This is a genomic window from Chryseobacterium luteum, assembly GCF_000737785.1.
Taxonomy (GTDB): domain Bacteria; phylum Bacteroidota; class Bacteroidia; order Flavobacteriales; family Weeksellaceae; genus Chryseobacterium; species Chryseobacterium luteum.
The window spans coordinates 1-57,671 of sequence record NZ_JPRO01000011.1; the positions used below are offsets into that span (position 1 = coordinate 1).

The following is a 57,671-nucleotide window of genomic DNA, read 5'->3' on the forward strand; positions in this document are numbered from 1 at the left end:
ACAGGAAATGGCAGCGGGGACATTAAAGGCAACTATTGCAAGGGCAACTGATTTTTATGGACCGAGGGTAATAGAAAAAAGCTTTGCGGGCCTGATGGTATTTGACAGGATGAAGAAAGGAAGCAGTGCGCAATGGTTCATTAATGCCGACGTGCCACGGTCTTTTAACTATACGCCGGATGCTGCTGAAGCACTATATATCCTGGCTACCAGCGAGCAATCATTCGGGCAGGTCTGGCACCTCCCGTCTGCAGCCCCGCTGACGGCAAGGCAATTCATTAAACTGTCAGCACAGTATATGCAAAGTTCAGATAAGGTTACTGTGCTGCCTAAGATGCTATTGAAAATATTCGGTTATTTCAACCCCTTCATGAAGGAGGCTTATGAGATGAATTACCAAAATGAATTTCCACTTCATTTCAGTTCGGCTAAGTTCGAAAAAGCATTCAATTTTAAACCGACATCTTATATCGATGGCATAAGAGAGACGGCAGCATGGCATTTAGGAAGAGAATAGAAAGGCCTGCTATCAGCCGAATTCAAAATGGATTATGCCAGATGCAGCATAATTAACCATAATAGGTAGGATTAAATACTTCGCATAATCAATATCCTTATTCGTAATTAAGTGTCGTTACCTTATAAAATGAGACCAAATACAGGTTTAAATCATCGAACTATTTGAGAAAGATCTAAAAAGTTAATCTACCAGAATCTTCTAACTGTCTATCTCATCAAACAATGAAGAAGCAACCGAACTGATTGCAAATCAATCATCGGATTCTGATAATTCAGATACAATAGTTCGGACCAAGGGTATTCATTTGCCGAGGGGCACATTGTGAAGATTATTATCATTTTGAATACATGATGTCCACTGTATACTTATTTCCCACTCATAATCTTTTTTTTATCCATTATAAAGTTGGAAAATTGCGGAGATTTTATCTTATCTAGCCTGTCTTCATGGGAATATTATGTATTTTAGCTAAATACTAATCTTAGAAAAATGAAAAATATATTGTTAGTCTTTTTGTTATTATCGCAAATAGTTTTTGCACAAAAGAAAAAGAAAGTGGCGGAAGAACCTCCTTTATACAAACAAATCGCAGAATATAAAGTTCCTGAAGATCAGTTGTTGAATGGGACTTTAAAAGGTTCAAAATGGTATTTCGACCTAAAAAATTTAGAAGCAGAACCTTTTTTATTGGATAAAGACAAAACTAAACCTGATGTTTTATACTTAGTTGATGCTAAGAACTTTCAGATTAACATCAATCAAAAGAATTGTAAAAGTTTGATAAAAGGCACCTATCAGATCATGAAGATGAATGATGGAAGTACAACTGTATACCAGGGGCATCAATCTTTTAAAATTACTTCACCTAATCAAAAATGTACTGCAAAATTAGCCTCATTTTTATCAGGAGCGCTTGATATCTCTTTTAATGAATCTGGAGAAGTCATGGAGATAAAAGGTCAATCTTTACGCACCGTATCTGTTCCTGGGTCCTAATATTTCCTGCATCAATCATTTTAGTCGAAAGATTGGATGTTATCTTCTTTACTCTGTAATGGCCACAACTTCATCTGACAGTTTGGTTCTAAAAATATTTATCAGTTATTCGATATTGTCCTTACTTTCAAAAGTAAGGATTTTTTGTTCTTCAACAAGTGTTTCCAATAGCTTCTCTTTTGCTATTGTTTTACTATCTAAAAACGTCTGCATTGGTGTTTTACCTTAACAATGTTTTCCTGTACCAGAGCTTTCAAACGAAGCTTAAAGGTATGGAGATCATGTCTCAGCCAGATGCTTCTAACTCCACCTGGTGATACAATAAAACCTTTCTTTCTAAGCTCATTACTTACTTTGAGCTGTCCTAAGGCTGGATTTTCAATAGACTCATCTACACGATTCTTTAGTACAGGCTTGTCATCAATAGTTTTTACTGCTTCAATCTTATTGGTTTTCGGATTTAAAACAAGTAGAATATTAATTAAAGAAGGATCGGGATTTTGAGTGTTTGCAATATCTTCCATGATGTTACTAATATTTGACATCAAATGTAGCAGGATGCATTGTGAAAAAAGAAGAATGGAATTTAATGGTATAGTTTGGATGCTATTGACTTTTCTGCTGTAATAGCAAGTTTTTCGTAAATTATTTTTCCGTTAGTAGAAGTTATATAGTGCATTGTTACATTTATTACCTTATATAACTTCATTGCTCTTACAAAATCGATAGCACAGTAAATATAATATCATTAGATACCATTTTTTATATTATTTTTGGCTCGTCACAATATTTCTTTATAAAAAGATTACTATATAGCTTCAGCAGCTAGTTAGAGGCTAGATTCTTTTCGAATTTTTTAAATTAATATGGTTGTTCTGATGCTTAATTAGAATTTATTGAACAGTATGAGACTATTTCTTGCATTCTTTTTCGTATTAATGTTTTGGCAAATTTCGGCACAGGATATGTCGGATACGAAGCAGATATTTCAAAAAATAGATTCACAGATCATTTTGAATCCTGTAGAAGCACGAGATCTTGTTGGTTATGTAAAAAAGAATAATCAGAATAATGAAATTTTAAATAACTGTAACCGACTTTTAGTGCAGGCTTATTATTATGAGAACAATTATAATGATGCATTTCAGGAAATAATTCAAACTGAAGATCATCAAAATGCAGATGGAGTTATTTTATATCGAAATATCTTATATTCAGCAGGGATTAAGAAATTTGATTTCAGCACAAATTATATGCAGAATTCTCTAATCAAGATTAATGAAGAAATTTTAGCAACAAATGAATTAATACTAGTAGGAGCTCAAGAGAAGGTACTTCCCAAAATTTTAAATATTCTCTCTAAAGTACACAGTGCAAATGCACATACTTTCAGGGATAGTTTTAGTTTTCTCTTAATCAATTTGTATGAAAAGAATTGGATGTCCAAATTTCCTGAGTTTCGTATTCCAGTTTTAAAAATCCTTTCGTACTATCCTTCGGATACAGAATTTGATATTTTTAAAAAGAAGTTTTTTCCAGCAAAAGTTTCTGATGAATGGTTAGCAAAAACCAAAATACAGATAAATAATACAACTAATTTTCAACTGCGGACGATCTACTATAATTTTTTGCAAGATTATTATTTTGATAGAGAAGATGTTTCGAATTATATTCTGATCACAGATGAAAGAAATGAACAAATAGCTAAAAATAATAAAGCGATCATTCAGGCACGTTCACAATGGATCTATCTGAACGAAGCAAAGCACAATGACGAATATCTTTTTGCAAAGAAAAGAGGTGTTATTATATTGATAGGGATGATTCTTTTATCATTCATCTTATTGTTGATATTGGTTGTCAAATTACGACAGGAAAAGCAAAAAAATAAACGCTATCTATTACTGTCAAATAAGATAAAAACCAATTCAGTTAAAAAAAAAGAAACTCAAGTTATTTCGGAAAATGTAAAACTTATTCTTTTAGAGAGGCTGGAAAAATTAGAATCCAAAAATTTCTTTTTAGACCCAAATATATCTATTCAGACATTGGCTAAAAAGCTTGACTCCAATTCGAAATATGTTTCAGATATGATCAATACATGTAAAGAGAAAAATTTCACTGCGTATATTAACGAGATGAGAATCCAGTACATTAAGCAAAAACTTAATAATGAACTGGTGTATAGAACTTATAAAATAAAATATTTGGCGGAAGAGAGTGGATTTTCATCTCACAGTGTTTTTTCTTCTGTATTCAAAAGCATTGAAGGAATCTCTCCGGCGCAATACATTCAACTTTTAAAATAATCGAGATCTTGAACTTTAAATTTGTATATGTTTTCATTTTATTATCGTGCTTTGGCAATATCTATTGTCAGAAGTATGACTCTGTAGATGTAAAAAAAGTAGAAAAATCTATAATTTCCAATCCTGAAAATGCATATCAGTTAGCACTAAAGATTTATGATGATAACGATTTGACAGATAAAGTAAGAATTCGTCTGTTATTCTCCTTACTCAATGTCAGCAATCAGACACAAAGATTTAGTGAGGCGATACGTTATGGAACGGAAGGACTGGATTTGGCTGAAAAATTAAACTACACCGTTTATCAGGTAAAATTTTTAGGAACTTTAGGAAATATTTATCAGTCTCTTCAAGTGAATGATAAAGCCAAATACTATCTTAACAAAGCCGAGGATGTTCTAAAAAAAAATAAACTGCCAAATTCCGAACAGCATATTGCTGGCAATATCCTTTATCTGAAAGGGATGAACTATGCGTATACGCTGGATTGTGATATGGCACTGATATATTTCGATCAAGCAATCTCAGCTTTTCGTCCCGGTAAAGATCCGTTATCTCAAATGAATATCAAGCTGGCTTACCTCAATAAAGCAAATTGTTTGATAGAAATGAATAAGCTGAAAGAAGCAGAGCACTACCTTCTACTTTCAAAAATAAACGATTCAGAATTTAAGACATCAGGAGGTATTCCTCGAATGTATTTTAAGATACTTAATCAATCTTATGACTTAGGTACTGCAAAAATCTTAGCCCTAAAAAACAATCTTAATCGCTCTAATGAAATTTTGCTTTCCATTTTGGATATGAAAAATGAAAAAAATATCTCTGACGCGGAAACTGATATTTATTTTCAGCTATCCCAAAATTTTTTGAAGCTGAGGAATATAGATAAAAGTCAATTTTACGATACCCTTTATCATCAGAAAATGGCAGAAAGAAATAATGTTCAGATTGAGATTTTAAATAACCTGCTCGTACAAGATCAGAAAAATTCCGATCAAAAAGTAGCGCAACATGACAGAGAAATGGTGAAATGGAGTATAGTTTCAATCTTGTTTTTATCGGTTTTTTCATTGTTTCTTACCCTTATATTAAGAAAAATTAAAAAGGCTAATAGTTTTCTTGAGAAAGAGTTGTATGGTTCTGTAAATTAGTATTTTATGTATTTTTTTTCAACTGTAGGATTCAATGAATATTCATTAAAACTGATAGTGTATTTCATCTTTGTGATGTTTTCGTTTATTATCATTGCAGTGTGGTTTTTAAGATTATTGAAATTTAAAAAAGGAAGATTGAAACGTCTTCTTTACTGATTAATTTTTAATCAATGAATCACGGACAAGAGCTTTTCAAAAGGTTCTGTAAACAAGTTTTTTAAATACAGAAATTCTTGAAGGCAATAAATAGTACTTTACCACGAATTTGAGCATTGCTTTTAATATTGAAAGGATTGCTTACTACAAATCGATATTTCAATTGCAAATAGACTACAAAAGCAGTCTATTTATTAAAATTTTTAAGTACTGTTTATTGTTGAAAAGCAAAATAAATTCTTTGAAAATTTTTAGTAAAATATGAAAGCAATCTATTCTTTAGCTGTAAGTCTGCTGGCTTATGTTGGTGTATTTGGGCAAACACCGGTTTATTCACAAGATTTTGCGGCATTTCCCCCTCAGAACTGGTATTTAGGGTATTCCTTTAATCCCGATGTAGGAAACGGTCCCGAGTATGATGATCAGTATAATGTTTTCTTGGTACAAAGACCATTTCTAAGCAATCAAACTACCAATAATCCTTCCGTGTCGGTAGAAATATACAGTGGAGGACTCTCTACTTGGGCAATCAGCCCGGTAGTTGACCTGTCTGCAGGAGGATACAGCGTATCTTTTGATTTTGGTTGTGGCGATGGACTTTATTCGAATGATCCTACAGCCGCTCCATCTCAGTCTCCAACAGATGATATGTTCAAATTTATGATTTCTCAGGATAACGGCATTACTTGGCAAGAGCTTGAAAGCATTGCTTCTCCTAATATTGGAATCCCCAATGTTAGAACTACAAAAACATATTCATTAAGCACTTATACCAGTGCAACGACTAAATTTGCATTCTACACATCAAACGGAATAGATCCTAATTTTGGAGTTGACTATGTGCTTTATTTCGATGATTTTAAAGTGACCAACAACAATCTTTCCACTTCGGATATAAAACTTAAAAATAAGACGTTTCAGTTATATCCTAATCCTACAACAGGATATGCTTACATAAAATCTGACAAGAATGTGCAAGTTATCGAAGTTTACGATTTGACGGGAAAACTTATCTCTAAAGGAAAGGAGATTAATTTATCTGCGGAATCTACAGGAACGTTTTTAGTGAAAGTACTTTTTGTAGATGGAACTACCGCTACAGAGAAAATTATTAAAAAGTAAGGCCGTCAGGACAACTGAAACTTAGGAATTGATTGGTCAGTTTTTACCTGTACTTATGAATAAACGGACTGATGACAGTCAGTTTTAACGTTTAACTTTGCTCATTTATTCAGTTTCGACTGTATATAGTGAGGTGAAAATCAAGTCGTCTGATTCCAATTTAACCTATTACTATCTGTGAAATTTTATATATTTATCATCATCTGCGCATAAGATTAGATGACTTTTATCTACAATAATGGAAAGACAAATGCCACACATTAAAACGTGTGGCATTCTCTTTTTAAATTGAATTCTGATCATTCTGCATTTTGTTATGATAAATGATCCATCAAGAATGAGAAAGCTTTTCAAATCAGCTTCCTTTGCAGATGAAGAATTAAATTATAGTTGACATATTATCTCTAAAAAGTTCTTTTGATTTCTTAAGCTTTGATTGTAACATTCTTTTATTTAATCTTTTTTACCATATGAAGAATTAATTTCTCCTCAGGCGTCAGAGAAGTTTACAAATATGATTCTGCTAACCGATTGGAAAATATCAAGGATGTCAACGGTAAGCTGCTGAAAGAATTCAAATACAACTACAAACACTAAAATGGAAAAGACGGTCAAATTGACCACCTCATTACGGAGTAAATTGACCACTGATTTCGGTTCAAGATGACCACCTTTTATTTGGGTTAGATTTGAGATAAAAACTACTTGATTTTTTCATGATGTTAGCGTCATACATTCGTTAAAAAAAGCGGATTATGGCAAATAAAATAACAGACATGAGTAAAATTAGAAAAGTCATAAAATTCTACAACAGTGGAAAGAGCAAGTTATTTATAAAACAGCTATTTATCACTTTCCAGAAATACCGTTTAAAAATACATCTCATTATATGAGATTCTGGGCTTGAGCCTTGATGCGATCAATGCCAAGACGGATGCCTAGCTGGAACTTTTATTTTCCAATAACACCGTCCAGTCCATCAGCCCCAAACTACAGTCCCTGTACGATTTTTTTCCCAAGATGGAACGTGAGCTCAAAAAGGCAGGGATCACTATACATCATATGTGGGAGCAGTATCTTGTTCTGCATCCTGATGGTTTTCAGAGTTCACAGTTCCGGCATCATTACAAAATTTGGGGCAAGCGTGTGAACCCGGTGATGCATATGAATAATAAATCCGGTGATAAGATGTATGTCGATGCACAATGCTTTTAAGACCGCTATTGAAAGCGGAAAGACAGACCATTATACCCTGGACCAGTTTATATCGATGCTCATCGATGCCGAATGGGATGAAAGACACAACAGGCGCATAGATCGAAGCATTAAAAATGCAAAGTTCCATTACAAATCCAGTATTGAGAGTGTCAACTTCGATGACACCCGCAATCTCGACCGTAATCTGGTAATGCGTCTTGCAGGATGTGAGTTCGTAGAGAAAAATGAGAACATCCTGATCACAGGAAGTACAGGCGTGGGTAAAAGTTACCTGGGAACTGCGTTGGACTACCAGGCCTGTATCGAAGGCTTCAAGGTCAATTATTTTAATACTTCCAAGCTGTTTGCCAAATTAAAAATGGAAAAAGCAGACGGATCATACCTGCGCGAACTTGCCAAAATACAAAGACAGGATGTGATCATCCTTGATGATTTTGGGCTTCAGGCATTGGACAGTGCCAACAGAATAACCCTTTTGGAGATCATAGAAGACCGTCACAACAACGTATCCATCATTGTAACATCGCAGATCCCGGTGCAGGGATGGTATGATATTATTGGTGAAAAGACCATTGCTGATGCTATTCTGGACAGACTTATGGAACTCCAAGGGGAATCTATGAGAAAGAAGAGAGGAGTTAACAGGGAGTAATTATTTATTATATTTGAATACTAATTGACACATGAAAAACAAGAGTTTTTATCAAAGTTAAGGGTGGTCAATTTAATCCGAAATTACCTGGTCACTTTGAATTGAAAATAGGTGGTCAATATCACTGGAATTTACAGATACTCTACATAGATCAATGATTCGGTATGCTTTTTAAAAGCACTGCATTCCCACTATGAAATGACAAAACAATAAACTTATCATTATTTTCCTGAATGTTTTCTTGCATATGTTGGTCAAGTGAGGAAAATGAAAATTCCTTTTTATACACCTTCTCTCCATTGGTAAATGGAATGGGCAGCAGGATTGGTGTAGCATTCATTCCCTCCAGATTCGGCTTGAACATCTTATTTATTTTATTTTGAAACTGTTTATTCGGTTCAGCATCGATTTCGAAAATCTTATCAGCAATACTTTCCAGGAAATCTTCATCATGCCGCATTCTACCTGTTGTGTATATGCTGTAATAAACTTTAGTTTGGGAGTTCCCATATATTTTTTTAGCCAGGCATATTTTTGCATCATCCAGATTACCTAACACATTCTTTTTTGCCCTTGCCTGTATCATCACTACCGCTACAACGCAAATGACGATAATTGCTATACTGATTTGAAAATAGCTGGTATAAGTGGGGTCTGTTTTTGATATGCCATAAAAAAAGTAAGCACCAAATGTTGCTATAAATGCCACGATAACGGGCAATGCAATAAGTTTATTATATCCTAATGTACCCTGATCAGCGTACGATTTTTTTAAATCGTCATTGGTTTCTAATAGGTTTAATAAAGTAATATTAAATAACATAGCGTGAAAATTAAGTTGCTTTAATAGGTCAACTATTATACCATTATTTTGTTCCGTAATGGCTAACAATAGTAATTTATCTTCCTCATTATCGTTGGAGTGGGATGGATTTCTTATTCTTTATACTTCATTGTCCGCAGTGCGATAGATATATATCCCGGCATCAGCCCCGTATCATCCTGAATGACCGGGGAATATTTATCGTAGAGATGGGCCATAATGATCTGTAAATAACGCCCTAAATATTAATTTTTTTTTGGGTACGTAAAAAAAGATATTACATTTACTACAGCAGTTCTGCATCATTATTGTCGTTTTTTCAGCACTAATATTAATTGGCTTAATCTTAATCCTAACAACAGTTAATCATTAATTTCGGAGTGCAGGGAAGAGGCGGACCGATTAAAAGAACATTTGCTTCAAACCGCTCTGTGGGAACAGCGTACTCAGAAGATGTATGATAAGACGGTCTTAACTCCACGATTAACCGCTTGGTATGGTGATAATAATAAATCTTACGAATCAGCTGATAATAATACATCAGGTACAAATCACTGGACCCCGGAGTTGTCATCTTTAAAAGAAAGAATAGAAAAGGAATTTGGTTATCGTTTCAACGGCGTCCTGCTTAATCTTTACCGTGACAACAATGATTCTGTTGCCTGGCACAGGGACAAGGAAAGCCGATATGGAAAAAGACCGATCATTGCATCGGTCAGTTTAGGCGAAACAAGAAACTTTGATTTCAGAAAAAAGACCATCATCAGAGCAAATACAGCCTGCCGCTTCCAAATGGTTCATTGCTCATTATGAAAGTTGACCTACAGGAAAAATGGGAAAACCGGATTGCCAAATCTACTATACCCATGAAGAAACGGATTAACCTAACGTTCCATTGATAAGTGAAGTATAATCATAAAAAATAAAATTAAATAATAGTTATATTTCTATTTCATATTACGATTTTAAAAATCTAACCACGCAATCTCAATATGAATTGGCTTTAGGTGAAGGAAGGGTCATCAGTGAAACTTCTAAGGATGGACTAAAGTTTGTATTGTATGAGCTGTCAAGTTTTTCAGTCGAGATTGTATATAAGATCATCAATAACAAGATAGAAGGTCTTAGCGTCTTCCAGAATAAAGCAACTCTGTGACAGATAAGATAATTTTCATTTGTCTGCGTCTCAAAAGGTGTGATCCGGATCATATGAAAAAAGTGACTTAGATCCTGTGTTTAAAACAAAGATAAATTCCAACTTTGTAGAAATAAATTAAATAGATATAAAAATGAGCAAAAAAGTTTTATTCGTGCTTACGAGTCACGACAAATTAGGAGATACCGGTTTAAAGACAGGATTCTGGACTGAAGAATTAGCGGCTCCTTATTATGCATTGTCTGATAAGGGAGTTGAAATTACACTAGCCTCTCCAAAGGGTGGTCAACCACCAATTGATCCGAAAAGTGAAGACCCTTCATCTCAAACGGATGCTACACGCAGAATGGACAATGATGAGGTTTTAAAGGAAAAATTAAATAACACCCATAAGTTATCGGAAGTCAAAAGTGAAGATTTCGATGCCGTATTTTATCCTGGTGGACATGGTCCTTTGTGGGATCTGGCTGAAGATGAAGCTTCGCAACAACTTATCGTTAATTTTTATACGGACGGTAAGCCTGTAGCATTTGTCTGCCATGCACCTGGTGTGTTGAAGGATGTAAAAATAGACGGTGAATATTTGGTAAAAGGTAAAAATGTCACTGGATTTACCAATACCGAAGAAGATGCTGTGCAATTAACTGATGTTGTTCCTTTTCTGGTGGAAGATATGTTGAAAAAGAATGGCGGATCATATAGTAAAGTCGAAGATTGGGCTCCCTATGCAGTGGTTGACGGAAGGTTGGTCACAGGACAAAATCCTGCTTCTTCTGAGAAGGTGGCTGATGAACTTTTGAAGATGATTTAGTTTTTTCCAGAGGAGCAGGCTTTGATGTTCAACTTTAAAATAATTCCATTATTTTTTAAGAAAAATTAGGATAATAAGGTCTTTTTTAAAATACAATTAACACTAACAGTCCTCTTCAAATGTATTAAGTTTCCATAATTTTGTGGAGGAAATACTTTTATAAAGGTTTTCATGGTTATTAGTTTTTTTATCCCCATATTATTTGGGGATTTTTTTATTTCTACAGCAACTAAAATGTTGTAATGTTGAAGCCAAAAGGTTAGACAGTGACAGACAGAGTATGGAAACTGAGCTTATCCGAATTATTCATAACAATGAAACCTGTTACTGTTGCAGCTATCGGCCATACGGTAGATGACTTCCTATCGTAAATATACCATAGCCAATTCATCATTTTTTTATGAGTTAAAATGCATTCCGATTTACAGGTCTGTTCCCTATCATATTCGTATTCAAATATTCAATGGACACGTTTTGGTTAATAGATCCCCCGATTCTGTTATTTCTGTTAGTAAAGCATAATGCAATTTTGTACTCATAAAATAAGTACAATGAAAATAGTAATAACAGGTTCTTTAGGGAACATCGGAAAACCACTCACAAGATTATTGGTTGCAAAAGAACATCAGGTCACTGTGATCAGCAGCAAGCCTGAAAGAATATCTGAAATAAATGCATTGGGAGCAACGCCTGCAATCGGAACTATTCAGGATACAGCATTTTTAACAGAAACATTCAAAGGTGCGGATGCTGTATACCTGATGGAAGCTTGGGAAGGAATTGGAAGTCTCTTTGATAAGGATATCGACTTTTTAGAAGAATTTAAAAAAGCAGCCCATAACTATGTACAGGCTGTTCAAAAGTCAGGCGTTACCAAAATTATTCATCTGAGCAGTATCGGTGCACATTCGGATCAGGGAACCGGAAGTCTGCTGGTTCATCACCATGTTGAAAATATCCTGCGAACACTTCCTGATAACATAGCAATCAAGTTTTTGCGCCCCGTCGGTTTCTTCAGCAATGTGTACCGATGGCTGCCGATGATCAGGTCTCAGTATGAGATTATTCAAAGCTACGGCGGTGACCAGAAAGAACCGTGGGTGTCTCCCTATGATATTGCCTTAACGATTGCTGACGAAATGGGACGACCTTTCAGTGGAAGAACTGTACAATATATTGCAAGTGACGAAGTTTCCCCTAATGAAATAGCGGGTGCTTTGGGTAAAGCGATTGGTATTGATGCTCTGCAGTGGAAAGTGATTCCGTCAGAAGAATTGTTGGACCAAATGCTTTCAGCAGGGATCAATAAATGGATTGCCAATGGGATGGTTACAATGCAGAAAGCACAACAAGATGGTAGTTTGTACGAAGATTTTTATTTAAATAAACCTGAACTTGGCGAAACAAAGCTTAACGATTTTGCCAAAGAATTCGCTGAAGTATATCACAACCAAAATAATTCATAAAATGAAAAAAGCACTCATAACAGGAGCTAATAAAGGAATAGGATTTGAAACCGCCATACAGCTTTTGAAGAACGGCTACTTTGTCTTCATCGGAAGCCGAATTATGGAAAACGGTCTTTTGGCTGTTAAACAGCTAAATGAAGCAGGATTTGCGAATGTAGAAGCTATTCAGCTGGATGTAACCGATATTGCATCTGTAGAAAAGGCGAGATTGCAGATTGAAAGTAAAATCGAAGTATTGGATGTTCTGATCAATAATGCAGGGATCAACGGCGGTTTTCCACAAGCAGCTTTGGAAGCCTCAGCTGAAGCTTTTCAGAAAGTAATGGATACCAATTTAAATGGTGTTTTAAGGGTGACGCAGGCTTTTATCGATATGCTTAAAAAATCAGATGAGCCAAGAATCGTTAACGTTTCTTCAAGCGGATGCTCACTGACACTGCACTGCGATCCAAGCTGGAAGTATTACAGCCATAAAGCTGCTGTCTATACTGCATCAAAAGCTGCGATGAATATGTACACCATCAATCTTGCGTATGAACTTCGTGATACGCCTTTCAAGGTCAATGCGGTTTGTCCGGGATTTGTGGCGACTGATTTTAACGGTCACAGAGGTACAGGAACCGCTGAGGAGGGAGGGATCCGTATTGCAAAGTATGCGATGATCGGTGCAGAAGGACCTACCGGAAAGTTTATTAGTGAAGAATATAACCCTGAAACAGGCGAAACACCTTGGTGATTAATTTATTATTTTTACTGGATATAACATTTGGAGAGAGAAATTCCGGATGTTAAATCCAACATTAAAAAGATGTTAAAAATGAGAAGTAAACAAAGCAAAATACATAAATTCAAGTCTTTATCTGAGTTTCATGTGATGTTTGCACTACCAAAACCTGAACATCCGCTGGTCAGTTTTATCCGTCTGGAGAATATGAAAATGCCTGAAAAAACATTGCCCGACTATCTGGTTTTGGATTTTTATAAAATTGCCTACAAGGATAGCATTGGAAAAGCTAAATACGGACAGCATCATTACAACTTTGGAGAAGGCGGATTGGTGTTTACTGCTCCGGGTCAACTTTTTGAGAAACCGAAGAGCAGCAAGGGCAAAGGCTGTATCCTGCTGATCCATTCTGATTTTTTCCTGTCTTATCCTTTAGCTAAAAAGATCAGGCAGTATGGATTCTTTTCATATGCTGCGGATGAAGCCCTTCATTTGTCAGAAAAGGAAAAAGAGACTGTATTCTCAGTCTTCAAAATTATTGACGAGGAGATCAACAGCAGGGTAGACGACTTCAGTCAGGACGTTATTATTTCACAGATCGAACTGCTTCTGAATTACAGCAGCCGATTTTACAAACGGCAATTTATCACCTATAAAGCAGTCAATGATGATCTGGTTCAGCAGTTTGAAGCGGTACTGGATTCCTTTTTTAATTCTGATCACGAATTGCATAACGGAATGCCTTCTGTACAAATTGTTGCAGAGCAACTCAATGTTTCCGCCAATTATTTAAGTGATGTGCTCCGCTCATTGACTGGGCTTAATACACAGCAGCATATTCATAACAGGCTTATTGATGCGGCGAAAGAGATATTGTCTACCACCCAGCTCTCAGTATCTGAAATTGCCTATCATCTGGGATTTGACTATCCACAGTCTTTTACCAGATTGTTCAAGAGCAAAACCAAGCTGACCCCTTTGGAATTCAGGCAGTCTTTTAATTAGACATAGAACACATACAGTGCTTTTACGATATACTGAAAACCAAAAATCCCGACTTTCATCAGGAAATTGTTTTGCAAAATCTTACTTAGCCTCGCCGGGCTTGTGAATGTGAGGTTTGATGTTTCGGTTGAGTTTCAGATGTTACTCTTGGTCGGGGATGGATTGCTTAACCGGTATTTTTTGCTGAGCAATGGCAAAATTAGAAATCAGCATAAGAAGTACAATTAAATTTTTCATCAATATATCTTTGAGTTATCCATGTTACTCTATCACCTCTTTTTATACCGCATTGGCTGATAACAATTGAGTGAAATTTATTCTTTTCCTGAACAGAATTGAAACCAACATAATAATGCGGTTCTAATAGTTTTTCAATTATAATTTATTCAGGCTGAATAATGACAAACCTTACCAATGGAAACTCATTTTTTATATGTCCACGAATACGCTGTATGGCCTCTGTAATCTCTTCCGTATCCAGATGATCTTCAAAATCAATAATGAGCATTAATACGACTTCCTCTGGTGACTGATAAGTTGACAGAATATTTTTTGTTCTGACCACAGCAGCATCTTTCTCAGCTAATTTTGCGATCTTTTCTCTTGTTTCAGGAGCTATGCCTTCTCCCATCAATAAACTCCTGCTTTCCCTGGCCAGGATAAAAGAAACAAATACCAGGATGAGTCCTACAATAACCGAAGCAAGACCGTCCAATTCTGGTATTTGGAATGAGTGGCTGATCCCCATCAATATCATCACCACGATTAATCCGGCTACTGCCGCGCCATCTTCAAAAACGACGAGAAAGCTAGCGGGATCCTTGCTTTTAATGATCGCATCCCACCATCCTATACCGTTACGGGTCTTGTTAAATTCTTTTACTGCAATAAATAATGAAGTTCCTTCGAAAATAAGGGAGAGCACTAAGACAATGTAGTTCCAGAACGGATCTTTCATCACTTCAGGTTCCAGAATGTGTGAAATTCCCTGATAAATGGATAAAGCACCACCCAGACCAAATATCAGAATGGAAACCACAAAAGACCAGAAATAGAGTTCCTTGCCATATCCGAAGGGATGAGATTCATCTGCTGCTTTCTTACTTCTCTTCAACCCATATAAAAGCAAAAGCTGGTTTGTGGTGTCAACGGTTGAGTGAATACCTTCAGAGATCATGGAAGAACTGTTGGTAAATGCTCCGGCAATAAACTTTGTCAGCGCAATCAGCAGATTGGCTGCAAGTGCACTATAAATTGATTTATGATTATTGGCCATTTAATATGGATGTCAATAGGACAGTTATAAGATTATTTTAATATTTCACAGTGTACAAAAATCATTTTACAATGTGCTATTCAATTGTATTCTTCATTCCGGAAATAATACGTTGTCTATGGATAAATCCCCAGTCTGCAATTGTATTGGTCAATTGTTTAAGTGATTTTCCGTAATGAGTTATTTGATATTCCACAGCAACAGGTGCCGTGTTCAGAACATGACGCTCAATCAATTCATTGATCTCCAGATCCTTCAGCTCACGGCTGAGCATCTTACCGGAAATACCCTTAACCTCTTTCAGAAGTTCAGAATAGCGCATCGGCTTATAGCACAGACAAGCAATAATGGACATTTTCCATTTTCCGTTTAAAATTTCCATTGTATCATTGATTGCCAGTATTTTTTGGCTGCAATCCTTTACTAAATCAAATTCCTGTTCCATACCGCTCACTTGGTTACCCGTTTGTCACTATAACTTTTTGTCACTTAGTTACAAATATACATATTGAAAATATAACTTTGTGGATCTAATTAAAAATATCAAAAAATGGATCTAATTAAAAACTTACAATGGCGGTATGCGGTCAAGAAATACTCGGATGAATCAGTAAGCGAAGATAAAATCGATCAGATTATCGAAGCTGTCAATCTTACCGCCTCTTCTTGCGGAATACAACCTTACCGATTGTTTGTTATTACCAATCCGGAAGTAAGACAAAGATTAGGAGAAGATTCATTCAATGCACAGATCCATGCTTCTTCCCACTTATTGGTTTTTGCTGGATTCAATGAGATCACCAACGCCTATATAGAAAGCTATGTTGAGATGATGGAGAAGCAACGGAATTTAGAGAGCGGAGGGTTGAAGATATTGGAAGATACTTTAGTAGGCTATTTCTCTGCTCAAACGCCTGAACAAAATACGATCTGGTCGGACAAACAAGCTTATATCGGTTTGGGAACAGCTTTGATTGCGGCTGCGGAACTTAAAGTAGATGCAACGCCTATGGAAGGGTTTGATCCGAAATTGTTTGATGAAGTGTTAGGTTTGTCAGAAAAGGGTCTTCATGCCTCGGTTATCATGTCATTGGGCTATCGGGATGCTGCCAGTGATTTTCTCTCATCAGCTCCCAAAGTCAGATTGCCGATCGATGAATTTTCTATCAGAATAAATTGATACACTGAAAGTGAAAGATTTTTAATATCATAAGACTTGAAGATTTCCTATCAAAAAAGCCTGACATTTGTCGGGGCTTTTGTTTCTTTGGTATCAATACTGGTCATCATTGTTTGTATGAACTTACTTATTTTCACAGATCGTTAGTCCCTGCGTTATAAAATCTCCATCGGACTAACGTAGTCCTATTTGATGAACTTAGGTGTGTTTTTGCAACATGCGCGCTATAGGATAAAATCAACAACAGGAATGAAAATAATCATAGATTTTCATAGATAAAGATGTTTTTTTACAAAAGTAAGAGTGCTAAAGCCTATCTATTTACGTAAAACCGTAAATAGATTCAATCCTTGAATGGTGGGCCTTCCTCTCATTTAATTTTGCCAATATTTTTTAAAGGCTGGTTTATCAATGCGGATACCAGAAATAAAGCTTGTTCTAAATCACCACCCGAACGATAATTCTGCTGGAGTTAAAGAGGATATTACCGTAGAAGGCAAGAGCAGCTATTGGTTTTATAGATTAGAGAATTGTGTCTTAAAAAAGTTGCCAACTCCATGATTCAGTTTTTTACATAAAATGACATGATTTCTTCAATAGTCATTGTTCTGTATTTGTTGTAAAGATGTGAATGAAATGCATTGAGCTTTTGAAGTATCTCCAACAACTCATTTTTTTCAGCAGTGTTCAATTTGGCAGACAAAACTTTTGAGGTTGTATTGACATTTTCGACGGACTTGTGAAATATTTCCTCACCTTTTTCGGTAAGATTAAGTCTTTTCATTCGCTTGTCACCTTCGTCATTTTCTTCTTTTAAAAACCCTGCTTCAAGCAGTCTTTTGATGATTTGAGTACCGGTCTGTTTTTCGTGCCCATTTTTTTCAATTAGCTGAATCTTCGTCAAGTAAGGCTCATCCATAAGACGGTATATATAAGTAAATTCTTCGTTGGCTAATTCCGGAAATTCGGACAAACCTTTCCTTATCAGTATTTTGGAATATCTTCCTAATAAGAGAATTTGTTTACAGATTTCATTTTCGGTAAAGGCAACCTGATGATTTTCATTCTTAAAAAGCATGGTTGGACTCTCTGCAGAATATTTTTTATCGTTCATCCACACGCGAAAATCTTCCACATTAGAATTGGGTTTGTACGTGCTGGAATTTTCAAATTCCTTGACCTGATGAAGCAGATCGATGATAAAGTCAGTTTGCATACTTTTAATTTATGTAAAGATATTATTTTTTGATTTCAGCAATGAAATTACAATTTCACATTGCCCATTCCACCATCTACTCCAATGACCTGACCGGTAATCCACGAGGAATCTGATGATAATAAAAATGCTGTCATTTTCGCCATTTCCTCAGCATTTCCCACTCTTTGAAGCGGATGCCTTTTTGCGGAAGATTCCCTTTTTTCCGATGTCGAAAGTATTTGAGAGGCTAAATTTGTATCAGTTAAAGATGGCGCAACGGCATTCACTCTGATTTTTTGAGCAGACAATTCTGCAGCCATACTTTTTGTCAAACCTTCAATAGCACTTTTACTTGCTGATATAGAAGCATGAAATGGCATTCCCAGTTTTGCGGCCACCGAGCTGAATAATACAATAGAAGCACTTTCCGACTTTTTAAGATGAGGTAATAATTTCTGAATTGTTTTCACAGCACCCAAAACATTGATTTCAAAATCATTTTTAAAGTCCTCAATAGTTAGCCTGTTAAAAGGTTTCAGATTGATACTTCCGGGCGTATAAACCAATCCGTCAATGATTTCAGGAAAAGCAATTTCATCCAAGTTTCCTTCTAAAATTTCCAGCTTATGAAATTTAATATGCAATTTTTCTACTTCAGGATTATAACTTCTCGAAATTCCGATAACCTTACTATCCTTGGAAAGAAGTTTTGCGGTAGCAAGTCCAATTCCTTGTCCACAGCCAATTATTACTATATTTTTCATCGTTTAGATATTTTATTTAAACTTATTGTCCGTTGCCTGGTACATTTAAATCTATCAATTTCATGATTTCTTTTCATCATATGTTTCTGACTGACTTTGGAATTCACCCTTTTTCTCCAAAGCCGGAAACTCGAAGGTTTTAATTCGGTTCTCATTAATTCAATAACTTCTGATTCCAAGATTTTAAATTGAAATTTTATGGCTTCAAAAGGTGTTCTGTCTTCCCAAGCCATTTCAATGATACGGTCTTTTTGTTCCGGGTTAAATTTTCCAGCATTTTTTTTAGATTCTTATTTCTTCGGCATCTTTCGCTGCAGTATTTTTACTTCGTTCCAGTTTATCTTCCATTTTTTACGCCAGTTAAAAGGCAGTCCACATATTTCGCAGATTTTTGAAGGCAGATCAGCAGACATTTTACAGGATGAATTTTTTATACTGATTGATTTCAATATTCTCCGCTTTCAGATCGTGCATCATATTATATAATCCGAAAAACGTTCTGTTCAGGTAAATAAAATGTTTAGATCCTCTGTTGGTATTCATCCCTTTCATATCGTTCAGTTTCGCATAACGTTGTCCGAGATCGGCAATTTCCTGAAAGAAATGTTCATCAGAAAAATCAAAAAATTCCGCATTAAACGGTCTGGTGAATAATTCTAAAAGCTCATAAAATAATTTTGAGAAAAATTTCTGTTCCTGAGCTGAATCATCATATCTCAGAATCTCCAGCTGATATAATTTTTCCCTGAAAACCTCAGGATTATTCAAACTCTCATTTTTAGCCAGTTCAAAATAAGGCTTGTAAAAATCATCCGGAATTTCTTTGATACATCCGAAATCGATCACCAATAATTTTTTGTCCTCAGAAACCAGAAAGTTTCCCGGGTGCGGGTCAGCGTGAACCTGCTTCAGAATATGCATTTGATACATATAAAAATCCCACAACGTTTGCCCGATTTTGTTCAGATCTTCCTGAGAATTATCCTGTTTTGTGAATTCTGAGAAGTGTTTTCCGTTCATCCAATCCATCGTGATGATTCTTTCGCAGGAAAATTCAGGATAATATTTCGGAAACTGAAGATTCGGGAGATGGTTGCATTTTTCAGAAATTTCCTGACTTTTTTTAAGCTCAAGATCATAATCAGTTTCCTCAAACAGTTTATTTTCCACTTCCTGAAAATAAGATTCGGAACCTTCTTTTTTGATGTTAAACATCTTAATGGCTATCGGCTTTACCATTTTCAGGTCGCTGGAAATGCTTTCTCTCACTCCCGGATATTGGATTTTTACGGCAAAGGTTTTTCCGTCTTTCTTAGCTTTATGAACCTGACCTATGCTTGCAGCATTCACAGATTCTGTGGTAAATTCATCAAAAATATCTTCCGGACTTTTGCCGAAATATTTTCTGAAAGTTTTCTTCACTAAAGCTCCGGAAAGCGGCGGGACAGAAAACTGTGACAGAGAAAATCTCTCAACATATGCTTGGGGCAGAATGTTTTTTTCCATACTCAGCATTTGGGCGACCTTCAAAGCAGAACCTTTCAGTTCTTTTAGAGAGTCGTAAATGTCTGAAGCATTATCTTCATTCAATGTCTTCAGAGCTTCGTCTTCATTTTTATCTTTTGTGATTTTGTTTCCGTAATATTTGATGTAGTTAAAGCCGACTTTTGCACCTGCTTTCAGCAAACTGCTCGTTCTTTCAATTTTTCCTGTCGGTATTTTATTAAGTGTTTTCATTTAATTTTTTTTGAAATTTTCTTTAAATAAAAATTTTCCGAGATCTATAACTTTTCGCAAAGGTTCATTATCCATTAATTCAAATCCCGTATCAATCGTTTTTTCGATATAGATATCCGTCTTTTCAAAGGAAGGCGAAGTGTCTTTCTTCCAGAACTCAATAGCGGAAACCAGATGAAACCATAGGGCTTCTTCTCTTGCTTTTTCGTGAAAATTCCTGATATTATCCTTAGATTTTTTAATGATTTCCCAATCGTTGAAATCTAATGTTTTGATGAAATTCCGATGCGCTTCTTTAAGTTGATGTGAGATTTTTGCGGAATGCATTTTACTATTCCCTAAAATCATTAAAACCAACGATCTGTTCATCGTCATATTTTCAAAAAAAATGAAATAGACATTCAGTAATTTTTCTTTAGAGATCATTTCATCTGAATGATTAACTTCCGAAGCTAGTTCGACAGACTTGTTAAAAAGATTCACCAACATTAATTTTTCTATCTGCTCAAAGCTTGAAAAGTAATCGTAAAAATCTTTCTCTTCAAAATTATTGTCTTTGGCAAATCTGTAAGTGTTGTTTGGTCTTTCGCCGTGATTCAGAATATAATCGCCATATAGTTCGAATATTTTTTCTTCTGTTATCAAATTTTCTTTTTCCATTATAGATTTTATTTACAACAAATTTAGTAATTAATTTTACTAATTAAACAAATAAAGTATAAATTTGTACTATAATAATAATTCAAATTATAACTCATGTTGAAAATACAAGCCCAAACCAATATACCTACAGATTTTGGAATATTTAAAGTTTATGCTTTTTCTGAAAGTGAAAATGACTGGAATCCTCATCTCGTTTGGGTTGCAGAGAAAACGGATTTTAGTGACGTTGTCAACGTGCGTTTCCATTCGGAATGCATAACGGGAGAAGTTTTTCATTCCAGAAAATGCGAATGCGGTCAACAACTGGATGCTGCGATGAAATTTGTTTCGGAAAATGGAGGAATAATCATCTATCTTAGACAAGAGGGAAGAAATATTGGTATTATTAATAAATTGAAAGCGTATGCTCTTCAGGAAGATGGTTTTGATACCGTAGAAGCCAATCTGAAATTAGGTCTTCCGGCTGACGGAAGAAATTTTAGCGGAGCAATTGAAATGCTTAAAATACTTGATGTCTTAAAAGTAAATTTATTAACCAATAATCCTGAAAAGTTAAAATCCCTAGACAATAGCGGTATTTTGCTAAATAAAAGAATTCCATTGGAAATTGATTCTAACACAACGAATGAATCTTATCTTATTAAAAAGAAAAATTATTTTGGGCATCTTTTAGATAAGATATAAATTTTCTTTTTCATAGAATCTCAGACACAATTAAAATCAATTTATTATGAAAAAAATATTACTTACAGGAGCAACAGGATATATAGGTAAAAGGATGATCAGCGTGATTACGGAGCAAGGCTACAAGGTAGTTTGCTGCAGCCGTGATGTGAGTCGTTTTTCTAAACCTGCAGGGATTAAAGATGAATTGATAGAGGTTGTAGAAGTGGATTTTTTAAAAGAGGAAACTTTAAAGAATATTCCGCAGGATATTTCGGGTGCTTATTACTTAATGCATTCTATGAGTGCAAGTGCTGATTATGAAGAGTCAGAGAAGATATGTGCTCAGAATTTTGTTTCAGCAATCGAAAAGACAGAATGTGAGCATATTATCTACCTTTCAGGATTGGTTAATCAGAAAGAATTATCCAAGCATTTAAATTCCAGATTTCAGGTGGAAAAAATCCTGATGAAAAGTGAAGTTGCCGCAACTGTTTTGCGGGCAGGAATCATCATCGGTTCAGGAAGTGCTTCTTTCGAAATCATCCGTGATCTGGTGGAAAAATTACCGGTAATGGTGACTCCTAAATGGCTGGATACGAAATGTCAGCCGATCGGAATTGCCAATGTTCTGGATTTTCTGATTTTCACCTTATTTAAAAAAGAAACTTACCATAGAAGTTTTGATATTGGCTGCGATGATGTACTTACTTACAAAAAGATACTCTTAGGTTATGCCAAAGTACGTGGGTTGAAAAGGACCATTTATACTTTGCCAATTATGACACCGAAATTATCGTCATATTGGTTATATTTTATTACTTCTACTACTTATAGTTTAGCAAGTTCTCTGGTCGGAAGTATGAAAATTGAAGTGGTCTGTAATGAGGAAAGTTTAGATCAGATTAAAACAATAACCGGCGTTCATCCATTTTCTTATGAAGAGGCTTTGCAACGAACAATGGCTAAAATTCAGGCAAACGAAATACGCTCGAGCTGGAAAGACAGTTTTATCAGCAGTAGAAATGATTCTTCACTCAAGGAGTTTATAGAAGTTCCCCATTTTGGTTGTTTTAAAGATGTTAGAAGTCTAAAGTATGATGATCGTGAAAAATGCTTAGACCGGATTTTTAGTTTGGGTGGGAAAAACGGCTGGTACGGGCAAAATCTCTGGAAGATCAGAGGCTTTCTGGATTTATTGGTTGGTGGTCCGGGATTGAGGAGAGGCAGAACGCATCCCACACAGCTTCACGAAGGCGATGCTTTGGATTTTTGGCGTGTACTTTATGCCAGTCGGGAAGAGGGAAAGCTTATTCTTTTTGCTGAAATGAAACTGCCTGGTGAAGCTTGGCTGATGTTTAAACTGTACAGAGGGAAATTGTGGCAGAAAGCTGTTTTCAGACCTAAAGGATTGTGGGGGAGGTTATATTGGTTTTCGGTATTGCCATTTCATGGTCTTATTTTCAAAGGAATGCTGAAAAGATTAGCTTCTGGTGATTAAAATAGGATTCCAGCAAACTTTAAAATTAATTTCACCTATTGTAAGTAGAAACCATTTTTCAAACCTGTCTGTCATTTATTATTATCTTTCGGTTAAACGACTCCGCCTTTAGTACCATAAAATCTTCAGGAATACTTATAAAATAAAGCTATGAGTGAATTTTTCTACTTAATTGCTCATTATTTCCAAAAGAGATATCTAATTGAGGCGACATAACTTGACGTATTATATTAATGCAAGAAATTACTTTATTGAGTACTTGGATCATGAAATTAAACAGAAATTGTTAAGTAAATTTGATACAATTAAAAACCTATACTATTAATATGCTCATTGATATCGACTTACTCCGTGAGCACGGAGGTACTATTCATACTTATGGTATTTATAGAGTTCAGGTACCAGGGGAGAATTCTGACCTTTCTTTAAGCATCCTGATTATCTTGAGCGAAAAGTTTCTTTAGGAGATAGAGTATCGGTTGATGTATCATTAGGTAATGAGAATGAGAAGGGGATTGAAAATGTGAATGGAAACGGGAAAAGTAATGAAAATGAGAAAGCAATAGAGAAGTTCGTTCTTAATGCAGGGTATTACAAGGTTCGGGATAAGGAAGAGGACGGGAATTATTTCCCAGGTGTCGACAAAGGATATTCACCAATGTTTTTGCTTCAGCGCAGGGGAGAATGAGCGGGGTTTCGATTACACAGAATTTAGGAATACCGGGAGGTGGTTTTGATATTCAGATCATGGGGAAAAACAGCATTCGTCGTGAAGGGAATGAACCTCTGTATATTATTGATGGCGTGCCTATACCGGAATCGGCAGGTCAAATCTCTTTCTCAGAAAAAAGGTAGATAAAGAATAAGTAGATGTAATAGAAGGCGCTGCTAAGGTCAATCATGATGAGATGCATTTGTGGAACTCTGTAATAGGGGCAGATCAATTACTTTAAAAAAATGGAGATGTCATGTATTTTGATAAAGAAGGGAATTTTATTCTTAGACATGTAAAGGCTAACTGGAAACTTTTAGAGACCAAAACAATGACGGATAAAATAATAGATATACCCTCCAAGGCAGTTCCCTATTTTAGTTCGCTAGGAACAATTTTATGGTCTTCAAAAGGCGAATTATGGGAGCAGAATAAAAATGACCTTCAAAAGGAAAAAATAATGCCTGTCAATGCAGATAGCATTGAGATCCTCAACAAAGTTAAGAAGCCAACAGAAGCAGGATTCCACAGAAAGTATTATTATCTGGATGATCATTATCTGCTGATTGCTGCTCATCACGATAAAAATCTGCAGTCAACCTACTATATGTTGGATCAAGGCAAGAAGCTTGTCATTATTCCAGAGAATACAGATCGTATCAAACATCTTCAGGCAAGTAATGATGGTGAAAATTTTATATGGACTGAAGAGAATTACAATAAACCACCTGTGGTAATGGCGAAAATAAAATCCTCAGCTTCCAGAACAGTTTATCAGTATAATGCTCAGGATAAAGGAGCCAAAACAATTGCTAAAAAGAAGTTGTACTATAAAGGTGTCAATAATGAAGATCTTCAGACAAGCCTTTTTCTACCACCATATTTTGACTCCAAAAAGAAATATCCTGTCGCATTATTGATCTATGAAAAACAACAGGAGCTTACCGATAAATATTTAGTGCCGACGTTTAAGAACACACGAGGATTTAATGCCCGGTTATTGCCGGAATCCGGCTATCTGGTTCTGATACCTGATATCAACTGCAATGATAGGGGAGCAGCACTGGCGGCTCTGGATTGTATCAACGATGTTTTGGACGAACTTTCAAAAGTGGAGCAGGTTGATATGAAAAAGATTGCGCTAATGGGTCAGTCATTTGGTGGCTACGAGACCAATTTCATTGCCACACACAGCAATCGTTTTGCTGCATTTATTTCAGGAGCATCAATGTCGTACATCATCCATATGGGCAATTCGTTGATTCTTTTATGGACAGGTACCGAGGATAAGAATGTTGATCAGGAGGAGACCAGAACATTTTTCAGTGCGCTGAGAAAATACAGGAAAATCGTCATCGCTTTGTTTTATACTGGTGAAGCTCATACTTTGACGAAGTATCCTGCGCAAAAAGACTATACGTTGAGAATGCTGGATTGGTACGATTACTTTTTAAAGGATAAAAGAAATATCCCTTGGATAAATAAACAAATGAAGGGTGCTTATATTTTTTTTATGTCATATAATTACCATATATTTGTAAGATAATAAGGCGACAATATTAATTCAGTGAACTTTAGTACACTCATAAAAAAAACAGCCGCTCAATTTTGTCATTAATATTTTAGGTGTCCTACCTTTTAAGAAGTTCGATTTTCACTCTTAAATTCTACTCATCCATTTTTTCTCTCAAAAATTTATTATCGTCTTGATGAAGATCAAGGAACCGGATATTTGATCCTATAAAACAGAATACAACAATTTTTAAATACATAATACAATGCAACAAGGAACAGTAAAATTCTTTAACGATACCAAAGGATTTGGTTTTATTACTCCATCTACAGGTGGTCAAGACATTTTCGTACATACTTCAGGTTTAGTGGATGAGATTCGTGAAAACGATGTCGTAACATTCGATTTACAAAATGGAAACAAAGGTGTTAATGCAGTTAACGTTAAAATAGCGTAACTCCAATAAATAACCTTATACGTTATATAGAGAGCAGATAATTTATTTTTATCTGCTCTTTTATTTTAGTCTTCATTGCAGCATGAAGCTGCTTACCAGGTTTTACATTAATATGAGCTCAATCAGCGGCAATCTTTTTAAAGTTGATTGTTAAGATAATTTCCATTTTCTCTCTTCTATTGTTCCTGAATTCATCATTGATTTAAATAGAACTATAATAAAAGGATAAATAATTCGTTATACTGGCAAACAATCCGGTAATATGCCGGAAAACCCAACATTCTCCTTATTCCAACACCTGATTCTAGCACATCTGTTTGTTCGCATAAAGTTGATCAAACATGATATCTTATGTCACAAAAATTAAAATTCTCATCCGCTTGCGGTTCTCGTTTTTATGCAACCGTCCGAAGCAGGGTAGAGCAGTATTTTACCCAGAATCAATTAAGTCAGTATGCCAATACACAAATGTGGATCAAGACCATATTTTTCCTCACCGGTTTTGCCGGAATCTATTTTATGATTATCTCCGGTCTGTGTCCCAGATGGATGCTCTTGCCCCTTTCAGCAGCATTGGGTATATTGAGTGCCTTTGTAGGGTTCAATATCTGTCACGATGCTATACATGGCGCACTTTCAGGCAATAAAAAAGTGAATAAAATCTTTGGATTTGTTTTTAATTTGGTAGGCGCAAATCCTTATGTCTGGAGCATTACGCATAATGTAGTCCACCATACTTATACAAATATTCCCGGACATGATGAAGATATTGAGGTAGCACCAGGACTTATACGTATTGCTGAAGAAGACGAAGTGAATGCTATTCAGCGATACCAGCATTGGTATGCTTTTCCGCTTTATAGCCTTGCATCCCTGTCATGGGTGTTCCGAAAGGATTACAAGAAGTTTTTTCAGAAAAATATTGGAGCGCATCAAAACAAACATTCTAAGTTGGAATTTTTCAATTTATTTTTTTATAAAGCACTATATTATTTCCTGTTTATCGTATTGCCATTATTGGTGTTGGATGTTAGCTGGTGGCAGTTCCTGATGGGCTTTCTGCTTTTGCATATTGCCCAGGGACTGACGATGGGACTGGTCTTCCAGCTGGCTCACGTTGTTGAAGGTACCAATTTTCCGGTACCTAATAAAACAGGACAGATGGAAGAAGCATGGGCGGAGCACCAGATGCGTACTACGGCGAACTTTGCAACGCATAATAGGCTCGCGGCATTTTTCCTGGGCGGTCTGAACAGGCAAATCGAACATCACCTTTTTCCTAAAGTCTGCCATATACATTACGGTGAGATTTCGGTCATTGTAAAGAAGACTGCAATGGAGTTCAATTTGCCGTACATTGAAAATAAGAGCTTTTTATCAGCATTGCGCTCGCATTTTCTGATTCTGAGAAAATTTGGTAAAGAAGCGGCTGCGAATTAACCAATTCATCAAGTTGTTTAATATCTTTACGCTAGTTTTACGCTGAAAAATACTGGACCATTTATTTGCTGTACAAGTAAGATACTCTCTGGATCAACAAAAAAATGAAGGATGCTTATTAGCATCCTTCACGTTTTAAAAATTACTGGATATTAAACAACTGATTTCCACAAGAAGTCCCGCCTATGTTCTTGGATAGATTGTGTGTTCCGGAAGCTATCTGTTGTATTGTTGCTGCTACTCCATCAGAATATGTTGGTCCTCCAAGTATCGTATTTACCGTTACCTGAGTCCCTTTGGTTAGTTTTGCCAAACCATTGCTTAACGAAATCATGGCTGTTTTTGTCATCCCGTAATGAATCATATTTTCGGGAATATTAATACCTGATTCACTGCTTATAAAAATAACACGCCCCTGGTTATTTGCTATCATTTTAGGCAGCAGTACCCTTGATAAACGGACTCCACTCATTACATTTATTTCAAAAAAACGTGTCCAGTCTTCGTCAGATGTGGCCTCAAACGGCTTAAGTTCAAAAATACCTACATTATTTATCAGGATATCAATGTGCGGTAATGCCGCTATTAATGTATCAATCTCAGATGCAATAGAAAAATCAGCTACCATTCCAGAAATATTTGCATTAGGATATTCCTGTTGCAAACGTTGTACTACATTGTCAACCTTTTGTTGCGAGCGCCCGTTAATAATAACTGATGCTCCTTCTGCTGCTAATTGCCGGGCTATTGCAAAACCAATACCCTGTGTGGAACCGCTTATAACCGGTTTTTGACTCTAAGTGTAAATTCATTCATTTATAATTATTTTTGTAATGATTGATATAAAATTTAAGAAAAAAATTAGCTGATGATTTCCAGCTGCATTTCAATTTGCTTTTGAAGAATTTTATTATCGGGGTACATTCGTCTGGTCACATTAAGTCCATTCCACAGAGTTATTAGGTACCTGCCTAAAATAACTGCATCGGTTTGGTTTTTAATCGTGCCATCCGCGTGGCTATACATTTTTTCCACCTCTTTTAAAACGGCAATAGCTTCATCTTCAAGTTCCTCATCAATAAAAGTCATCTCTGTTATTGTATTTGCGATAATACATCCCTGAAGATGAGCATTGGTGCTGTCTACAGCAACGCTTTTGAAAAAATCTTTAATTAATTCAATAGGTGATTCGCTTTGTTCAAGCTGCTCTTTAAAGGTCGTAAAAGCGTTACGGCGCTGCTGAATGGCTTTTTTAAACAGCTCTTTTTTTCCACCTTTAAAAGTATTGTAAAAACTTCCGCTGCCCATACCCGTGGCCTTAAGAAGGTCTGCCATTGAGGTTGCCGAATATCCTTTTTCCCAGAATACCTTCTGGGCTTTTTCAATTATCTTGTCATTGTCAAAAGTGGCAGGCCTTCCTCTCATTTTATTTTGTATTGATTGATACAAAAATAAACAGAATTTTAATTTTGCCAATATTTTTTCAAAACGGGTTTATAATGTGTTATAACCTGAGTTCGGTTTAAGCAAAGTTTAAAAAAAGTTGACCGTCATTTACTTTATTCAGATTGAGTGACAGTTTTTGGCGAAGAAACAATACGTAGTTAGTCCTCCCAAAATGTTGATCATAAAATTGTTTACACTTCGATATCTGATGTGTTCCACTTGGCAATAGCTCTTTAATTCATCATTTATGGTTTCCGTAATGGCTATTTTTCTAAACAAAACCTTGTCTTCCATTTTCTTAATATGTTTTGGATTTCGGTCATCCACATTTCCCTTTGTAGCCAATAATTTTATACAAATTTTGAATCTAAAACTTTTTCATAAAAAATATACTCTGCATTTAAAGTAATTACGAAGACATTGCCTTGAATTCCGTAGGTCTCATATTTGTGAGCTGTGCGGATATCACAATATTTGTGATGTCTATTAAAAACTTAAACTGGGTGCTCACCATATATTGGACACAGATGCTCAATGCCAGAGGAATTTGCACTTCTGTGATCCTATCAGTTAAAAATGTTAAAATTCATCAAATTGCAGCATTGCGTAAAATCTTTTATCGAGAGTATCGAGTGACAGTCTGGCATTGTTCTTCTCGCTCAGAATTTCAGAGATCCAAAGTCCCAGTCCAAAACCTTCCTTATGAGAAGAATCCCGCAGAAACTGTCCTTTCAGTTTTTCGGGATCTGTGATGATCTGGCTGATAGAATTGGAAACAATAATTCCCTTTTTCTGATTCTGGAAAATTTTAATGTCGATTGTTGTATTGGTTTCTCCGTACTTTATTGAATTGGATATCAAATTTTTAATAATAACTTCCACTTGATTTTTATCGGCAGATATGCTGAAATCGCCATCCACAGGAGAAAAATCAATTTTGAATCGTTGATGGTTTATCGTTAGCTGTTTCCTGAACCCTTCGGAAAGCTCCAATACCATTTCTGCCAGATCGATTTTGGACTTTTTCGTGAGTATATTGCTGGATTTTATTTGGCTCATCCACAGGAAATTATCCACTAATCCCTTCGTCCGTTTCACTTCAAGCTCCTGATTGTCCAACAACTTTTTGGCATCCAAATCCAAAAAATCCTGATTGAAAACCTGCAATTCCGTGAGCATATTGCTGATGGGCGTTCGAAGCTCGTGTGACGCCATTGTAAAAAATGTGGTCTGCTGTTTTGCCTGCTCATCGATCCGTAACAACATTCTGTTCAGCGCATCGGTGAGATGATAAAATTCGTCTTTAGATCGGGGCTCGGAAAGCAGTTTAATATGTTCCAGATCAACCTTATTGGCATTACTAATGATACGTCGTAAGGGTCTCAGAAGAAACCAGGAAAGCAGATATCCTCCCAAAAATGCCACTAAAAAAGCTACCGGAAGATAGATGTATAGGAGTCTTTTCAATTTCTGGATACCGGAATAGTACTGCTCTGCCGATAACGCAAAGTCTACAGAAATACTTCCTCCGTTTTCCGGATATTTTTTCACAGAGATCAACCTCCATTTTTCTTTGTCGGAGACATTTTTTGGAAGATTGTCAAAAAGTTGTGATTTTTTAGCTTTGTTGTCATAGATGATCCTGAAAAATTCCCCGTTTTTTGGAAGTGGTACAGCGATCGGGTCTATGTCCGTTCTCTGAAGAATATTATAGGCAGATGACTTTAGCTGAAGAGCAAAACTTTTATCCAATTCTGTCTTTGCGTTTTTATAAAGTGAATAAACAATAACACTGACACACAGAAAAAGCAATGAGTTGAATAACAACCCAAACCGAAACCTGAGACTTTGATAAAATGGAGAGATAGGCCTGCTTTCCATCGCTATTGTTTATCGCCCTTTAACATATAACCGGCTCCAATGACCGTTTTGATTAACGGATTGTCAAATCCTTTATCAATTTTCTTTCTGAGCTGATGCATATAAACCTCTACGATATTACTTTCCGGGTCAAAGTTCATATTCCATGCATTTTCCAGAAGCTGGTTTTTAGTAAGGACAAGATTCGCATTTCTGGCCAGATATTCCAATAAAATAAATTCTTTGGAAGTGAGTTCTATTTCTGTATTTCCTCTTTTCACCTTTCTCGCAGGAATATCAATTTCCAGATCCTCTATATTGATTTTCTGCTGACCTGACCCATTGGAAAAGCGGCTCACCGTTCTGATTCTTGCCAGCAGCTCATCCCATTCAAACGGTTTCCTGATATAATCTACGGCTCCCAAATCTAAACCCTGTACGACCTGTTTGGAATCCGCTACTGCACTGATGATAATCACGGGCGTTTCTGTACCGAAAGTTCTGAGATTTTTGAGGAAATCAAAACCATTGATTCCTGGTAGCATCAGGTCTAGTAGGATAAGGTCAAAGTCATTTTTTATTGCCATTTCCAAAGCTTCCGAACCGTTATTGCAGACCTCCGCAAGATAACCCGCCTGGGAAAGCCCCTGCTGAATAAACCCTGCGAGCTTTTTTTCGTCTTCTACAATCAGTATTTTCATAATCAGCGTATTTTGTAAACGATACTGTCTAATTTGATTTCAGTCATCCGAATCGGCGGAAACTTCAATGTATTGACAATTCCTTCCCTCATATCCCGTTCCAAACCGGTAACCTCAACCCGATGAGCCTTCATTAATAATGGTGCTAATGTGATGCGTTCCTCCGGACCAAGCATCACTGTTTTTTGACCAATCATAAATCCCGTTATCTTATTTTCCTGATTTTTTATAAAACCGGAAATAGTACCTTTAATAAAAACTTCTTTTCCGGGACTGGGTTTTGGCGGTAATATTTTACCTGCATCAAAAGTTTTCCTATTTCCTGATGATACAGAAATCAATTCATAGCTATCTTCTCTTGATGTTGCCTTAATAACAATCATTTCATTCTTTTTTGCTATCTCAAGTATATATTTGGCAAGATGTGGCGGGAAATGGATTTTTATTTCTTTCCTGCCCTGATTCAAAATGATTTTGTCGATATCACCTTCCGGATTAGTTTCATAGGCTTTTACTTTGCCATTCAGTATAGCCGGTTCTTCAATTTCAGGATGTAAATGAGGTGGAACAGGAGGTTTCTTTTCGCACCCGGAAAGGACGAAAAGTACAAAAAAAATAAAAAATATTTTCGATAGGTGATATGTTCTTAGTTTAAAAACCATATTGTTTATCATCAAAAACCTGAGCAAATTACTAAAATCTGCCCAGGTTTCCATTATACTTCAGTTATATTTAAAGTGCATATTCTTTACCATTCACACTGATGGTTCTGGCGTGGACAATAGTATATTTTTTCTCGGCCACTTCACCGGAGTTTTCCGGCTTTTTGAAACCTGTGAAAGAAATTTTCGCACCATTTACCAGAGACTGTCCCTGTTGTTGGTAGATATGTGGCGGCATTTTCAGGATAGTATTACCAATAATGATACCCACTACAGCGTCGCCTTCTTTATTTTTCTGCAGCTGTGTAATAGTGCCGCTTTCGCTCACGGAAACTTCCTGAGGCGGTGTCTGCGGAATTGCAGGTGCAACGTCTTCAACTGTTTTTCCGTTAGCAATCAGGCTATTCATTCGGAAAGATTTTTCGCCATTTGGTGCAATATCGGCAATACCTTTTACACTCACGCTGCTGCCATTTTTTGCGAGTGCAGTGATCTGGCTACCCAAATGAGGAGGGAATTTCACCAAAACAGATTCTCCATTACTTGTTATATAAAATCCATCATAGACAAAATCTTCATTAACCGCCATTTTGGAAACCTTTCCGGTCACCGTACTGATTTCCCTGATTGTTTCGGGTCCTGGTCTTTCCATTCCGGGACGAGGCTCTGATGGAGGAACCGGAGCTTGTGCGTTTGCTACTACAGCAGTCATTAAAAATACAGCAGCTGCTATTTTTCTACCTGAATTTAAAACATTATTTTTCATTTCTTTAAAATTTAAATTATACATTTTATTTCTTTTTCTGATACAAATGTATATTGACCTTATTAAGATGAAATGAATGCGAAATTAATTTTTTTTAATGTCAGGAGAGAGGCGGGATATTTTTAAGGCTTTTCAATCCTATATAAAAAATAGTAAACTGATAGCACAGCAAACATTAGCCCGTGCTACCCGGGATTATTACGATTTGATGCTTGTTGGTGTTGGGTGTATTATTCTTATACTGTTATTACTTCCACAGATCCAGAAGGTGGTGCTTAGATTAAGGAAATATACCTTATTAGAATGGATAGGATGTTCAATAATAGAATAAAGTACCCCGGGGCAAAGCCCCGGGGTACTTTATTCAAAGTCATTTCTTATTACCTGCGTTAATCAATCTGCTTTCCGATAATATTTTAACTGTAATAATTTTTAACTGTTATTTTTTTGGTTTCAAAGACAAATTATCTAAATACACTGCCTGATGCACTCCATTTAGTAAAACTTTCAGACCCAAACTCGAATCTTTTTTTAAAGTAATGTTAAATACTTTTTTATCTCCCGTTATCTTTGAAGCTTTAGCTATTGCAACATATGATTTTGCATCGGAAGTATTGTTTACTGAGAAAATTTCAAGTGTCGTTTCTCCACCGTTGTCTGAAACATCAAGAGAAAGTGTATATGTTCCCGCTTTAATTTTTGGAGTAATCAAATACATATTTTCTCCCGGGCTGTTCATGGAATAAAATATGATTTTTTTGTCACTACTGTAAAGCATTGCTTTTCCTTGCTGAGCAGTCCAGCATTTGTTAATATCTTTCCAGGCATCAAAATTTTCAGTAAGTGTGGATACAGTTGTACACTGTGCATGCGCTGTTAAAAATCCTCCCAAAACTAAAATTCCGGCAAATACGATTTTTCTCATAAATTATTATATAATATGAGGTAAAAATAGTCAAAAAAGATGGTATCGGAAAGTTATTGTTTAAGTTTATACTATAGGGGTTAGTAAATGTTCTGGATGATCTTTTCATCTGAATTTATTGGATGTATATTCTTGCCTGTTTTTCACCAAATAATAAACAGATTCAATATGAAAACGGAAACTCAAAAGCAAAATATGTGATACCAGGGAAGTATGGATATTACTTTGAGATTGATGAAACAGTTTCTTAAATAGAATGTGTTTAAACTTCTTTGTTAGAAAATCGCAAAGGCGCAAAGTTTTAAACTGTATGGATGTTTTCAGGCGCAAGAAAATCAAAGATTTTCAGCAAAAGTTCTATAATAAAAAGTGAGAAATTTTATCTCAGATAAAATCTTTGCGCCTTAAAACGTCTTTTATAATATAATTTGCGTCTTTGCGATTGCCCAACTATATAAAATATAAGTTTAAACAGATTTATAGCTAAAAAATGATTCAACGTTTAAGATTTGATGCTTAGTTTTTATAATAGTTTTCCTCAGTTGTATTTTCCCGGTCGAAAGGTTGGGGAAATTCTTCTTATGTGGCAAATACAAAGAAAAAGAATGTCTTTTTTGAGAATAAAAATGATACATTTTCTCAGAACTTTCCAAAAAGAAAAAATATTTTCCTTAATATTGAGCTGAAACAACGCGGTCTTAGCAAAGATGGCAGCTGGAAGATATCTCCTCACGAAAAATACTTGCTGACTGCAAAAGATTATAATTCTCCTATATTTAAAACTGAAATAAATGCAATATTTACAAAAAATAAGTTCACTGTTCATTTTATTTTCATCAATGGTATTTTCCCAATCTTATCAGACTTCAGCAACAGCTTTGGGAGGTAAAGAATTTCCGAAAGTTGACCCTGAAAGGAAAGTATTATTTCAAGCCTATTTCCCGGATGCAAAATCCGTAATATTAGATGGCGGAGATGGGATGAAAAATGTAAAATCTACGGCTTCAAAAAACAAAGATGGCGTTTGGAACATTTCAACTTCACCGATGGAAATTGGCTTTCATTATTATTGGTTTAATGTGGATGGAAAGCGCACAAACGATTCCAATACACAGCTTTATTTTGGTTATGGCCAGCCGACCAGCGGTATTGAAATCCCTTCAGGCGAAGATTTTTTCATAGAGAAAAAGGTAAAACACGGAAAAATTATTGATGACAGTTTAAATTCCAAAATTACCTTGGGACAACGGAATTTCAAAATCTATCTTCCTCTGAATTACGGGAATAAAAAACTGCCTGTTCTTTATTTGTATCACGGAACCGGCGAAGACATTACAGGATGGGAAAAACAAGGCTATATCCGCAATATTCTGGATAATCTTTTTGCGGACAATAAAGCGAAAGAAATGATTGTAGTAATGGATTATGGCGTTGCACTGAAGCCTGAAGAAGAAAAAATGCCGGACGACTATCCCCGCACTGTTCTTTCCTCTAAAAATATCGATACGATCCTTATCCAGGAATTGATCCCTTACATCGAAAAAAAATATAAAACCAACGGCAAAAAAGCAATCGCAGGCCTTTCGCGCGGCAGTTATCAGGCGATGCTCATTGGGGCCAATCATCCGGAGGTATTTTCAGCCATTGGCTCATTCAGTCCGGTAATCTATGAAGGAACCCAGGCAGAACCCTTTAGAGAGCTTCCTATTAAAAATTTATTGAAATCGAAAAATAAACCGTTCTTCTTTATAGGAATCGGGGAAAAAGAAGACCCAAGGTTTTTTGAATTTAATCAAACTATAACCAATTATTTCAACCAGAATAAATATCCCTTTTTCTCCTACAAATCTTCTGAAACCTACCACGAATGGCTTACCTGGAGAAGATGCCTTTACCAGTTTGCACAACAGATTTTCAAATAATTGATATGATATTTGTCTCATATTAGATTTTTGTTAACTTTCCTGCATCATTCACTTTCCTTTATCAATGTATTCGTGGATTATTAAATTCTGCAAAATTCAATGTTGATGCAGATAAAATGATCTATATAGAAAGGCTTAAGCGTACTCACAGAAAAAGTCCTAACTTTGCCCGATATCATGCTGCCACTTAATCATATTTTAGGACAATTAAAAAATGCACCAGCCACTTTTTGAGTACATTGAACGCTATGGCAAAACAGCTCTCTCAAACGAAGAAAAGTTGCTCATACAGGCTGCAATGGAGCCAATACAAATAAAAAAGAAGGACTATTTTCTCAAAGAGGGCAAAACCTGTGAGCATGCCGCGTTTATTATAAATGGAGCTTTACGCATGTTCAGTGTTGATGAGAACGGTATAGAGCATATTCTGCAGTTGTATGTTGAAGACTGGTGGGCAGTAGATATGAACAGCTATATGAAGCATGAGCCGTCTCATTATTTTATCGAAGCCTGGGAAGATGCTAAACTCCTTGTTCTGCCGATAGAGAAGTTTGATGAAATCCTTGAGATTCCCGCTTTTAAAGCCATGTTCTGGCATATCAATCAAAATCACCATATTGCGTCTCACAAACGCAGAGATAACGCTTTAAACCTCAGTGCCAAAAAACGGTACGAAAACTATTCACTTTTGTATCCTCAGATTGTTCAAAGATTTCCCCTCAGTCATGTCGCCTCTTATCTGGGGATAACGCGGGAAACGTTGAGCAGGCTAAAAAAACACTTTTAAGCCACACATTGCCAAAGTAAGAGGATCGTTATTTTATTTCTTGTCTGAAAATGCCAGGCTTTTGCCATTAGCACATGAATTAGACTTCAACCTGATCTGTACCCCACGGATTGGAGCAACACACTATAATTAGTCTCAGTATTTTTTTTAATGTCAAAGTCCTGTTCTTATTTCTTTAACGAAATGTACTAATAGCAACAGGATATATTTAGTCAAATTGGGCGAATGATAAAATTAACAATCTTTAACTATAAAAATAGTGATAGGCATGAAATTAGTACTCATCTTTGAACATCTATAAAAATAGTGATAACTTAACTCAATATTATGAAAAAAGCATTCATTTTCATTTTTTCTCTTTTATCTCTTGCATTTTATTACGGGCAGCAAGATGAAAAAGGCATCAGTAAAAATGTGGATCAATTTGTGAACAAACAAATGAAAACCTTGAAGATTCCGGGGATGGCAATTGCAGTTGTTAAAAATGGAAAAATAATCAAGAAAACAACTTATGGTTTTGCAAATCTTGACTGGAAAAATAAAGTAACAGAACACACCAATTTCCAAATTGCTTCCTGCACAAAACTTTTAACTTCCACACTTCTTTTAAAGACAATGTATAACAAAAGGATTGATCTGGAAGATCCCGTTTCAAAATTTATAGCTGATACCCCAGCTGAGTGGAAGGATATTAAAATAAAAAATTTGATTGCGCATTCCAGTGGAATTGCTGATTATTATGAAAGCGACGTCTATCTGCCAACGGACAAAATTATAGAGGCTGTCAAAAAACTTCCGTTAATATTCAAAACAGGCTCAAAACAACAATATGGCTTGTCAGATTTTATGGTTTTATCTTATGTTTTTGAAAAGATTTATAACAAACCTTTTATTCAGATTTTGAAGGATGAGGTTACTGTTCCTTTAAAAATGAATGATGGTGCCTTTGATATGGAATTTAAAGTGAATGGTCAATATTTGCGGACAGATATTATCCCGGAAAAAGTAACCACTTATTATGAATTAAACGGCAAAATGCAAGCTTATAAATATCTCTATCCACAATATACTTATTCTGCAGGGGCCTATTTTGCATCTATTGACGATATGGCGAATTGGGCTGTTGGTTTGGATAAAGAATTGGAATTTCCGCTTTCTTTTTCAGAAAAATATATTTACAAGACAGATAAGATTGAAGGTCAGGATGCAGGATTTTCGAAAGTAGGATGGGCTTTGGAAACGGAAGGGAATATTATGTATGCAGGACATAGTGGCGGTCCTGGGTTAGGAGATATCTGGCGGTTTCCGAAAGAAGGTTATACAATTATTACGTTATCAAATGATGGTGAGCTTTTACCTAGATTTTCCAGAGCAATTGCAGCATTTTATATCAAAGAACTATCTCCCAAATTGGAAATAGAAAAATTTGAAAGGAATTAAAACTACAGAAATGTCAAACGGTGATTCATTTAAATACTCATCTTAATCAATATCAAAAATTTGATGATACAACCATTAATCGAATATTTTAAAAAATACCTTCCTCTGAATTCCGGGGATATTAATTTGCTTACCGAAAGAGTGACATCCAGGAAAATAAAACGGAGACAAATGATCTTGCAGGAAGGCTTTGTTTGCAAACATTATACGTTTGTTGAGAAAGGGTGCTTTAAAATGTATGGTATCGATGAAAAAGGGACGGAACATAATCTGATGTTTGCAGCAGAAAATGATTGGGTTGCTGACCTGGGAAGTTTCTATTCGGGAAAACCAAGCAAACTGTTCATAGAGGCAATTGAACCTTCTGCCATTCTGCAAATTGAGAAGCAGGACCTGCTTTATCTTTTCGTGAATTCACCAAAGTTTGACAGAAACTTTCGGGTGATCGTGGAGGAAAAGTTCATTGAGCTTCAAAACCGCCTGTTACAAAATTTCAGTTCAAATGCAGAGCAACGGTACTTGGATTTCCTGGAACAATATGCCGAACTAGCATCGAGGTTACCCAATGCTCAGATTGCTTCCTATCTGGGCATCACGCCTGAATTTCTCAGCAAGATCAGAAAAAATAGAGCATTAAAATAGATATGTATTCTTAAACTATATTAAGACTATTTCTTAAGCTTGTTTATTGGCTGGAAAGATAATTGTGAACCATCTTTGCATTGTAAAACAAATCAATATTACAAACTAAAAAAAACAGAAATGGAAGCAACAAAACAATTCTTTAATCAATTTTACAATTCATCAATACTGCTGACGAAGATCTGGCACAACAGTTAATAAGCGCGGCAGCGAAGTTCCACGTGCCTTTCCAGGCTGACCCGTTGCAAGGTCCTAAAGGATATCTGACAATTATCGGAATGATGCGCAGCGGCTTTCCGGATATTCAGTGGAGTATTGAAGAAATGATCTCTGAGAATGATAAAGTAGCGGTTAGATTCACAATGAAAGGAACCCATAACGGAACTTTTTTTGGCGTACCCGCAACCGGAAAACAGATTGCAGTTAGCGCAATGAATTTTTACCGTTTGTCTGACGACCAGATCATAGAAGAAGTAGGACAACCTGACTTGCTTGGTTTACTGACACAAATAGGAGCTGTACCCGCAATGTAATTACAGGCAAAGAATAAGCAATAACTAAATTCAATTTTCATCATAAGCTGAAGTCACGCACTTCAGCTTTTATTGTTACAGCAAGTGTAAAACTGTAAATTATTAAAAATATATACATATAATCAATACAGCAGATTTAATGCAAAATACTATCACTAAAAATTGCCTGTCTGCAACATCTTTATTAATATTGTGTTAATATGTTACCAATAAAATTTTTCGGTTTTCTTAAGGCTTATAGAATGTTATTCCTTCTGTTTTTCCTTGCTTTTTTTTCCTGTAAAAAATCTCAGAAAACTTCAGACAAAATTACTATCGGATTTTCACAGGGCTTGGGAAATCATCCCTGGAGATTGGCAATGAACCATTCTATGGAGATACAGGCATCGCTCTATTCCGAAGTAGAGCTCGATGTACAAAAAGCAGAAAGTTCTGTAAACAAGCAGGTTCAGGATATACAGAAAATGATCGATCGCAAGGTGGATGTGATAATCATCTCACCCATTGATCCAGAATCCCTGGTTCCTGTGGTGGAAAAAGCGGCTGCCAAAAATATTCCGGTTATTTTGCTCGACAGGAAGATCAATTCAGAAAAATATACGACCTACATTGGCGCAGATAACGTGGAAATTGGTAAAGAAGCGGCCAATTACATTCTTTCAGATTCCAAAAACTATAAAAAAGTAATCGAAATAAGGGGTGATGACCAATCTTCCCCAACCATAGAAAGAAGTCTCGGCTTTCAGGAAATCATCAGAAATAATCCCAACACAGATCTGATAAAAACCTTTAAAGGTCTTCCTGCAGACGCTTTCAGGAAAACGCTGGATTCCTTGGGAGATCAAAGCATTTATGTTTTTGCTTTTAATGATGAGCTTGCTGCCAATGCGTGGCAGGTTGCACGAAATACAGGTTTGGAAAATCAAATCAAATTTATCGGCGTTGACGGATTGAACACAAAAGATGGCGGAATACAAATGGTTCTTGACGGAAAACTGAACGCCACTTTATTGTATCCGACTGGCGGAGCAGAAGCCATCGAGACTGCGATTAAAATTTATAACGGTGTTGCCGTTCCCAAACGCATCAAGCTCAGCACAACAATCATCGACCGGATGAATGCAGAAATTATGCGCAATCAGTTTGATAAAATCATCGAACAGCAAGGCGTTATAGAAAATCAGGTACAGGCGGTTAAAAAACAGATCGAGCTTTACTCCTCACAAAAAGAATTGTTCCGATGGTCTATTATATTATTGGTGTTGATGTTTTGCCTGGTTGCCTATTCCATTTATCTTATTTATGCGATCAAGATCAAAAATAAGCAGCTTACACTTACCAACGAGAGAATTACTATTCAAAGAAACCAGATTGAAACCATTGCCAATGAGTTGAAAGACAGCAATGAAGCGAGGGTTAATTTTTTCACGGGATTGTCTCACGAATTTAAAACACCCATTACACTTATTCTCAGTTCATTGGAATCTTTGATGGATTCTGGAAAAACCAAAGGTACAAAACCATCCTACGAGTTCGAGCTGATTAATAAAAACTCCAACAGATTATTGCGATTGGTGGATAATTTATTAGATTTTAGAAAAATAGAAAATCAAACCTTTAATCTAAGAGTTTCCAGGACGAATATTTACGATTTTACGTATGCTATTTTTCGTGATTTTGAAAATGAAGCTAAGAAAAGAAATATCAAATTCGAAATTCATTCACAGAATAAAAACCTTGAACTTTATATCGACAGAAACCTGATGGATAAAGTTTATTTCAACTTGTTGTCCAATGCTTTCAAATTTACGCCGGACAATGGAAAGATTGAAATCACGATTCAGGAAAAAGGAAATCAGGCGGTGATCAGCTTCAAAGATAATGGAATCGGAATCCCCGAAAAAGAGATCAGCAATGTCTTCGAAGCGTATTTCAAAGGTTCCAACAACAGAAAAAACAGTTCAGGAATCGGGCTTCATCTTAGCAGGCAGTTTATTGAGCTTCATCTTGGGAAGATAGAAGTGAACTCTTTTCAGGGAACGGAGTTTGTTATCAGTCTTTATAAGGGAAACAAGCATTTCAACGAAGACCAAATGGTTAAAGAACCCAGTCTCGCAGGTGCTGAAAGTCTGGCAAAAGAGGCTTTTTTTACAGGATTGGAAGACGAGACGATTACCCAAAATCAGGAATCTCAGGGCGAGCGTTATTCACTTCTTTTGGTAGAGGACAATTCAGATTTGTCTTTCTTTTTAAGCAAAAAGCTTCAGAATGAGTTTGAAGTGATGGTTTCTGACGGTACGGATGCGATTAATAAGGCTTTGATTGAAATTCCGGATATTATCGTTTGCGATGTCAATCTTCCGGACAAAAATGGCTTTGAAATCTGTGAAATCCTAAAAAACGACCTTCGTACATCACATATTCCGGTCATTCTCCTGACCGCTCTGGACAATAAAGAATCTTATCTTCAAGGCTTGAAATCCGGCGTTGACCTTTATCTCACAAAACCTTTCAGTTACCCGATTCTCATACAGTCGTTGCGTGCATTGCTTTACAACCGAGAAAAACTACGTTATTACTATACGAACAATATCGGCAGAATTGTGGACAGCAAGACGTTCGGAAGCATAGAACAGACGTTTGTGAACAATCTCAATCAACTTATCAAAACCAATATAGACAATGCCGATTTTTCAGTGGAAAATCTTGCAGACCTGCTTAATATTTCCAGAATCCAGCTTTACAGAAAGATAAAAGCAATGTTTGATGTGAACGTGAGCGATTATATCAACAATTTCCGTCTTGAACAGGCCAAATCAATGCTGCAAAATCCTGAACTGACGATTTCCGAGATTGCATACAAAACCGGTTTTTCTTCCCCGAATTATTTCTCCACTGTTTTTAAAAATAAATTTGGCGTATCCCCGAATGCCTTTAGAAAGTCTGCAGGGAATGAGTTATAAAAACATAAAATCAAATGATCATATATTTGAATGTAACATTGTAATAACAAAAATCAAAGGTTAAATCTATATTTAAAAGCAATTTTCACATCTGATATTTTTACAGTATTCAGCAGCAGTAAATCAAACTGCTGCTTTTTTATTACATTTTCTCAACCACGCCTTTCATCTAAACGAATAAACAGCTTTCTGAATGATTTATAATTTCTAAAAAGGTCCTGACCCAAAAACCATACACTTTGACCCTTTTTTCGGTTAAAATTTTCATAACATTAATTGTTCTTAAACTATAAAAACGCCAAAACACACGTAACATTTTTATACAACTATGTTACATTTTTGAAACTTGAATAAACTTTAATCAAATAATTTTAAATTAAATTATTGATTTTCAGTTGATTGTGTTTAATTAACAAATAATTAACCTTGCCGAAATATTTAGTTACATAATTAAACCCTCGGATTGCCGCCTCGGGATATATTAGCCACAAACAAATAAATATTTTAACAGATGAATAAAATTCTTATGTGGTCTATTACCGCAGCTTTGGCAGGATTTCTTTTCGGGTTTGATGTAGTAGTAATTTCCGGCGCAGACAAAAAGTTGCAAACACTCTGGGGCAGCTCAGATGCATTTCACGGAGCGGTAGTGATGGGAATGGCATTGTGGGGTACAGTGATAGGCGCCATTTTTGGCGGAATCCCGACCAATAAATTAGGACGTAAAAAAACGCTTTTAATAATTGGTGTTTTATATGCGTTTTCTGCGATAGGAACGGCGCTTTCCAATGATCCTTATCTGTTTGCGTTTTTCAGGTTTATGGGTGGTTTGGGCGTTGGTGCTTCTACGATTGCTGCACCGGCTTATATTTCAGAGATTGCGCCTGCAAAAGACCGTGGCAGAATGGTTTCCCTGTATCAGTTTAATATTGTTCTTGGGATTCTGATTGCATTTTTATCAAATTATTTATTAAGCGGCATTGGAGACAACGACTGGAGATGGATGCTTGGCGTACAGGCAATTCCCGCAGCTATTTATACATTATGTGTTGTCACCATTCCGGAAAGTCCGAGATGGCTGGTTTCCCAATCCAGAATAGAAGAAGCGAAAAAAGTAATGAAAATCCTGAGTCCGGATCAGGATTCTGAAACCTTGATCAGACAGATGGAAGATGACCACGCCGAATCGCCAAAGGAAAATATCTTTATGAAAAAATACCGTTTTCCGCTGATGTTGGCTTTTCTAGTAGCCTTTTTTAATCAGATGTCGGGAATCAACGCATTCCTGTATTACGCACCGAGGATTTTTGGGGAAGCAGGTTTGGGCGAGAAAACAGCACTTCTCAGCAGTATCGGGATTGGTGTTGTGAATATGGTTTTCACTCTGGTTGGGGTCAATCTCATTGATAAAGTCGGAAGAAGAACATTGATGTATTTGGGTTCCGTAGGGTATATCATTTCTTTAGGACTGGTTTCTATGGCGTTTTATTTCCATTGGTCGGGATTAGCGATTCCTATTTTCCTGTTTCTCTTTATTGCTTCTCACGCTATTGGTCAGGGAACGGTAATTTGGGTGTTTATCTCAGAAATTTTTCCGAATCATCTTAGAGCATCGGGACAGGCTTTCGGAAGTACCACACACTGGCTTTTGGCAGCAATCATTCCATCATTGATTCCTACATTATTTTCCACTATCGGAGCAGGGACCGTATTTTTGGTCTTTACCGTTGCAATGGTATTCCAATTATTATTCGTGATGTTTATGATGCCTGAAACAAAAGGTATATCACTGGAAAAATTAAGCAAAACACTTACGAAATAGATTTAAAATCAATATAATCATTGGAAAGAACACCTATTTAAATTGATTAATGTGTCTTTAAAATAATTCAAAATTTCCTATTAAATAATCATAATGAAGAAAATCATATCAACTTTAATCATCGCTGCCACGTTTTATTCCGGGCTCAATGCACAGTCGGATGCGAAAACGTCTGAAGAGCAGCTTTACAGGCCCAACTATCACTTCACTCCTCAAAAAGGCTGGATGAATGACCCGAACGGTCTGTTTTATCTCAACGGAACGTATCACTTATTTTTCCAATATACACCGTTTCAGAGTGTGCCGGATTTTGGTAAGATGCATTGGGGACATGCTATCAGTAAAGATCTTATAAAATGGGAAGAACTGGCTCCTGCAATTGCTTATGATGAAAAAGGTGCTATATTCTCAGGAAGTGCGGTTGTGGATAAGGATAATACATCAGGTTTTGGCGATGGGAAAAATGTTCCGTTGGTAGCGATTTTTACGTACCACAATATGAAAAAAGAGCAAGCCGGAGAAATTGACGCACAGTCTCAGGCAATCGCTTATTCTTTGGATAATGGAAAAACCTGGACCAAATACAGTAATAATCCTGTATTGAAAAATCCGGGGATCAAAGATTTCCGGGATCCGAAAGTTTTCTGGGATGCCAAAAGAAAACAGTGGGTAATGGGGTTGGCGGTACAGGACAGGCAGCATTTTTATGCCTCAAAAAACCTGAAAGACTGGAGCTTCCTTTCAGAATTTGGTAAAGATTTCGGGGGACATGACGGCGTTTGGGAATGTCCGGATCTTTTTCCGATAAAGGTAGAAGGCACCAATGAAGAAAAATGGGTGCTTATCGTTAACATCAATCCGGGTGGACCGAACGGAGGTTCTGCTGCGCAGTATTTTGTAGGTGATTTTGACGGAAAAACCTTCAAAATGGATGATATTTTTACAAAGCAGCTCGAAAAAGAAAAAGTGGTCTGGCTGGATTGGGGACGTGATAATTATGCGAGTGTTTCTTTTGATAATGTTCCGGATAACAAGAGAGTAATTATCGGATGGATGTCAAACTGGGATTATTCACCCAATGTGCCAACCGAAAAATGGAGAGGAAGTTCTACTATTCCCCGTGAAGTGACTTTGAAAAGGTCAAAAGATGGTTACACTCTGAAAAATATTCCTGTTGCTCAACTTAAAAATTACGAAGGAAAGGTAGTTAAAAAAGAAATTAACCTTGGTTCCGATAAAAAACTCATTAGCAAAGGAGAAATAGATCTTTCCAAAGCGGTAATTGATGTTGATTTCAAAAAAATGACCAAAGGAGTGTACACTTTTGCTTTGAAAAATTCATTGGGAGAACAATTGATTTTCGGAATTGATAATAACAAGCAGGAACTTTTTATTGATCGTACCAAATCCGGGAAAACCGATTTTAAGAACAATTTTGCAGACAGGATTTCAAAAGCACCATTAGCAAAAAACTACCAAAACGCAACGCTCAAAATTGTATTGGATAAAACTTCCATCGAAATTTTCTTCAATAACGGAGAAAAGGTAATGACCGAAATATTCTTCCCTAATGAAAACTTTTCGGAACTGAGCTTATCCACAGATACCAAAGGAAGTAAAGTGAACTTTAATGCTCATCAGATTAATATCAAATAAAAAACTATACTATGAAGAAATACAAAATAGCCATCGCCTTTTGCCTTCTGCCTTTTTCGTATGTATTTGCGCAGGAAGTCATTAAAGGTAAAGTAGTTTCCTCAAATCAAAAACCGTTGAGCGGGGTTATCGTAACCGTTTCGGAAACAGGAGCCAATACCACCACAGACAATAGTGGTGCATTTCAGATCAATGATCTGCAAAAAGGAAACACTTTAGTTTTCACGTATCCGGATTATTCCACCCGTGAAGTGGTGGTGGATGAGAAGACGGTTCTTAATATCGTTTTAGCTGCAGAGAAAATAAAAAGCATAGATGAGGTGATCGTAACCGGATATACCAAGCAGAAAAAAGCAGATATTACCGGTGCGGTTTCCGTGGTGGATATGAAAGACCTGAACAAGCAGGCCGAACCCAATCCGATCAAATCTTTGCAGGGAAGGGTAGCAGGAGTCAACATTACAGCAGATGGATCTCCTTCGGGCGGTAATACAAAAGTCCTGATCCGTGGGGTTGGAACATTGAACAATACAGATCCACTGTACGTAATAGACGGCGTTCCCACAAAAGCCGGAATGCACGAGCTTAATCCGAGTGACATCGAAACGATGCAGGTGCTGAAAGATGCGTCTTCAGCAAGTATCTACGGTTCCAGAGCTGCAAACGGTGTTATTATTATCACCACCAAAAAAGGAAAAAAAGGGAAGATGAGAATCGACCTCAATTATTATACGGCGTATTCACAATATGCAAAGAAAACAGAGGTTCTAAACGCAAAACAATTCGGACAGGTGCTTTGGCAGGCCAACATCAATGATGGACTGGACCCAAATAGCAACAATTTGAGCTACAATTTTGACTGGGGTGTTCAGAATGGTATCCCAACTTTGTACAACAGCTATGTTCCGGAATATCTGGATGCCGGAAAAACGATGAAATCAGCCAATACCAATTGGTACGATGAGGTTTCGCAGACCGGTGTTGCCAATTCGCTGGATGTTTCTGCTTCTAGCTCTTCGGATAAAGGTTCTTACTACTTCTCTATGGGATATTATGACAATGATGGAATCGTGAAACTGACTAATTTCAAAAGATTATCTGCCCGTGTTAATACCTCTTATAACTTTTTCGACGGAAAACTGAAAATCGGAGAAAATTTCACCTTCAATAAAACCAATGAACTAATGGATCCCGGCGTTTTGGATCCTGCTTTACGTGCTTTGCCCATCATTCCGGTTCATACTGTTGACGGAATTGGTTGGGGCGGTCCTCCGGTTGGCGGAATGAATGATAGGCAAAATCCTGTCAGACTTTTGGAATACAATAAAGATAATGGCTATCAGTATCAAAGATTCTTCGGAAATGTTTATGCCGAATTGCAGCCTGTGAAAAATCTGACCTTAAAATCCAGTTTCGGAATTGATCTTTCCAATTATTACAAAAGAATGTTGCAAAGAAGCTATGTTTCGGGGCGTCTGCACAACGAAACCAATGCAGTGAACATCGACCAGTCAGACACCGAAAAATGGACTTGGTCAAATACCGCACAATACACAGCAAAAGCTGGAAAACATCATTTTGATGTTTTGGGAGGGATGGAAATGTACAAGGATACATTTAAAAATACCTGGCTGAGAAAAGAAGGATTCGTGATAGAAACACCGGATTATATGTATCCAGAGGCGGGAACCGGAGACGCTTTCAACGGCGGAAGTTCCACCTATTACAGCCTGATGTCTTACTTCGGAAAATTTTCCTACGATTATGACAACCGCTATCTTTTCTCTGCAACAATGCGTTATGACGGCTCTTCAAGATTCGGTAAAAATAACCGTTTCGGAACCTTCCCTGCATTCTCGGCAGGATGGAGAATTAATAAAGAACAATTTGCACAAAATCTGATTCCGTTTTTCTCAGATTTGAGATTAAGAGCAGGTTGGGGACAGACCGGAAATCAGGAAATCAGCAATTCGGCGGTGTATTCGCTGTATATAGCAAATTATGCAGGAGGAAACCCAACGTGGGCAACATCTTATGGTGCGGCTTACGATATTTCGGGTGTCGGAAGCGGATTACTGCCATCAGGATTTATCGCAACTCAGACAAAAAATGACGACCTGAGATGGGAAACCACCACGCAGACCAATCTTGGTTTGGATTTCGGATTCTTTAATCAAAAACTGACTGGTAGTGTCGATGTTTATAAAAAAGCAACAAAAGACATTCTCGTATTGCCACCTTATCTTGCGGTGATCGGAGAAGGAGGAGACCGATGGATCAATGGTGCATCGATGGAAAACAAAGGGATTGAAGTTGCATTGTCTTATCAGAATGAAACTGCTGGAGGTTTCCGCTACGAAGTTTCAGGGAACATCTCGATGAACCGCAACAAAATTACCGAGCTTCCACAATCTGTTGTCAACAATTACGGTGGAAACGGAACAACGGATAATATTCTGGGACGTCCCTTTAACTCAATGTACGGTTATGTTGCCGACGGACTTTTCAGGACTCAGGCAGAGGTGGATAATTCTGCAAGTCAATTTGGGGGTGAAGGTTTGGGAAGAATTCGCTATGCAGATCTAAATGGTGATGGAGTGATTAACGAGAAAGACAGAACGTGGATTGGCAATCCGAACCCCGGATTTATGTATGGTATCAACCTTAACTTTTCATATAAAAACTTTGATTTTTCAACATTTTGGCAAGGTATCGGTGATGTAGATGTCATCAATTCAAAAAAATACCAGACTGACTTCTGGAGCGTGGATGATGTAGGTTCCAATAAAGGAACAAGGCTTCTGAATGCTTGGTCGCCGCAGAATCCAAATTCGGATATTCCCGCGCTTACAACAGTGGACAGCAATGGAGAATCCAGATTCTCATCGTATTATGTAGAAAACGGAAGTTATCTGAAGTTAAGGGTTTTACAATTGGGCTATACGTTCCCGAAATCTTTAATGGAGCATTATAACATCGTTAATTTCAGGATGTATGCAAGTGTTCAGAATCTTTGGACGATAAAATCGAAAAGCTTTACAGGAATAGATCCTGAGACACCGGCATTCGGGTATCCGTTACCGCTGACGTTCAATTTTGGAGTTAATTTTTCCCTATAATTTTTAAATAATAAAAAATGAAAAAGAATATACTTTTTACAATAGCTTTTGCCTTTTTGCTGGGAACTACTTCCTGCAATGATTTTCTGGACAATGAGCCTAGAGGTGTACTTTCGGAAGCCGATGTGGTAACGCCTCAGAATGTGGATGGTTTTGTGGTTGCAGCGTATGCATCTCTCGGAAACGACCATTATGATACTCCTTTCAGTCTTTGGCCTTATGGAAACGTTCGTTCTGATGATGCGTACAAAGGAGGAAGTGGAACCAATGATATCCAGACCTTTCACTTTTTTGAAATTTCAAATAATATCCGTTCAGATTTTGGTGAATTAGACAGATTATGGTATCTCAATTATGTAGGGATTTCCAGATGTAACAAAGCGATTGTGGCACTTAAGCAGCTTTCAGATTCCGAATATCCCAACAAACAAAAGCGGATCGCTGAAATGAGTTTCGTAAGAGGACATTACTACTTTTTGCTGAAAACGTTATTTAAATATGTGCCTTATGTCGATGAAAATACACCGATTGATGATTATCCGAAAATCTCCAACAGGGCAAAGAACGACCAGCAACTTTGGGAAGCTATTGCTTCTAATTTTGAATTCGCAGCCGCTAATCTGCCTGCAACACAGTCGGAAGTAGGAAGACCAAAGAAAAGCGCGGCCTATGCTTATCTTGCTAAAGTAAGGCTTTATCAGGCGTATGAGCAGGATGATAACTATACGGTAACGCAGGTAAACCCTGTCACCCTTCAGAAATCTATTGATGCCGCCAATCAGGTGATCGGAAATTACTCATTGGAGGCGGATTTTGGATATAATTTCCTGCCTGGAACACACGAGAATGGCCCGGAGGCAGTCTTTTCCATTCAATATTCTGACAATGACGGAACGCTTTTCGGAAGGCTCAATTACGGTGATGTGCTTTCTCTGCCACAAGGTTTGGGATGCTGCGATTTTCATAAACCGAGCCAGAATCTGGTGAACGCATTCAAAACGACACCGCAGGGATTACCGATGTTCGATACTTTTAACGATTCGGATCTGAATTATAATCAGCTGAACAGTTACAAAGTAGATCCCAGATTATATCACACCGTTGCTTTACCCGGATTGCCGTGGAAATACGAAGAAAACAAAATCTTTCAGGAAAGCTGGAGCAGAAGCCCTGCAACTTATGGATATTATTCTTCGCTAAAAGAAAATGTGCCTGTAGGATGTGGCTGTACCGTAAATGTAGACCCTTTCTACGGAAATTCCAAAAACAGAATCATCATAAGATATTCCGATGTTTTGCTGATGAAAGCCGAAGCCTTAATTGAACTCGGACAAATCAACGAAGCATTGCCATTAATCAATCAGGTGAGACAGAGAGCTGCCAATAGTACTGTTTTGACTGGAAGCTACACCACCAACAATCTGATCAGCAAATATGAACCAGGCGTGAATTGTACTTGGAACCAGGATTTTGCAAGAAAAGCGTTACGATGGGAGAGAAGAATGGAGTTTGCAATGGAAGGAAGCCGTTTCTTCGACCTTGTGAGATGGGGAACTACGGCAGGAATAATGAATACTTATTATTCTGGCGAAAAAACAAAACGGTCTTACTATTCTCAGGCAGGATTTGACCACGGAATTGAAGAATATTGTCCGATTCCTTTGTCACAGATTAATTTCAGCCAAGGACTGTACAAACAAAATAACGGATACTAAAACAAGATACAAATGAAAACGATATTCAAAAAAACTCATATGATCATCATTCTGATGATGTCTGCGGCTTTTATCTGGTCTTGCGACAGTCAGGTGGAAGATGGACTTGTTACGGATGTTTCGGTCAATATTTCTTCTTTCAAAGTGAATGGTGTTTCTGGGGAAATTGATCATAAAAATGATAAAATCACACTTACGCTTCCTTATGGAACAAGTGTTAAAACATTGGCTCCGGTTATTGAAATTCCGCAGGGAGCAGTAGTTTCGCCGGCATCAGGAGCAACGGTTGATTTTTCACAGCCGGTTAAATTCAAAGTAAAAAATGGCAATATCTACAAAGATTATCAGGTAACTGTAAAAGCTCAGGATCCGATTATCAGCTTTAAGATCAACGGATTATCCGCAACAATCAATAATTCGGGTAAAACCATTTCTCTTACAATGCCGGAAGGAACAAATCTTACCGCATTGCAGCCAATAATAGAAACAGGAAACGGTGTCAGCATCAATCCTGTATCGGGAACAACTCTAAACTTTAGCAGTCCGGTTTCGTTTACTGTTTCTAATGGCAGTCTTACGGAAGTATATACGGCTAAAGTAACCACGCCTGTTTCCGGACCGTCTATTGCATTCCTTGGGACAGCTGCTACAAGAACAGGGCTGACAAACCCGGATGAGATTGCAGCTTCTGACTGGCTTTTTGGAAAATATTCAGGGGCAGTATATGTTTCGATTGCTGATATTGCAAGCGGTGCGGCCAATCTTACGGGAATTAATGTGATCTGGTGGCATTTCGATTCTGCTACCGCTTTACCGGCAGGTGCGATGAGCCCTAATGTAACTTCTAAAATCAAGACTTATCTTAATGGCGGAGGAAATATTTTGCTTACAAGCTTTGCTGCACAATATGTTGACGCGTTGGGAATAGTTCCTGCAGGAAAAGGACCGAATAATGTTTTTGGAGATTTTCTTCCAAGCGGATTTGTAGATACAGGAAGTGATTGGGGAATCTCTTTCAAAGGATATGAGAATCATCCGGTTTTCGATGGTCTTCAGACGTACGAATCCGGCAAAGCGAATCTGCTTGAGAAAGGTACATTCCGTTTGAATCATACAGCGTGGTGGTTCCTTCCGGATTGGGGTGGATACGTCAATGGTGCTGGCTGGAGAAGTCAGACAGGTGGTAATAATCTTGCCAGTGAGGCTTGGGACAATACTTTGGACGGACGTGTTGCTATTGCTGAATTTCCCGGCGGAACTGCCAACAAAAAATGTATGGTCATCTGTACAGGTGCCTACGACTGGTACAATGAAACCGTGAATGGGAACCCGAGCCAGCCCAACTCGTTTCAGGATAACATCAAAAAGATGACGGAGAACAGTCTCAATTATCTTGTAACCCATTAATATCAGAACCCATGTCAATTAAAAATATATATGTAGCAGCCGTACTTTCGCTGGCAACATTCTCCTGTCAGAATCACGATTCTGATACGGAGGTTAATCCGGAAGATATTTACAGCAAAACCAATATCTTTCCACAGCCGCCCAATCAATGGATGGGAGAGAATAATCCTTACTACACAGAAGGTTATGCAGGAGACGTAATGCCTTATTATGAAAACGGGAAGTTCCATCTTTTCTTTCTCCACGATGCAAAAACAAAACCTGCAGGAGAAGGATTTCACGATATTCACAGCTTTGAGACGGGTAATTTTACAGATTTTACTTATCAGGGAAGACAGATTCCTTACGGAACTTCATCAGAAGCTGATTTCGGAGTAGGAACGGGAAGCCTTGTAAAGGTTGGAAGTACCTATTATTACTATTATACGGGTCATAATGAAGTAGCTTCGTTCCTTTCAGGAAATCCAAGGGAGAGCGTTCTGTTGGCAACAAGTACGGATATGAAAAACTGGACGAAGGTCAAGAATTTTAAAATCACTGCTCCGACAGGATATTATGATTATGAATTCCGTGATCCGCACGTTTTCTTTAATTCTGAAGACGGAAAATACTGGATGCTGGTTTCTGCTCAGACCTCTGATAAAAAAGCGGTCGTGCTGAAATTTACCACCACCAATCCTGCAACCGGAAACTGGACTGTAGAAAATCCGATTTATACAACCAGCTCTTCCGAAAATTATATTATGCTGGAATGCCCGGACCTTTTCAAAATGGGCAATTATTGGTATCTTGTTTTTTCTGAAAACTGGAGCAGCAGTGCCGGAACGCATTACCGCATTTCGACTTCACCAAACGGACCTTGGACTACGCCTCAAAATGACCGTCTTGACGGCTCTTATCTCTATGCAGCCAAAACGGTTTCGGATAATATAAACCGTTATCTGGTAGGATGGACTGCAAGAAAAGCACCTGAAAATAATACCGGTGGAAAAGACTGGGCAGGAAATATTGTTACTCACAGACTGGTTCAGAATTCAGACGGTACACTGGCTGTAAAACCGGTTTCAGGATTACCATCTGTGTTTGGTCAGAATGCTGTGCTGTCAGTTGATAAAATCACTGGAAATGCTTCTCAGAATGGAAGTAGCTTTAATTTATCTGCCAATTCTCAGGTCACTTTTTCGAAACTTCAAAAAGCTAATCAGATTAACTTTACATTGAATGTATCTGCCGGAAAAGCAGGAATTATTCTGGCACACGATACCGACGCCGGAAGCGGAGTTAAGATTGCGTTTGAACCTGCAAATAACAGAATCGCAGCTTATGTAATGAATTCCGGTTCTGAGGATCTTATGAATTCTTATTCGTTAAGTTCGGTTTCCGGGACATCATATACTGTAACGGCTTCCATAAGCAACGATGTTTGTGTGGTCTATATCAATGATAAAATAGCGTTCACCAACAGAATTTATAATATTGTTAATAAAAAATGGAGTATTTTTAGTTCTTCAGAGAGTTCATTCAGTAATATCAATATCAAAAATCCCAATTAATGTTTATCAATAAGAAAATTAATGTAATAAGTTTTGGCGAAGTACTTTTCGATGTTTTTGGAGAAGAGAAAAAAATTGGCGGAGCTCCTCTCAATCTGGCTCTCAGAACGGCTTCGTATGGCTTTCCCGTTGCAATGATCAGTGCCGTAGGAAATGATGAAGACGGAAAGGTAATCCTGGATTACACCAAAGAAAATGCTCTTGAAACCACCGGAATCATTATTTCTCAGGAATATGAGACAGGAATTGTTCAGGTTTCTTTAAATGAACGTGGTTCTGCGACATACGAGATTAAATTTCCTTCTGCGTGGGATTTTATCAGTGTTGATGAAAAAATAATGGATACCGTAAAAGAGGCTGATGTTTTTTTCTTTGGAAGCCTTGCCTGCAGAAATGAGGTTTCTCAAAAGACGCTTTTCTCCCTATTAGATTCCAACGATAAAATGTTTAAAGTTTTTGATGTGAATTTAAGAAAGCCATTTTACAATATCCAGCTTCTGGAAAAGCTTATGAACAGAGCAGATTTTATTAAATTCAATGATGAGGAAATCCTGGAAATTGCTACCGGAATGGGATTTGAATCTGAGGATCTGGAATCAAATATCAAATTTATATCAGAAAAAACAAACACACCTGCAATCTGTGTAACTCTAGGAAAGCACGGATCTATCTTGCTGTGGAATGATCAATTGTACAGACACGAAGGTTATCCTGTGAAAGTAGCAGATACAGTAGGAGCAGGAGATTCTTTCTTGGCCAGCCTGATTGCGAAACTGCTTTCAGATAAAAACCCGGATGAAGCTCTTAATTTTGCCAGTGCCGTTGGTGCTTTGGTAGCGAGCTATTCTGGTGCAAATCCTAAAATAGAAAATTCTGAAATTGATGCATTTTTGAAAGAGAATGCTTATTGATCTGATAATTTTAAATATTTCGATAATAAAAGAAAACTCCTGTATTTATAGGAGTTTTCTTTTGTTTGAAAGTTGAAGTTTGATTTTAATTACATAGAAGCTAAAGTTTGTCCAGCTTAAAATCCTAAAGAGAAACCATTGTTGACAATGTATCGGCTATGAGAAACTAGAATTTATAAATCGATATTGAATAATTTAATATTTATAATTATTTAAATTTTTATTAATTTTATTATAATAATTATAAATTATATTTTTTTCAAAATTATAACAATATGTTTTATTTATTTTTAACAATTTGTTTATTTATTTGAAAATATATTAAAATAATATTATTTGTATTGTATTTATTTGTATATTTGTAATTGTAAATGATTTAATATTTACAAAAAATAATAGTATTATGATAAAAATTATACAATTCATATTCTCTATAGCAGTAATGATTACTGCAGTAGTGTTTGCCCAGGCACCGATGCTTGGTGCTGCTGCAGATTTTGCGCTTTTTTCATCAAATGGTGCAGTAAGTAATACCGGTTTATCCCAATTGACGGGTAATGTGGGAACTAATAATGGCTCAAGTACAAATTTCGGTAACGTAGATGGTGTAATGCATGATGCAGACGGTGCTACAGCTACAGCAGCAGCAGCGTTAACGATTGCATACAATCAATTGAATTCAGCTATACCCAATTTCTTTCCTGCACCATTATTGGGTAACGGACAAACATTGACCGCGGGAACTTATTCTATCGGACAAAGTGCTACATTAAATAATACCTTGACCCTTGATGGTGGAGGAAATGCGAATTCTGTTTTTATATTTAAAATTCAGGGTGCTTTTTCTTCGGCAGCCGGAGCGCAGGTATTGCTTACAAATGGTGCTTTGGCATGTAATGTATTCTGGAAAGTGGAAGGATTGGTTGACTTGGCATCCAACACATCAATGAAAGGTACGGTTATCGCAAATAATGCGGCTATCATACTCAATACAGGAACATCACTGGAAGGTCGTGCGCTTTCTACAACGGGAGCTGTTACAGTATCCGGTGTTACTGTGAGAAAACCGATTGGTTGTGGAAGCTTGATTTTAACAGGACCGGCTCAACCGGTTTTGAATAGTGTTGCGTGTTATACCATTTTTACAGGTAATGGTACGGTTACCAACACAGGGGTTTCTTTTGTGACGGGTGATATAGGTTCTAATCTGGGTCTTACCACAGGTTTTTCTGCTCTTAATGTTGCAGGTACTATACATGCAAACCCGGACACATCAACGGCAATATGCGCCTTAGATTTAAGCAACGTATATGCTTTTTTAAATACCCTTCCAACTGATATTGAATTGCTTTATCCAGCTGCATTTGGTCAGAATCTGGTACTTACACCTCACACTTATCAATTAAATGGTGCAACAGTTCTTAACGGTACGGTATTTTTAAACGCTCAAAATAATCCGGATGCTGTTTTTGTAATAAAGATAAATGGTGCTCTTTCCACAAGTACGTATGCTTCTGTAGTTTTACAGAACGGAGCCCAGGCAAAAAATGTATTCTGGAAAATTGACGGGGCTGTGAGTCTTAACGATTATGCAAGCTTTAAAGGGACTGTGATTGGAAATAATGGAGCAATTAATATGAATATTGGTTCTACTATTGAAGGTCGTGTATTAAGTACAAGCGGTGCGATCAACACGGTTGGTATTAATGCTCAAATGACAGCCGGATGTAACAGCTCTTTATCAGTGAGTTCTGCTGTTAAAAATAAAGAAACAGCTGCTGTTTATCCTAACCCTTTTTCATCAGTTCTGAATGTGAAGCTGGATGATAAAAGCAAAGGATCGGATCTTACAATTTATAATGCTGCGGGAACAAGAGTTTTAGGGAAAGTGTTAAATGAAACTTTAAGCTCAGTTCAGTTAAATCTTCCTGCCGGAATTTATTTTTACCAGATACAAGGTAAAGATGGTAAAGTTCAAACAGGAAAAATTATTTCTAAACCATAGAATTTTATATATTTCTACATAAGACAAAGTCTCACTTTTTAGTGAGACTTTTTTTTGCATTTAAGGTTTTACATATAAATGCGGCAATAAACCTACAACAGTTTTTGAGGTGAAATTATATACTTCTTTATCCTGAATTTTTAAATTTATTAGACGTTAATCTTTTATTGTTGAATTTATCTAAGACGAAATACCAGATCTCAACATTGGATCATAGTGAAGGTCATATTTCATCGTCAAACAGACTTTCTTTTGAAATAATAAAAAAGCAGGTGGATGAAACTCCGAAAAGAATACCACCGGTCGCTTTGATAAGAATACAGTCTTCTCAAAGGAAATTTTAAAAAAAAATATTGTACTTTTGCCCCTTCAATATGCATAAATCACTCAAAAAATTTTTTGTTTTTTCTTTACTGATGCTGTTTTTTTACAACGTCAGCGGGATGAGTGTTTGTTTTGATCATGCCAGACATACCAAAAATTTTTCTGCTGAATCAAAAGGATCTAAAGCACCAAAAGGCTCCACCATTTCTCAGGATGATGACTGTCAGTGTGCTCTTCATATGCAGATGCATCATGTTCTTTTACCCGAACATTTAGCCATTGAATTCCCGCTCAGTACTTTAAAAGATAATGAACTGCCTCATCCGAAGGCCATTACCTATCGTTGTTTACTCGACTATTTCAGCTCCCGGGCTCCGCCGTTTTCTTCTGTAGCGGTAGCATAATATTCTTATTTTACTATAATTAAAGAATGCAGATTTTTTGATCTGTAGGACAATATCCGTGGAATTTTGTGTGTTAATTGATCACAAAACTTCTTTTTATTAATATTTGGCATTATTCAGTGTCAGTATCATTCTTTTTTAATGAACATCAACTATAATGATTGGGGAATAATTCAGTTTGTTTCCCATAAAAAATCAAGACTTTCTATAGCGGGCCTTACACTCTATTCATCTCTTTTTATAGCTCAGAAGACAGAAAAAGATTCGGTTGCTGCAACCATACAAACCGTTGAGATTATTGGACGAAAATCCAAAGATTATACTTCCGGTTATTCTTTTGCCGCTACCAAAATAGCCATGAAGAATAAAGATTTACCCTTAACCTTAAATACCGTCACCAAAGAGCTGATGAATGACCGGCAGGCATTTCAGCTTGGTGATGTGATGAAAAATGTGACCGGTGTTTCACCGTCCAGCTACTACAATCAATATAATATCCGGGGAATCAGTCAAAATGAAGAAGGGCAGATTATTAACGGATTGAGAACGAGACAATACTATTTTCTTCAGCCGATGACTTCCAATATTGAACGTGTGGAGGTTTTTAAAGGTCCGGCAAGCATTACCATGTCCAGCGTTGATCCCGGAGGTACGATTAATATGGTTACCAAAAAGCCATTGCTCAACCCTCGCCATGAAGTCAGTTTTTCAGGCGGAAGTTTTGATACTTATAGAACGACCACAGATCTTACAGGCCCTTTGAACAAGAGCAAAACCTTATTGTACCGCTTTAACGGAGCCTATCAAAAGGCAAAATCCTTTAGAGATCATGTGAATAACAGTGGAGTTTTACTTTCTCCATCAATCACCTACATTCCCAATG

49 protein-coding genes and 3 pseudogenes (1 of these 52 running past the window's edge) are annotated in these 57,671 nt (G+C 36.8%); 34 read left to right on the plus strand and 18 right to left on the minus strand.

Translation table 11 applies throughout. The annotated features are described in order from the left end of the window. Together IX38_RS23025 and IX38_RS12390 are read left to right on the plus strand one after the other, a co-directional pair. Positions 1–517, plus strand: a pseudogene (locus tag IX38_RS23025) (NAD-dependent epimerase/dehydratase family protein); the annotation flags it as partial. A gap of 492 nt (positions 518–1,009) precedes the next feature. Next, positions 1,010–1,516, plus strand: coding sequence for a hypothetical protein (locus tag IX38_RS12390; RefSeq protein WP_034705465.1), 507 nt, complete (start codon positions 1,010–1,012; stop codon positions 1,514–1,516). Between the two features lie 245 nt (positions 1,517–1,761). Here IX38_RS12390 and IX38_RS22380 read toward each other — a convergent pair. Continuing rightward, positions 1,762–1,929 (minus strand): annotated as a pseudogene (locus IX38_RS22380) (IS481 family transposase); the annotation flags it as partial. Between the two features lie 492 nt (positions 1,930–2,421). On the opposite strand from IX38_RS22380, the gene IX38_RS12400 reads away from it, so the two are divergent. From IX38_RS12400 to istB, 4 genes are all read left to right on the plus strand, one after another. Next, entirely contained in the window at positions 2,422–3,825 is a 1,404-nt protein-coding gene (locus IX38_RS12400) for a helix-turn-helix domain-containing protein (RefSeq protein WP_084680265.1), read from the plus strand. Between the two features lie 8 nt (positions 3,826–3,833). Continuing rightward, on the plus strand, positions 3,834–4,979 hold the full coding sequence (locus IX38_RS12405; protein ID WP_034705470.1) for a hypothetical protein: 1,146 nt from the start codon (positions 3,834–3,836) through the stop codon (positions 4,977–4,979). A 420-nt stretch (positions 4,980–5,399) separates the two neighbouring features. Next, positions 5,400–6,260: a T9SS type A sorting domain-containing protein gene (locus IX38_RS12410; protein ID WP_034705472.1), complete on the plus strand. Its 861-nt coding sequence runs from the start codon at positions 5,400–5,402 to the stop codon at positions 6,258–6,260. Positions 6,261–7,458: 1,198 nt separating this feature from the next. Beyond that, the gene (istB, locus tag IX38_RS12420; protein WP_228377950.1) at positions 7,459–8,130 is read left to right on the plus strand and encodes an IS21-like element helper ATPase IstB; all 672 of its coding nucleotides are present in this window, start codon (positions 7,459–7,461) and stop codon (positions 8,128–8,130) included. Between the two features lie 151 nt (positions 8,131–8,281). On the opposite strand, the gene IX38_RS12425 is transcribed toward istB, so the two are convergent. After that, positions 8,282–8,953 (minus strand): hypothetical protein, encoded by a 672-nt coding sequence (locus tag IX38_RS12425; protein ID WP_034705479.1) that lies wholly within the window; start codon positions 8,951–8,953, stop codon positions 8,282–8,284. A gap of 414 nt (positions 8,954–9,367) precedes the next feature. On the opposite strand from IX38_RS12425, the gene IX38_RS12430 reads away from it, so the two are divergent. From IX38_RS12430 to IX38_RS12455, 5 genes are all read left to right on the plus strand, one after another. Next, positions 9,368–9,766 (plus strand): alpha-ketoglutarate-dependent dioxygenase AlkB family protein, encoded by a 399-nt coding sequence (locus IX38_RS12430; RefSeq protein ID WP_262483452.1) that lies wholly within the window; start codon positions 9,368–9,370, stop codon positions 9,764–9,766. A gap of 476 nt (positions 9,767–10,242) precedes the next feature. Then, the gene (locus tag IX38_RS12440; protein WP_034705482.1) at positions 10,243–10,920 is read left to right on the plus strand and encodes a type 1 glutamine amidotransferase domain-containing protein; all 678 of its coding nucleotides are present in this window, start codon (positions 10,243–10,245) and stop codon (positions 10,918–10,920) included. A 551-nt stretch (positions 10,921–11,471) separates the two neighbouring features. Then, on the plus strand, positions 11,472–12,386 hold the full coding sequence (locus IX38_RS12445) for an NAD(P)H-binding protein (RefSeq protein ID WP_034705484.1): 915 nt from the start codon (positions 11,472–11,474) through the stop codon (positions 12,384–12,386). A 1-nt stretch (position 12,387) separates the two neighbouring features. Beyond that, complete coding sequence (locus IX38_RS12450; protein WP_034705486.1) at positions 12,388–13,125, plus strand: SDR family oxidoreductase; 738 nt, start codon at positions 12,388–12,390, stop codon at positions 13,123–13,125. Positions 13,126–13,206: 81 nt separating this feature from the next. Continuing rightward, positions 13,207–14,118 (plus strand): helix-turn-helix domain-containing protein, encoded by a 912-nt coding sequence (locus tag IX38_RS12455; RefSeq protein ID WP_034705606.1) that lies wholly within the window; start codon positions 13,207–13,209, stop codon positions 14,116–14,118. A 382-nt stretch (positions 14,119–14,500) separates the two neighbouring features. Here the strand turns inward: IX38_RS12455 and IX38_RS12460 are convergent, their stop codons facing one another. Both IX38_RS12460 and IX38_RS12465 read right to left on the minus strand, forming a co-directional pair. Continuing rightward, complete coding sequence (locus IX38_RS12460; RefSeq protein ID WP_034705488.1) at positions 14,501–15,394, minus strand: cation diffusion facilitator family transporter; 894 nt, start codon at positions 15,392–15,394, stop codon at positions 14,501–14,503. A 76-nt stretch (positions 15,395–15,470) separates the two neighbouring features. Next, on the minus strand, positions 15,471–15,839 hold the full coding sequence (locus tag IX38_RS12465; RefSeq protein WP_034705492.1) for a winged helix-turn-helix transcriptional regulator: 369 nt from the start codon (positions 15,837–15,839) through the stop codon (positions 15,471–15,473). Between the two features lie 105 nt (positions 15,840–15,944). Here IX38_RS12465 and IX38_RS12470 point away from each other — a divergent pair, with 105 nt between their 5' ends. Then, complete coding sequence (locus tag IX38_RS12470) at positions 15,945–16,574, plus strand: nitroreductase family protein (RefSeq protein WP_034705495.1); 630 nt, start codon at positions 15,945–15,947, stop codon at positions 16,572–16,574. Between the two features lie 562 nt (positions 16,575–17,136). On the opposite strand, the gene IX38_RS12475 is transcribed toward IX38_RS12470, so the two are convergent. The 6 genes from IX38_RS12475 to IX38_RS12500 are packed head-to-tail and all read right to left on the minus strand — an operon-like array spanning position 17,137 to position 20,933. Beyond that, positions 17,137–17,790, minus strand: a complete 654-nt coding sequence (locus IX38_RS12475; RefSeq protein WP_034705497.1) for a MarR family winged helix-turn-helix transcriptional regulator — start codon at positions 17,788–17,790, stop codon at positions 17,137–17,139. Between the two features lie 47 nt (positions 17,791–17,837). Continuing rightward, complete coding sequence (locus IX38_RS12480; protein WP_034705498.1) at positions 17,838–18,536, minus strand: SDR family NAD(P)-dependent oxidoreductase; 699 nt, start codon at positions 18,534–18,536, stop codon at positions 17,838–17,840. Continuing rightward, positions 18,533–18,778, minus strand: a complete 246-nt coding sequence (locus IX38_RS12485; RefSeq protein ID WP_228377955.1) for a TIGR03643 family protein — start codon at positions 18,776–18,778, stop codon at positions 18,533–18,535. The genes IX38_RS12480 and IX38_RS12485 overlap by 4 nt, the downstream gene beginning before the upstream one ends. A 48-nt stretch (positions 18,779–18,826) precedes the next feature. After that, on the minus strand, positions 18,827–18,949 hold the full coding sequence (locus IX38_RS23210; protein WP_034705503.1) for a DUF2256 domain-containing protein: 123 nt from the start codon (positions 18,947–18,949) through the stop codon (positions 18,827–18,829). A gap of 1 nt (position 18,950) precedes the next feature. Then, positions 18,951–20,273, minus strand: coding sequence for an ABC1 kinase family protein (locus IX38_RS12495; RefSeq protein ID WP_034705505.1), 1,323 nt, complete (start codon positions 20,271–20,273; stop codon positions 18,951–18,953). Beyond that, positions 20,274–20,933, minus strand: coding sequence for a TetR family transcriptional regulator C-terminal domain-containing protein (locus tag IX38_RS12500; protein WP_034705507.1), 660 nt, complete (start codon positions 20,931–20,933; stop codon positions 20,274–20,276). Positions 20,934–21,029: 96 nt separating this feature from the next. Between IX38_RS12500 and ribA the strand changes: the two genes are divergently transcribed. The 6 genes from ribA (at position 21,030) to IX38_RS12525 (ending at position 27,222) form a co-directional block, all read left to right on the plus strand. Further along, complete coding sequence (gene ribA / locus IX38_RS12505; protein WP_034705510.1) at positions 21,030–21,620, plus strand: GTP cyclohydrolase II; 591 nt, start codon at positions 21,030–21,032, stop codon at positions 21,618–21,620. A gap of 46 nt (positions 21,621–21,666) precedes the next feature. Further along, positions 21,667–23,100, plus strand: a complete 1,434-nt coding sequence (locus IX38_RS12510) for an SDR family oxidoreductase (RefSeq protein WP_034705513.1) — start codon at positions 21,667–21,669, stop codon at positions 23,098–23,100. 684 nt (positions 23,101–23,784) lie between these two features. Next, the gene (locus tag IX38_RS23030; RefSeq protein ID WP_165570734.1) at positions 23,785–23,955 is read left to right on the plus strand and encodes a hypothetical protein; all 171 of its coding nucleotides are present in this window, start codon (positions 23,785–23,787) and stop codon (positions 23,953–23,955) included. Between the two features lie 113 nt (positions 23,956–24,068). Continuing rightward, positions 24,069–25,358, plus strand: a complete 1,290-nt coding sequence (locus IX38_RS12515; protein WP_034705514.1) for an alpha/beta hydrolase family protein — start codon at positions 24,069–24,071, stop codon at positions 25,356–25,358. Positions 25,359–25,590: 232 nt separating this feature from the next. Continuing rightward, positions 25,591–25,782 carry a cold-shock protein gene (locus IX38_RS12520; protein ID WP_034705517.1) on the plus strand — a complete coding sequence of 64 codons (192 nt, stop codon included), beginning with the start codon at positions 25,591–25,593 and terminating at the stop codon, positions 25,780–25,782. 351 nt (positions 25,783–26,133) lie between these two features. Further along, positions 26,134–27,222: a fatty acid desaturase family protein gene (locus tag IX38_RS12525; protein WP_034705520.1), complete on the plus strand. Its 1,089-nt coding sequence runs from the start codon at positions 26,134–26,136 to the stop codon at positions 27,220–27,222. Between the two features lie 142 nt (positions 27,223–27,364). Here IX38_RS12525 and IX38_RS12530 read toward each other — a convergent pair whose 3' ends face one another. The 8 genes and pseudogenes from IX38_RS12530 to IX38_RS12565 all read right to left on the minus strand — a co-directional run bounded on the left by IX38_RS12530 (position 27,365) and on the right by IX38_RS12565 (position 33,582). Next, positions 27,365–28,003: an SDR family NAD(P)-dependent oxidoreductase gene (locus IX38_RS12530; RefSeq protein WP_117585899.1), complete on the minus strand. Its 639-nt coding sequence runs from the start codon at positions 28,001–28,003 to the stop codon at positions 27,365–27,367. Positions 28,004–28,083: 80 nt separating this feature from the next. After that, positions 28,084–28,647: a TetR/AcrR family transcriptional regulator gene (locus IX38_RS12535; protein WP_034705522.1), complete on the minus strand. Its 564-nt coding sequence runs from the start codon at positions 28,645–28,647 to the stop codon at positions 28,084–28,086. 97 nt (positions 28,648–28,744) lie between these two features. Next, a pseudogene (locus tag IX38_RS23365) lies at positions 28,745–29,007 on the minus strand (transposase); the annotation flags it as partial. A 240-nt stretch (positions 29,008–29,247) separates the two neighbouring features. After that, entirely contained in the window at positions 29,248–30,420 is a 1,173-nt protein-coding gene (locus IX38_RS12540) for a HAMP domain-containing sensor histidine kinase (RefSeq protein ID WP_165570735.1), read from the minus strand. A gap of 131 nt (positions 30,421–30,551) precedes the next feature. Beyond that, positions 30,552–31,229, minus strand: coding sequence for a response regulator (locus IX38_RS12545; protein ID WP_034705525.1), 678 nt, complete (start codon positions 31,227–31,229; stop codon positions 30,552–30,554). A 2-nt stretch (positions 31,230–31,231) separates the two neighbouring features. Further along, complete coding sequence (locus tag IX38_RS12550) at positions 31,232–31,891, minus strand: hypothetical protein (protein WP_131368681.1); 660 nt, start codon at positions 31,889–31,891, stop codon at positions 31,232–31,234. 70 nt (positions 31,892–31,961) lie between these two features. After that, positions 31,962–32,657, minus strand: coding sequence for a hypothetical protein (locus IX38_RS12555; protein ID WP_131368682.1), 696 nt, complete (start codon positions 32,655–32,657; stop codon positions 31,962–31,964). A 439-nt stretch (positions 32,658–33,096) separates the two neighbouring features. Continuing rightward, positions 33,097–33,582, minus strand: coding sequence for a hypothetical protein (locus tag IX38_RS12565; RefSeq protein ID WP_034705532.1), 486 nt, complete (start codon positions 33,580–33,582; stop codon positions 33,097–33,099). 791 nt (positions 33,583–34,373) lie between these two features. Here IX38_RS12565 and IX38_RS12575 point away from each other — a divergent pair. From IX38_RS12575 to IX38_RS12650, 16 genes are all read left to right on the plus strand, one after another. Beyond that, a complete protein-coding gene (locus tag IX38_RS12575) occupies positions 34,374–35,504 on the plus strand; it encodes an alpha/beta hydrolase-fold protein (protein WP_084680268.1) in 1,131 nt (376 codons plus the stop codon). A 217-nt stretch (positions 35,505–35,721) separates the two neighbouring features. Continuing rightward, the gene (locus tag IX38_RS12580) at positions 35,722–36,294 is read left to right on the plus strand and encodes a Crp/Fnr family transcriptional regulator (RefSeq protein WP_034705539.1); all 573 of its coding nucleotides are present in this window, start codon (positions 35,722–35,724) and stop codon (positions 36,292–36,294) included. 327 nt (positions 36,295–36,621) lie between these two features. Then, the gene (locus IX38_RS12585; RefSeq protein WP_051884713.1) at positions 36,622–37,734 is read left to right on the plus strand and encodes a serine hydrolase domain-containing protein; all 1,113 of its coding nucleotides are present in this window, start codon (positions 36,622–36,624) and stop codon (positions 37,732–37,734) included. A gap of 63 nt (positions 37,735–37,797) precedes the next feature. Beyond that, on the plus strand, positions 37,798–38,376 hold the full coding sequence (locus tag IX38_RS12590) for a Crp/Fnr family transcriptional regulator (protein WP_034705541.1): 579 nt from the start codon (positions 37,798–37,800) through the stop codon (positions 38,374–38,376). Positions 38,377–38,573: 197 nt separating this feature from the next. Further along, entirely contained in the window at positions 38,574–38,909 is a 336-nt protein-coding gene (locus IX38_RS12595) for an ester cyclase (RefSeq protein WP_394331190.1), read from the plus strand. Positions 38,910–39,109: 200 nt separating this feature from the next. Further along, positions 39,110–41,872 (plus strand): substrate-binding domain-containing protein, encoded by a 2,763-nt coding sequence (locus IX38_RS12600; protein WP_051884714.1) that lies wholly within the window; start codon positions 39,110–39,112, stop codon positions 41,870–41,872. Between the two features lie 511 nt (positions 41,873–42,383). Continuing rightward, positions 42,384–43,694: a sugar porter family MFS transporter gene (locus tag IX38_RS12605; RefSeq protein WP_034705545.1), complete on the plus strand. Its 1,311-nt coding sequence runs from the start codon at positions 42,384–42,386 to the stop codon at positions 43,692–43,694. Between the two features lie 93 nt (positions 43,695–43,787). After that, positions 43,788–45,350 carry a glycoside hydrolase family 32 protein gene (locus IX38_RS12610; RefSeq protein WP_034705547.1) on the plus strand — a complete coding sequence of 521 codons (1,563 nt, stop codon included), beginning with the start codon at positions 43,788–43,790 and terminating at the stop codon, positions 45,348–45,350. A gap of 11 nt (positions 45,351–45,361) precedes the next feature. Continuing rightward, positions 45,362–48,469, plus strand: coding sequence for a SusC/RagA family TonB-linked outer membrane protein (locus tag IX38_RS12615; RefSeq protein WP_084680269.1), 3,108 nt, complete (start codon positions 45,362–45,364; stop codon positions 48,467–48,469). A 17-nt stretch (positions 48,470–48,486) separates the two neighbouring features. Then, a complete protein-coding gene (locus IX38_RS12620) occupies positions 48,487–50,184 on the plus strand; it encodes a RagB/SusD family nutrient uptake outer membrane protein (protein WP_034705552.1) in 1,698 nt (565 codons plus the stop codon). Positions 50,185–50,196: 12 nt separating this feature from the next. Further along, positions 50,197–51,591 carry a DUF4960 domain-containing protein gene (locus IX38_RS12625; protein ID WP_051884717.1) on the plus strand — a complete coding sequence of 465 codons (1,395 nt, stop codon included), beginning with the start codon at positions 50,197–50,199 and terminating at the stop codon, positions 51,589–51,591. An 11-nt stretch (positions 51,592–51,602) separates the two neighbouring features. Continuing rightward, positions 51,603–53,144 carry a glycoside hydrolase family 32 protein gene (locus IX38_RS12630; protein WP_034705554.1) on the plus strand — a complete coding sequence of 514 codons (1,542 nt, stop codon included), beginning with the start codon at positions 51,603–51,605 and terminating at the stop codon, positions 53,142–53,144. Continuing rightward, positions 53,144–54,055: a carbohydrate kinase family protein gene (locus tag IX38_RS12635; RefSeq protein ID WP_034705556.1), complete on the plus strand. Its 912-nt coding sequence runs from the start codon at positions 53,144–53,146 to the stop codon at positions 54,053–54,055. Before IX38_RS12630 ends, IX38_RS12635 begins: the two co-directional genes overlap by 1 nt. 403 nt (positions 54,056–54,458) lie before the next feature. Continuing rightward, positions 54,459–56,060, plus strand: a complete 1,602-nt coding sequence (locus IX38_RS21985) for an ice-binding family protein (RefSeq protein WP_051884719.1) — start codon at positions 54,459–54,461, stop codon at positions 56,058–56,060. A 443-nt stretch (positions 56,061–56,503) separates the two neighbouring features. Beyond that, positions 56,504–56,788 (plus strand): hypothetical protein, encoded by a 285-nt coding sequence (locus tag IX38_RS12645; RefSeq protein WP_131368683.1) that lies wholly within the window; start codon positions 56,504–56,506, stop codon positions 56,786–56,788. A gap of 141 nt (positions 56,789–56,929) precedes the next feature. Next, positions 56,930–57,671: the 5' portion of a TonB-dependent siderophore receptor gene (locus tag IX38_RS12650; protein ID WP_051884721.1), read on the plus strand. 1,574 nt of this gene lie beyond the right edge of the window; the window shows 742 of its 2,316 coding nt (coding positions 1–742); its start codon is at positions 56,930–56,932; its stop codon lies off the right edge, out of view.

Coding starts and splice junctions, on each gene's coding strand:
- IX38_RS12390 (WP_034705465.1), top strand. CDS start 1,010: ATGAAAAATATATTGTTAGTCTTTTTGTTATTATCGCAAATAGTTTTT.
- IX38_RS12400 (WP_084680265.1), top strand. CDS start 2,422: ATGAGACTATTTCTTGCATTCTTTTTCGTATTAATGTTTTGGCAAATT.
- IX38_RS12410 (WP_034705472.1), top strand. CDS start 5,400: ATGAAAGCAATCTATTCTTTAGCTGTAAGTCTGCTGGCTTATGTTGGT.
- istB (WP_228377950.1), top strand. CDS start 7,459: ATGCACAATGCTTTTAAGACCGCTATTGAAAGCGGAAAGACAGACCAT.
- IX38_RS12425 (WP_034705479.1), bottom strand. CDS start 8,953: ATGTTATTTAATATTACTTTATTAAACCTATTAGAAACCAATGACGAT.
- IX38_RS12440 (WP_034705482.1), top strand. CDS start 10,243: ATGAGCAAAAAAGTTTTATTCGTGCTTACGAGTCACGACAAATTAGGA.
- IX38_RS12445 (WP_034705484.1), top strand. CDS start 11,472: ATGAAAATAGTAATAACAGGTTCTTTAGGGAACATCGGAAAACCACTC.
- IX38_RS12450 (WP_034705486.1), top strand. CDS start 12,388: ATGAAAAAAGCACTCATAACAGGAGCTAATAAAGGAATAGGATTTGAA.
- IX38_RS12455 (WP_034705606.1), top strand. CDS start 13,207: ATGAGAAGTAAACAAAGCAAAATACATAAATTCAAGTCTTTATCTGAG.
- IX38_RS12460 (WP_034705488.1), bottom strand. CDS start 15,394: ATGGCCAATAATCATAAATCAATTTATAGTGCACTTGCAGCCAATCTG.
- IX38_RS12465 (WP_034705492.1), bottom strand. CDS start 15,839: ATGGAACAGGAATTTGATTTAGTAAAGGATTGCAGCCAAAAAATACTG.
- IX38_RS12470 (WP_034705495.1), top strand. CDS start 15,945: ATGGATCTAATTAAAAACTTACAATGGCGGTATGCGGTCAAGAAATAC.
- IX38_RS12475 (WP_034705497.1), bottom strand. CDS start 17,790: ATGCAAACTGACTTTATCATCGATCTGCTTCATCAGGTCAAGGAATTT.
- IX38_RS12480 (WP_034705498.1), bottom strand. CDS start 18,536: ATGAAAAATATAGTAATAATTGGCTGTGGACAAGGAATTGGACTTGCT.
- IX38_RS23210 (WP_034705503.1), bottom strand. CDS start 18,949: ATGTCTGCTGATCTGCCTTCAAAAATCTGCGAAATATGTGGACTGCCT.
- IX38_RS12495 (WP_034705505.1), bottom strand. CDS start 20,273: ATGAAAACACTTAATAAAATACCGACAGGAAAAATTGAAAGAACGAGC.
- IX38_RS12500 (WP_034705507.1), bottom strand. CDS start 20,933: ATGGAAAAAGAAAATTTGATAACAGAAGAAAAAATATTCGAACTATAT.
- ribA (WP_034705510.1), top strand. CDS start 21,030: ATGTTGAAAATACAAGCCCAAACCAATATACCTACAGATTTTGGAATA.
- IX38_RS12510 (WP_034705513.1), top strand. CDS start 21,667: ATGAAAAAAATATTACTTACAGGAGCAACAGGATATATAGGTAAAAGG.
- IX38_RS23030 (WP_165570734.1), top strand. CDS start 23,785: ATGAGCGGGGTTTCGATTACACAGAATTTAGGAATACCGGGAGGTGGT.
- IX38_RS12515 (WP_034705514.1), top strand. CDS start 24,069: ATGTATTTTGATAAAGAAGGGAATTTTATTCTTAGACATGTAAAGGCT.
- IX38_RS12520 (WP_034705517.1), top strand. CDS start 25,591: ATGCAACAAGGAACAGTAAAATTCTTTAACGATACCAAAGGATTTGGT.
- IX38_RS12525 (WP_034705520.1), top strand. CDS start 26,134: ATGTCACAAAAATTAAAATTCTCATCCGCTTGCGGTTCTCGTTTTTAT.
- IX38_RS12535 (WP_034705522.1), bottom strand. CDS start 28,647: ATGAGAGGAAGGCCTGCCACTTTTGACAATGACAAGATAATTGAAAAA.
- IX38_RS12545 (WP_034705525.1), bottom strand. CDS start 31,229: ATGAAAATACTGATTGTAGAAGACGAAAAAAAGCTCGCAGGGTTTATT.
- IX38_RS12550 (WP_131368681.1), bottom strand. CDS start 31,891: ATGGTTTTTAAACTAAGAACATATCACCTATCGAAAATATTTTTTATT.
- IX38_RS12555 (WP_131368682.1), bottom strand. CDS start 32,657: ATGAAAAATAATGTTTTAAATTCAGGTAGAAAAATAGCAGCTGCTGTA.
- IX38_RS12565 (WP_034705532.1), bottom strand. CDS start 33,582: ATGAGAAAAATCGTATTTGCCGGAATTTTAGTTTTGGGAGGATTTTTA.
- IX38_RS12575 (WP_084680268.1), top strand. CDS start 34,374: ATGCAATATTTACAAAAAATAAGTTCACTGTTCATTTTATTTTCATCA.
- IX38_RS12580 (WP_034705539.1), top strand. CDS start 35,722: ATGCACCAGCCACTTTTTGAGTACATTGAACGCTATGGCAAAACAGCT.
- IX38_RS12585 (WP_051884713.1), top strand. CDS start 36,622: ATGAAAAAAGCATTCATTTTCATTTTTTCTCTTTTATCTCTTGCATTT.
- IX38_RS12590 (WP_034705541.1), top strand. CDS start 37,798: ATGATACAACCATTAATCGAATATTTTAAAAAATACCTTCCTCTGAAT.
- IX38_RS12600 (WP_051884714.1), top strand. CDS start 39,110: ATGTTACCAATAAAATTTTTCGGTTTTCTTAAGGCTTATAGAATGTTA.
- IX38_RS12605 (WP_034705545.1), top strand. CDS start 42,384: ATGAATAAAATTCTTATGTGGTCTATTACCGCAGCTTTGGCAGGATTT.
- IX38_RS12610 (WP_034705547.1), top strand. CDS start 43,788: ATGAAGAAAATCATATCAACTTTAATCATCGCTGCCACGTTTTATTCC.
- IX38_RS12615 (WP_084680269.1), top strand. CDS start 45,362: ATGAAGAAATACAAAATAGCCATCGCCTTTTGCCTTCTGCCTTTTTCG.
- IX38_RS12620 (WP_034705552.1), top strand. CDS start 48,487: ATGAAAAAGAATATACTTTTTACAATAGCTTTTGCCTTTTTGCTGGGA.
- IX38_RS12625 (WP_051884717.1), top strand. CDS start 50,197: ATGAAAACGATATTCAAAAAAACTCATATGATCATCATTCTGATGATG.
- IX38_RS12630 (WP_034705554.1), top strand. CDS start 51,603: ATGTCAATTAAAAATATATATGTAGCAGCCGTACTTTCGCTGGCAACA.
- IX38_RS12635 (WP_034705556.1), top strand. CDS start 53,144: ATGTTTATCAATAAGAAAATTAATGTAATAAGTTTTGGCGAAGTACTT.
- IX38_RS21985 (WP_051884719.1), top strand. CDS start 54,459: ATGATAAAAATTATACAATTCATATTCTCTATAGCAGTAATGATTACT.
- IX38_RS12645 (WP_131368683.1), top strand. CDS start 56,504: ATGAGTGTTTGTTTTGATCATGCCAGACATACCAAAAATTTTTCTGCT.